This is a genomic window from Streptosporangium sp. NPDC048886 (genome assembly GCF_055586905.1).
In genome coordinates this window covers 57672-115160 of record NZ_JBVJHH010000001.1, presented here as the reverse complement: position 1 = coordinate 115160, position 57489 = coordinate 57672, and the positions used below count along the sequence as shown (strand labels likewise).

44 protein-coding genes are annotated in these 57489 nt (G+C 73.8%); 25 read left to right on the top strand and 19 right to left on the bottom strand.

Features of this window, described 5'->3' with window-relative positions; all coding sequences use genetic code 11:
- Positions 1–37 precede the first annotated feature (37 nt).
- The 9 genes from ACZ6R6_RS00445 (at position 38) to ACZ6R6_RS00405 (ending at position 12206) form a co-directional block, all read left to right on the top strand.
- Positions 38–847 (top strand): SAM-dependent methyltransferase, encoded by an 810-nt coding sequence (locus ACZ6R6_RS00445; protein ID WP_470088957.1) that lies wholly within the window; start codon positions 38–40, stop codon positions 845–847.
- Between the two features lie 49 nt (positions 848–896).
- Positions 897–1538, top strand: a complete 642-nt coding sequence (locus ACZ6R6_RS00440) for a MerR family transcriptional regulator (RefSeq protein WP_470088956.1) — start codon at positions 897–899, stop codon at positions 1536–1538.
- A 259-nt stretch (positions 1539–1797) separates the two neighbouring features.
- Entirely contained in the window at positions 1798–2811 is a 1014-nt protein-coding gene (glnII, locus tag ACZ6R6_RS00435) for a glutamine synthetase (RefSeq protein WP_470088954.1), read from the top strand.
- A gap of 114 nt (positions 2812–2925) precedes the next feature.
- On the top strand, positions 2926–3534 hold the full coding sequence (locus tag ACZ6R6_RS00430; RefSeq protein ID WP_470088953.1) for a TetR/AcrR family transcriptional regulator: 609 nt from the start codon (positions 2926–2928) through the stop codon (positions 3532–3534).
- Positions 3535–3585: 51 nt separating this feature from the next.
- Positions 3586–4452: a TrmB family transcriptional regulator gene (locus tag ACZ6R6_RS00425; protein ID WP_470088951.1), complete on the top strand. Its 867-nt coding sequence runs from the start codon at positions 3586–3588 to the stop codon at positions 4450–4452.
- 81 nt (positions 4453–4533) lie between these two features.
- The gene (locus tag ACZ6R6_RS00420; RefSeq protein ID WP_470088950.1) at positions 4534–6180 is read left to right on the top strand and encodes an NAD(P)/FAD-dependent oxidoreductase; all 1647 of its coding nucleotides are present in this window, start codon (positions 4534–4536) and stop codon (positions 6178–6180) included.
- Positions 6181–6242: 62 nt separating this feature from the next.
- The gene (locus ACZ6R6_RS00415; protein WP_470088948.1) at positions 6243–7661 is read left to right on the top strand and encodes an ATP-binding protein; all 1419 of its coding nucleotides are present in this window, start codon (positions 6243–6245) and stop codon (positions 7659–7661) included.
- 74 nt (positions 7662–7735) lie between these two features.
- Entirely contained in the window at positions 7736–10957 is a 3222-nt protein-coding gene (locus ACZ6R6_RS00410; RefSeq protein WP_470088946.1) for an AfsR/SARP family transcriptional regulator, read from the top strand.
- Positions 10958–11003: 46 nt separating this feature from the next.
- Entirely contained in the window at positions 11004–12206 is a 1203-nt protein-coding gene (locus ACZ6R6_RS00405; RefSeq protein WP_470088944.1) for an FAD-dependent monooxygenase, read from the top strand.
- Between the two features lie 107 nt (positions 12207–12313).
- On the opposite strand, the gene ACZ6R6_RS00400 is transcribed toward ACZ6R6_RS00405, so the two are convergent.
- Positions 12314–13570, bottom strand: coding sequence for an alpha/beta fold hydrolase (locus ACZ6R6_RS00400; protein WP_470088942.1), 1257 nt, complete (start codon positions 13568–13570; stop codon positions 12314–12316).
- A 10-nt stretch (positions 13571–13580) separates the two neighbouring features.
- On the bottom strand, positions 13581–14510 hold the full coding sequence (locus ACZ6R6_RS00395; RefSeq protein WP_470088941.1) for a LysR family transcriptional regulator: 930 nt from the start codon (positions 14508–14510) through the stop codon (positions 13581–13583).
- A gap of 192 nt (positions 14511–14702) precedes the next feature.
- On the opposite strand from ACZ6R6_RS00395, the gene ACZ6R6_RS00390 reads away from it, so the two are divergent.
- The 3 genes from ACZ6R6_RS00390 (at position 14703) to ACZ6R6_RS00380 (ending at position 18758) form a co-directional block, all read left to right on the top strand.
- Entirely contained in the window at positions 14703–16010 is a 1308-nt protein-coding gene (locus tag ACZ6R6_RS00390; protein ID WP_470088939.1) for a M64 family metallopeptidase, read from the top strand.
- 92 nt (positions 16011–16102) lie between these two features.
- Positions 16103–17161, top strand: coding sequence for an LLM class flavin-dependent oxidoreductase (locus tag ACZ6R6_RS00385; RefSeq protein ID WP_470088937.1), 1059 nt, complete (start codon positions 16103–16105; stop codon positions 17159–17161).
- 70 nt (positions 17162–17231) lie between these two features.
- Positions 17232–18758, top strand: coding sequence for an AMP-binding protein (locus ACZ6R6_RS00380; RefSeq protein WP_470088935.1), 1527 nt, complete (start codon positions 17232–17234; stop codon positions 18756–18758).
- 36 nt (positions 18759–18794) lie between these two features.
- Here the strand turns inward: ACZ6R6_RS00380 and ACZ6R6_RS00375 are convergent, their stop codons facing one another.
- Complete coding sequence (locus ACZ6R6_RS00375; RefSeq protein ID WP_470088933.1) at positions 18795–20333, bottom strand: alpha/beta hydrolase family protein; 1539 nt, start codon at positions 20331–20333, stop codon at positions 18795–18797.
- Positions 20334–20411: 78 nt separating this feature from the next.
- On the opposite strand from ACZ6R6_RS00375, the gene ACZ6R6_RS00370 reads away from it, so the two are divergent.
- Positions 20412–20975, top strand: coding sequence for an ArsR/SmtB family transcription factor (locus ACZ6R6_RS00370; RefSeq protein ID WP_470088931.1), 564 nt, complete (start codon positions 20412–20414; stop codon positions 20973–20975).
- A gap of 116 nt (positions 20976–21091) precedes the next feature.
- Here ACZ6R6_RS00370 and ACZ6R6_RS00365 read toward each other — a convergent pair whose 3' ends face one another.
- From ACZ6R6_RS00365 to ACZ6R6_RS00355, 3 genes are all read right to left on the bottom strand, one after another.
- Positions 21092–22255, bottom strand: a complete 1164-nt coding sequence (locus tag ACZ6R6_RS00365) for an FAD-dependent monooxygenase (protein WP_470088929.1) — start codon at positions 22253–22255, stop codon at positions 21092–21094.
- Between the two features lie 52 nt (positions 22256–22307).
- The gene (locus ACZ6R6_RS00360; protein ID WP_470088927.1) at positions 22308–25385 is read right to left on the bottom strand and encodes an AfsR/SARP family transcriptional regulator; all 3078 of its coding nucleotides are present in this window, start codon (positions 25383–25385) and stop codon (positions 22308–22310) included.
- A gap of 181 nt (positions 25386–25566) precedes the next feature.
- Entirely contained in the window at positions 25567–27087 is a 1521-nt protein-coding gene (locus ACZ6R6_RS00355) for an MFS transporter (protein ID WP_470088925.1), read from the bottom strand.
- A 246-nt stretch (positions 27088–27333) separates the two neighbouring features.
- Here ACZ6R6_RS00355 and ACZ6R6_RS00350 point away from each other — a divergent pair, with 246 nt between their 5' ends.
- The 3 genes from ACZ6R6_RS00350 (at position 27334) to ACZ6R6_RS00340 (ending at position 29991) form a co-directional block, all read left to right on the top strand.
- On the top strand, positions 27334–28140 hold the full coding sequence (locus ACZ6R6_RS00350; protein ID WP_470088923.1) for an SDR family NAD(P)-dependent oxidoreductase: 807 nt from the start codon (positions 27334–27336) through the stop codon (positions 28138–28140).
- Between the two features lie 238 nt (positions 28141–28378).
- Positions 28379–28741: a YciI family protein gene (locus tag ACZ6R6_RS00345; RefSeq protein WP_470088921.1), complete on the top strand. Its 363-nt coding sequence runs from the start codon at positions 28379–28381 to the stop codon at positions 28739–28741.
- Between the two features lie 2 nt (positions 28742–28743).
- A complete protein-coding gene (locus ACZ6R6_RS00340; protein ID WP_470089504.1) occupies positions 28744–29991 on the top strand; it encodes an RNA polymerase sigma factor in 1248 nt (415 codons plus the stop codon).
- A 31-nt stretch (positions 29992–30022) separates the two neighbouring features.
- Here ACZ6R6_RS00340 and ACZ6R6_RS00335 read toward each other — a convergent pair whose 3' ends face one another.
- Positions 30023–30760, bottom strand: coding sequence for a sulfite exporter TauE/SafE family protein (locus tag ACZ6R6_RS00335; RefSeq protein WP_470088919.1), 738 nt, complete (start codon positions 30758–30760; stop codon positions 30023–30025).
- A 313-nt stretch (positions 30761–31073) separates the two neighbouring features.
- Positions 31074–31862 carry an SDR family NAD(P)-dependent oxidoreductase gene (locus ACZ6R6_RS00330; protein ID WP_470088917.1) on the bottom strand — a complete coding sequence of 263 codons (789 nt, stop codon included), beginning with the start codon at positions 31860–31862 and terminating at the stop codon, positions 31074–31076.
- A gap of 113 nt (positions 31863–31975) precedes the next feature.
- On the opposite strand from ACZ6R6_RS00330, the gene ACZ6R6_RS00325 reads away from it, so the two are divergent.
- Complete coding sequence (locus ACZ6R6_RS00325; protein ID WP_470089502.1) at positions 31976–32572, top strand: TetR/AcrR family transcriptional regulator; 597 nt, start codon at positions 31976–31978, stop codon at positions 32570–32572.
- Between the two features lie 39 nt (positions 32573–32611).
- Here the strand turns inward: ACZ6R6_RS00325 and ACZ6R6_RS00320 are convergent, their stop codons facing one another.
- Positions 32612–33535, bottom strand: coding sequence for a cyclase family protein (locus ACZ6R6_RS00320; protein WP_470088915.1), 924 nt, complete (start codon positions 33533–33535; stop codon positions 32612–32614).
- 30 nt (positions 33536–33565) lie between these two features.
- On the opposite strand from ACZ6R6_RS00320, the gene ACZ6R6_RS00315 reads away from it, so the two are divergent.
- Positions 33566–34828, top strand: a complete 1263-nt coding sequence (locus ACZ6R6_RS00315) for a serine hydrolase domain-containing protein (RefSeq protein WP_470088913.1) — start codon at positions 33566–33568, stop codon at positions 34826–34828.
- 2 nt (positions 34829–34830) lie between these two features.
- Here the strand turns inward: ACZ6R6_RS00315 and ACZ6R6_RS00310 are convergent, their stop codons facing one another.
- Both ACZ6R6_RS00310 and ACZ6R6_RS00305 read right to left on the bottom strand, forming a co-directional pair.
- Complete coding sequence (locus ACZ6R6_RS00310) at positions 34831–35622, bottom strand: SDR family NAD(P)-dependent oxidoreductase (protein WP_470089500.1); 792 nt, start codon at positions 35620–35622, stop codon at positions 34831–34833.
- On the bottom strand, positions 35622–36242 hold the full coding sequence (locus ACZ6R6_RS00305; RefSeq protein ID WP_470088911.1) for a cysteine hydrolase family protein: 621 nt from the start codon (positions 36240–36242) through the stop codon (positions 35622–35624). The genes ACZ6R6_RS00310 and ACZ6R6_RS00305 overlap by 1 nt, the downstream gene beginning before the upstream one ends.
- Positions 36243–36415: 173 nt before the next feature.
- On the opposite strand from ACZ6R6_RS00305, the gene ACZ6R6_RS00300 reads away from it, so the two are divergent.
- The 6 genes from ACZ6R6_RS00300 (at position 36416) to ACZ6R6_RS00275 (ending at position 43821) form a co-directional block, all read left to right on the top strand.
- A complete protein-coding gene (locus ACZ6R6_RS00300; protein ID WP_470088910.1) occupies positions 36416–38446 on the top strand; it encodes a serine/threonine-protein kinase in 2031 nt (676 codons plus the stop codon).
- 31 nt (positions 38447–38477) lie between these two features.
- A complete protein-coding gene (locus ACZ6R6_RS00295; RefSeq protein ID WP_470088908.1) occupies positions 38478–38840 on the top strand; it encodes a Zn-ribbon domain-containing OB-fold protein in 363 nt (120 codons plus the stop codon).
- Positions 38837–39178 (top strand): VOC family protein, encoded by a 342-nt coding sequence (locus ACZ6R6_RS00290; protein ID WP_470088906.1) that lies wholly within the window; start codon positions 38837–38839, stop codon positions 39176–39178. The genes ACZ6R6_RS00295 and ACZ6R6_RS00290 overlap by 4 nt, the downstream gene beginning before the upstream one ends.
- Positions 39179–39381: 203 nt before the next feature.
- On the top strand, positions 39382–40956 hold the full coding sequence (locus ACZ6R6_RS00285; RefSeq protein WP_470088904.1) for a class I adenylate-forming enzyme family protein: 1575 nt from the start codon (positions 39382–39384) through the stop codon (positions 40954–40956).
- The gene (locus ACZ6R6_RS00280; protein ID WP_470088902.1) at positions 40953–43070 is read left to right on the top strand and encodes an acetate--CoA ligase family protein; all 2118 of its coding nucleotides are present in this window, start codon (positions 40953–40955) and stop codon (positions 43068–43070) included. Before ACZ6R6_RS00285 ends, ACZ6R6_RS00280 begins: the two co-directional genes overlap by 4 nt.
- 1 nt (position 43071) lies before the next feature.
- Positions 43072–43821 (top strand): glucose 1-dehydrogenase, encoded by a 750-nt coding sequence (locus tag ACZ6R6_RS00275; RefSeq protein WP_470088901.1) that lies wholly within the window; start codon positions 43072–43074, stop codon positions 43819–43821.
- Positions 43822–43837: 16 nt separating this feature from the next.
- Here the strand turns inward: ACZ6R6_RS00275 and ACZ6R6_RS00270 are convergent, their stop codons facing one another.
- On the bottom strand, positions 43838–44473 hold the full coding sequence (locus tag ACZ6R6_RS00270) for a PaaI family thioesterase (RefSeq protein ID WP_306856766.1): 636 nt from the start codon (positions 44471–44473) through the stop codon (positions 43838–43840).
- 393 nt (positions 44474–44866) lie between these two features.
- Here ACZ6R6_RS00270 and ACZ6R6_RS00265 point away from each other — a divergent pair, with 393 nt between their 5' ends.
- Positions 44867–46702 carry a CHAP domain-containing protein gene (locus ACZ6R6_RS00265; protein WP_470088899.1) on the top strand — a complete coding sequence of 612 codons (1836 nt, stop codon included), beginning with the start codon at positions 44867–44869 and terminating at the stop codon, positions 46700–46702.
- Positions 46703–46717: 15 nt separating this feature from the next.
- On the opposite strand, the gene ACZ6R6_RS00260 is transcribed toward ACZ6R6_RS00265, so the two are convergent.
- The 7 genes from ACZ6R6_RS00260 to ACZ6R6_RS00230 all read right to left on the bottom strand — a co-directional run bounded on the left by ACZ6R6_RS00260 (position 46718) and on the right by ACZ6R6_RS00230 (position 57473).
- Positions 46718–47539, bottom strand: coding sequence for a TIGR03619 family F420-dependent LLM class oxidoreductase (locus tag ACZ6R6_RS00260; RefSeq protein WP_470088898.1), 822 nt, complete (start codon positions 47537–47539; stop codon positions 46718–46720).
- Positions 47540–47696: 157 nt separating this feature from the next.
- Entirely contained in the window at positions 47697–48671 is a 975-nt protein-coding gene (locus ACZ6R6_RS00255; protein ID WP_470088896.1) for an acyl-CoA dehydrogenase family protein, read from the bottom strand.
- Positions 48668–49813, bottom strand: a complete 1146-nt coding sequence (locus ACZ6R6_RS00250) for an acyl-CoA dehydrogenase family protein (protein WP_470088894.1) — start codon at positions 49811–49813, stop codon at positions 48668–48670. The genes ACZ6R6_RS00255 and ACZ6R6_RS00250 overlap by 4 nt, the downstream gene beginning before the upstream one ends.
- Positions 49814–49948: 135 nt before the next feature.
- Entirely contained in the window at positions 49949–51670 is a 1722-nt protein-coding gene (locus ACZ6R6_RS00245; RefSeq protein WP_470088892.1) for a trypsin-like peptidase domain-containing protein, read from the bottom strand.
- A 662-nt stretch (positions 51671–52332) separates the two neighbouring features.
- Positions 52333–52848 (bottom strand): hypothetical protein, encoded by a 516-nt coding sequence (locus ACZ6R6_RS00240; RefSeq protein WP_470088890.1) that lies wholly within the window; start codon positions 52846–52848, stop codon positions 52333–52335.
- A gap of 880 nt (positions 52849–53728) precedes the next feature.
- A complete protein-coding gene (locus tag ACZ6R6_RS00235) occupies positions 53729–54478 on the bottom strand; it encodes an ABC transporter ATP-binding protein (RefSeq protein ID WP_306856756.1) in 750 nt (249 codons plus the stop codon).
- Between the two features lie 160 nt (positions 54479–54638).
- Positions 54639–57473 (bottom strand): ABC transporter permease subunit, encoded by a 2835-nt coding sequence (locus tag ACZ6R6_RS00230; protein WP_470088888.1) that lies wholly within the window; start codon positions 57471–57473, stop codon positions 54639–54641.
- Positions 57474–57489 lie beyond the last annotated feature (16 nt).

The following is a 57489-nucleotide window of genomic DNA, read 5'->3' as shown; positions in this document are numbered from 1 at the left end:
GTCCGATCGAGGCGCGGTCGGGGCTGAGGAGAGCGTGATGGCCGGGGAACAGGCGCCGCAGGGGATCGATCCCACGATCCCGAGCGTGGCCCGCATGTACGACTACTACCTCGGCGGCAAGGACAACTTCGCCTCCGACCGCGCGGCGGCCGAGAAGTTCATCGAGATCGTCCCGGGCATCCGGGAGATGGCCCAGGCCAACCGCGCCTTCCTCCGCCGGGCGGTGAGCGAGCTCGCCGCCCGGGGGGTCCGTCAGTTCCTCGACATCGGCTCCGGGCTGCCCACCCAGGAGAACGTCCACCAGGTGGTGCACCGGACCATCCCCGACGCCCGGGTGACCTACGTGGACAACGACCCGATCGTCCTGGTCCACGGCCGGGCCCTGCTGAGCGACAACCCCCACACCACCGTGATCCAGGCGGACATGCGCGAGCCGAAGGCCCTGCTCGACCACCCCGAGGTGCGCGCGAGCATCGACTTCGACGAGCCGGTGGCCGTGATCCTGCTGGCGATGCTGCACTTCGTCCCGGATGACGCCGTCGCCGACCAGATCATCGCCTCGGTGCGGGAGGTGCTGTCCCCCGGCAGCCACCTGGTGCTCTCCCACGCCTTCGCCGGCCAGACCGGCGCGGAGACGCGCGCCAGGGCGGACGACGTCTACGGCTCCACCACCGCCGGGTCGATCACCTCACGCGGCCCCGCCGAGCTCACCGCCTACCTGGACGGCCTGGACGTGCTGCCTCCCGGCATCGTCCCCGTCGAGGCCTGGCGCCCGGAGTTCGACGAGGACGTCACCGTCGACTTCAGCCGGCCCAGCATCCTCGGCGCGGTCGCCAGAGTGCCCTGACCGGCACCCTGTGGGCGAGACCCGCATTGGCTAGCTGTACTATCCAATAATGCGGATATCCCAGCTCAGCGCCGCGTCGGGCGTCCCCATCCCCACGATCAAGTACTACCTGCGCGAGGGCCTGCTCCCCTCGGGCGAGCAGACCGCGGCGACCAGGGCGGAGTACGGCGAGAGCCATCTCCGCCGGCTGCGGCTGATCCGTGCGCTGCTGGAGGTCGGGCGGCTGCCCATCGCGGCCATCCGCAAGGTGATCGCCGCCGTGGAGGACGAGAGCCTGGGCATGCACGAGGTGCTCGGCACCGCCCACTACGCCATCGCCCCCGCGGTCGAGTCCCACCAGGAGGACGAGGACTGGCGGCGCGCCCGCGCCGAGGCCGACCGCCTGATCACCGACCTCGGCTGGCAGGTCCACCCCGAGGCCCCCACCCGCGTCGAGCTCGCCCAGGCCATCCTCACCCTCGACCAGCTCGGCATGCCCGCCACCGGCGAGGCCCTGCGCCCCTACGCCGAGGCCGCCGTCAACCTCGTCGTCGAGCACGAGATCGGCACCATCCCCCTCGACGGCCCCCGCGAGGCCGCGGTCGAGGCCCTGGTCGTCGGGACCGTCGTGCACGGCAGGGTCCTCGACGTCATGCGCCGCCTCGCCCACGAGTCCATCTCGGCACGTTTCTTCGGCGTCTCGGAGAGCTGACGTCACGGCGGCGAAGAGCCTCTCGGAGAGCTGACGTCACGGTGACGGAGAGCCTCTCGGAGAGCTGACGTCACGGTGACGGAGAGCACAGACCGGCAGCTCACAGCCCCGGAACCGCCCTGTGCAAACTTTCCGCACGCCGCCTGCCTGGCCAAACGGGCTTGAGTAACATCCTGTTCACATTCGGGCAACAGATGCGAAATCGCGACTTGCAACTCTTTGGGAGCAGCAGCCCACTTTCTCCTCAAGGACTCCGCTGATGACCTTCAAGGCTGAATACATCTGGATCGACGGCACCGAGCCGACCGCCAAGCTCCGTTCGAAGACCAGGATCCTGGCCGACGGCGCCGAGCTCCCGATCTGGGGCTTCGACGGGTCCAGCACCAACCAGGCCGACGGCGGCTCCTCCGACCGGGTGCTCAAGCCGGTGTTCACCTGTCCGGACCCGATCCGCGGCGGCGGCAACGTGCTGGTGCTCTGCGAGGTCCTCGACACCGACATGACCCCGCACTCCAGCAACACCCGCGCCGCCGCCGTCGCGGTGGCCGAGAGGTTCGCCGACCAGGAGTCGTGGTTCGGCATCGAGCAGGAGTACACCTTCTTCAAGGAGGGCCGCCCGCTCGGCTTCCCGATCGGCGGCTTCCCCGCCCCGCAGGGTGGTTACTACTGCGGCGTCGGCGCCGACGAGGTCTTCGGCCGCGAGGTCGTCGAGAAGCACCTCGACCTCTGCCTTGAGGCCGGTCTGGCGATCTCCGGCATCAACGCCGAGGTCATGCCCGGCCAGTGGGAGTTCCAGGTCGGCCCGGCGGGCCCGGTGGAGGTCTCCGACCACCTGTGGATCGCCCGGTGGCTGCTCTACCGCGTCGCCGAGGACTTCAACATCGCCGCCACGCTCGACGCCAAGCCGGTGAAGGGCGACTGGAACGGCGCGGGCGCGCACACCAACTTCTCCACCAAGGCGATGCGCGAGGGCTACGACCCGATCATCACCGCCTGCGAGGCGCTCGCCGTCAACGCCGAGGAGCACGTCAAGCACTACGGCGCCGGTATCGAGGAGCGTCTCACCGGTCACCACGAGACCGCCCCGTGGAACAAGTTCAGCTACGGCGTCTCCGACCGCGGCGCCTCGGTCCGCATCCCGTGGCAGGTCGAGGTGGACAAGAAGGGCTACATCGAGGACCGTCGCCCCAACGCCAACGTCGACCCCTACCTGGTGACCCGCCTCATCGTGGACACCTGCTGCTCCGCGCTGGAGAAGGCCGGCCAGGTCTGACCCGGCACGCGCGGCGGGCCGCGACCACCCTGCCGGGGGTGGTCGCGGCCCGCCGTTCCACTGCCCCTATGGCAAGACGATACGTTTCGACTCGTCTTTGGTATAGTCGGCCGGGTGAAGACTCCCGACCCGTCCCGCCGCAGCGAGCAGTCGCGCCGGGCCATCCTGAACGCCGCACTCGACCTGGTCGCCGAGATCGGATACGCCAAGCTGACCATCGAGGCGATCGCGGCCCGCGCGGGCGTGGGCAAGCAGACGATCTACCGCTGGTGGCCCTCCAAGGGCGCGGTGCTCGTCGACGCGGTGCTCGCCCTCAGCGAGGACGAGGAGGGCGCCCTCGCCCTGCCCGACACCGGTGACATCCGGACCGATCTGCGGGGCGTGCTGCGGGCCATCATCGACGAGTACAACGACCCCAAGATCGACACGATCACCCGGGCACTGGCCGTCGAGTCGCTGACCGACCCCACGCTGAACACCCAGATCACCGGACGGGTCCTGGCACCGCTCCTGGAGGTCACCAAAGACCGGCTGCGCGCCGGGCAGCGGGCCGGCCAGGTGGCCGAGGGAGTGGACCTCGACGTCGCCGTGGAGCTGCTGTACGCGCCGATCTACCACCGCTGGGTGCTGCGCACCCACCCCCTGACGCACGCGTACGCCGACACCGTCCTCGAACTCGCTCTCAAGGCCCTGAGCCCCGCGGCGATAAATACCGTCGAATAAGGCGCTTTAGGGCCACGCGAAACTACCACCGCGCGCCGTACCATGACTGCGATGCGGGACGTAGTGGAGCAGTTGCAGCGCCTGGGCATGTCGGGTTACGAGGCCAAGGCCTACGTGACGCTGGTCGGCTCCGGGCAGCCGCTCAACGGTTACGAGGTGGCCAAGCGGTCCGGCGTGCCGCGCAGCACGGTCTACGAGACGCTGGGCAAGCTGGTGGCCAAGGGCGCGGCCTACGAGGTACGCGGGGCCGAGGACGCCACCGACTACCTGCCGCTGCCGCCCCGGTCGCTGCTGGAACGCATGCGCCGGGAGTTCGACGACTCGATCGAGTCGCTGCAGGCTGCGCTGCCCACGATCGTGGCGCCGCCCGAGGCCCATCTCATCCACAACCTCAAGGACGCCGAGGCGCTGCTCGCCCGGGCTGAGGACGTGCTGGCCGCCGCCCGCACCGACCTGTTCCTGTCGATCTGGCCGGAGGAGATGAAGCGGCTCTCCCCGCTGGTCAGGCGGGCGGTCGAGCGTGGCGTCGACGCCTCGGTGATGCATTTCGGCCCCGCCGCGGAGGTGGTCGGGCACCTGTACGAGCACCGGTTCTCCTCCCCCGAGGTGATCATGGAGAGCCTGGGCTGCCGCCTCCTGGTCGTGGCCGGCGACCGCCGCGAGGCCCTGGTCGGCGGGTTCGTCGACGGCTCGGCCTGGGGCGTCTACACCGAGGACCCCGCCGTGGTCCTGATGGCGGTGGAATACATCAGGCACGACATCGCCCTGCAGATCATCGCCGACCGGGTCGGGCACGAGTCGCTACGCGAGTTCTGGACCAGCGACCCGGAGTTCACGCGTCTGCGCGCCGGCCGAGGGCGGCCGGCCGCCCTGCTCCGCGCGGCCGGATGCCCCGCCCCCGAGCTCCCGCCGGGGTGAGCCTTAAAAGGGGATGTGACATCCTTCGAGGTAGGTTGTCGTAATTTTCCGGGAAGGCAGGTCATGGATAAGCCGGTCATCATGACGGTCGATGACGATCCGGGCGTCTCGCGTTCCGTGGCACGCGACCTGCGGCGCCGTTACGGCCATTCCTACCGCATCGTCCGGGCCGACACCGCGGTCGCGGGGATGGAGAGCGTCCGCGAGCTCCGGCTGCGCGGCGACGACGTCGCGGCGATCCTCGCCGACTATCGGATGCCCCAGATGAACGGCGTGGAGTTCCTGGAGCAGGCCATGGACCTGTATCCGTACGCCCGCCGGGTGCTGCTGACCGCCTACGCCGACACCGACGCGGCGATCCAGGCGATCAACGTGGTGGATCTCGACCACTACATGCTCAAGCCGTGGGACCCGCCGGAGGAGAAGTTCTACCCGGTCCTCGACGCCCTGCTCGACGCCTGGCACCGGGCCGAGCGGCGCGAGTCCGACGAGCTGCGGGTGGTGGGCGCCCGCTGGTCGGCCCGCTCCTACAAGATCCGCGACTTCCTGTCCCGCAACCAGGTGCCCTACCGCTGGGTGCTGGCCGACGACCCCGAGGGCGCGCAACTGCTGGCCGCCGCCGGCGAGGAGTGCGAGATCAGTCCGGCCAAGCTGCCGCTGGTCATCACCTCCGACGGCACCACGCTCACCGCCCCCACCACCGCCGAGCTGGCCGGGGCGGTGGGCCTGTCCACGGCCCCGGCCACCGACTTCTACGACCTGATCGTCATCGGCGGCGGCCCCGGCGGGCTGGGCGCGGCCGTCTACGGGGCCTCGGAGGGGCTGCGCACCGTGATGGTCGAGCAGCACGCCTCCGGCGGGCAGGCCGGTCAGAGCTCCCGCATCGAGAACTACCTGGGCTTCCCCGACGGCGTCTCCGGCTCCCAGCTCGCCGACCGCGCCCGCCGCCAGGCGCTGAAGTTCGGCGCGGAGCTGCTCACCGCCCGCACCGTCACCAGCCTGGAGGTCAAGGGCCAGGCCCGGGTGGTCGGCTTCGCCGACGGCAGCAGCATCGCCGCGCACACCGTGATCCTGGCCACCGGCGTCTCCTACCGGCGGCTGGCGGCCCCGGGCCTGGACGACTTCGTGGGCCGGGGCACCTACTACGGCGCGGCCGTGACCGAGGCGCCCGAGTGCAGGGAACGCGAGGTCTACATCGTCGGCGCGGCCAACTCGGCCGGGCAGGGCGCGGTCTACCTGTCCGGATACGCCAGCAAGGTCCACCTGATCGTCCGGGGCGACGGGCTGGAGAAGTCCATGTCGCACTACCTGATCGAGCAGATCTCGAACATCTCCAACATCGAGGTGCACACCGAGACCGAGGTGGTGGGCGCGGAGGGCGACGACCATCTGGAGCGGCTCACGTTGAAGGGCCCGGACGGCGAGCGGACGGTCGAGGCCGAGTGGCTGTTCGTCTTCATCGGCGCCGAGCCGTTCACCGACTGGCTCGGTGACACGATCGAGCGCGACGCCAAGGGCTTCGTCCTGACCGGGCCCGACCTGACCTCCGCCGAGAGCCGTCCCCGCAACTGGCCGCTCCGGCGCGAGCCGTACCACCTGGAGACCAACGTGCCCGGGGTCTTCGCCGCCGGAGACGTCCGCGCCGACTCGATCAAGCGGGTCGCCTCCGCGGTCGGCGAGGGGGCGATGGCCGTGGCGCTCGTCCACCGTTACCTGGAGAAGGCATGACCGGACGGGCCGGGGGCTCCATCGTGGGCTGCGACTGGACCATGGGCGACGAAGGAGGCCACATGACCAGCACGGACGTCCTCCGTGAGCTGTTCCTCTTCGAGAAGCTCGACGACGAGAAGCTGGAGTGGCTGGCCTCCCACGGCGAGGAGCGCGAGTTCGGCGCGGGCGAGCCGATCATCCGGCAGGGCGACCCGGCCGAGTGCTTCCTCGTGCTCATCGACGGCGAGATCGTCATGTCCACCGAGACCCCCGCCGGGGTGGTCACCATGACCCCCACCTCACAACCCGGGGTCTACGCCGGAGCGACCTCCGCCTACCTGGGCGACCGCGCCCCGGCCACCTACTCCCACTCGCTGCGCGCGACCAAGCCCTCACGGATCTTCGCGCTCCCGGCCAAGAAGTACGGCCTGATGATCGGCGAGTGGTTCCCGATGGCGGTCCACCTGCTCGACGGGGTACGCCTCGGCGGGCTCGCCCAGCGGGAGATCATCGACCGGCGGCAGCGGCTGACCGCGCTCGGCACCATCACCGCCGGGCTCACCCACGAGCTCAACAACCCGGCGGCGGCGGCCGTACGGGCCGTGGGCGAGCTGCGGGGCAAGATCCGGCTGTCGCGGCGGCAGCTCGCCGGGCTGACCGAGGCGGGCATCTCGGCCGACCGGCTGCGCGGGCTGATCGACATGCAGGAGAGCTGCACCGACAAGGCCGGGAGCCCGCCCGCCCGCTCCCCGCTGGAGATCTCCGACGCCGAGGACGAGCTGGGCGACGCGCTGGAGGAGGCCGGGGTGGACAACGGCTGGGAGCTCGCGCCGCCGCTGGTGGCCGCCGGCTTCGGCCCCGGCGGGGTGGAGAAGGTCCGCCGCGCGGTCGGCGACGAGCACCTGTCCGGGGCGATGCACTGGCTCGCCGAGGCCATCGAGATCAACCAGATGCTGAACGAGGTGACCGACGCGACCGAGCGGATCTCCTCGCTGCTCGCCTCCGCCAAGCAGTACTCCCAGATGGACCGCGCGCCCTACCAGACGGTGGACGTCCGGGAGCTGCTGGACAGCACGCTCACCATGTTCCGGGGCAAGATCCCGCCCGGGATCAGCGTGGCCACCGACTACGACCCCGGACTGCCGCCGCTGCCCGGCTACGCCGGAGAGCTCAACCAGGTGTGGACCAACCTGATCCACAACGCGCTGGACGCGATGGCGGGCAGCGGCACGCTGACCGTCCGCACCCGCCTGGAACACGACACCACCGCCCTGATCGAGATCTGCGACACCGGCCCCGGGGTCCCCGAGGAGCTCCGGGAGCGGATCTTCGAGCCGTTCTTCACCACCAAGGCCGTCGGCGAGGGCACCGGCCTGGGCCTGGACATCTCCTTCCGCATCGTCGCCGGCCGGCACGGCGGCGACCTGCGCGTGGAGTCGGTGCCCGGCGACACCCGTTTCCAGGTACGGCTGCCGCTGACCGAGCTCCCCGCCCCCTGAGCGGACCGCGTCACGTGCCCGGCTCCCCCGGCCCCCGCTCCCGCCTGCCGGGTGGGCGGTAGACAATCGTCCCCATGCGATTCGGGATCCTGGGCGGCACGCGGGCGTGGGGGGACGACGGGAGCGAGGTGCCCGTCGGCGGCCCGACCCGCCGCGCGCTGCTGGCCCTGCTGCTCGCCCGCCCCGGTGAGGTGGTGACGGCCGACAGCCTGGTCGACGACCTCTACGGGGCGCGGCCGCCGGGCGGGGCGGGCCACGCGCTGCAGTCGCAGGTGTCCCGGCTACGCCGGGACCTGGGGCGGGAGGCCGCGATCGAACCCGTCCGCGCGGGCTACCGGCTCGCGGTCGACCCGGACGACGTAGACGCCCACCGCTTCGAGCGGCTGGTGGAGGAAGGACGGCGGGCGCTGGAGGACGGGGACCCGGAGCGGGCGGCCACACGCCTGCGGGCGGCCCTCGACCTGTGGCGGGGCCCCGCGCTCGCCGACGCCGCGGACGCCGGCTCCGTCCAGGCCCGGATCATGCGGCTGGAGGAGCTGCGGGCCGAAGCCCTGGAGGACCGGATCGAGGCGGACCTCCGGCGGGGCGGGCACCGGGCCGTCGTGCCCGAGCTGCGGGAGCTGGTCGGCCGTCACCCCCTCCGGGAGCGGCTGCACGGCCTCCTCATGCGCGCGCTGCAGGCCGGCGGCAGGCAGGCCGAGGCCCTGGCCGCCTTCGAGGAGGCACGGCGGATCCTGGCCGAGGAGCTCGGCGCGGACCCCTCGGCCGGGCTCGCCGCGCTCCACCGGGCGCTGCTGCGGGGCGAGGGGCCACCCGTGGCTCCCCTGCCCGCCACCGGCACGCTCCCGGCGCAGCTGACGAGCTTCGTCGGCCGCGCCGAGGACGTGGCCGGGGTCACCGAGCTGCTCGGCACGGCACGCCTGGTCACCCTGCTCGGCCCGGGCGGCGCGGGCAAGACCCGGCTGTCGATCGAGGTCGCCGCCCGCCGGCCCGACGTGTGCCTCGTCGAGCTCGCGCCGCTGCGCGACGGGCCGGACCCGGCGCAGGCCGTGCTCGGCGCGCTCGGCCTGCGCGAGAGCGGGCACCTGACCGGACCAGCCGAGACGGCGCCCGTCTCCCGGCTGGTCGCGGCGCTGGCCGACCGGCCGCTGCTGCTCGTCCTCGACAACTGCGAGCACCTCGTGGAGGCGGTCGCGGCACTGGCCGGGCGGCTGCTGGCGGGCTGCCCGGAGCTGCGCATCCTGGCGACGAGCCGGGAGCCGCTCGCCATCACCGGCGAGCACCTGTGGCCGGTCCGCCCGCTCCGACCGGCCCCGGCCGCCCGGCTCTTCGCCGACCGGGCGAGCGCCGTACGGCCGGGCCTCGTCATGGACGAGGCCGCCACCGGGGCCGTGCGGCGGATCTGCCAGGCGCTCGACGGCCTGCCGCTGGCCATCGAGCTCGCGGCGGCGAGAATGCGCACGCACGACCTCGCGGAGCTCGCCTCCCGCCTGGACGACCGCTTCCGCCTGCTGTCGCGGGGCAGCCGTACGGCCGAGGCCAGGCACCAGACGTTGCGCGCGGTCGTGGCGTGGAGCTGGGACCTGCTGTCGGAGGCCGAGCAGACGGTGGCCAGGCGCCTGACGGTCTTCTCCGGCGGCGCGACCGCCGAGGCGGTGGCGCGGGTGTGCGGGGCGCCCGGCGCCGAGGACGTGCTGGACTCCCTCGCCGACAAGTCGCTGCTGGAGGTCGGCGGCGGCCGCTACCGCATGCTGGAGACGGTCCACGCCTTCTGCGCCGAGCAACTGGGCGCGGCCGGGGAGACCTCCGCGCTGCGGCGCGCGCACGCGGAGCACTTCCTGGAGCTGGCCCGGACCGCCGACCCCCACCTGCGCCGCGCCGGGCAGCTGGAGTGGCTGAGGATCCTGAGCGCCGAGCACGAGAACCTCCAGGCCGCGCTGCGCTGGGCCGTGGAGACCCGGGAGGTCGAGTTCGCGCTGCGGCTGCTGGCCTCCCTGTCGTCCTACCTGTGGATGCGCGGCATGCGCGCCTCGGCGACGGCGCAGGCGGTCGCGCTGCTGGAGGTGATCGGCGACAGCCCGCCCCCGGGACTCGAGGACGAATACATCCTCTGCGTCCTGGCCGCGGCGGCGGGCGAGAGCGGTCAGGAGGCGTGGGAGCGCCACCGGCGGACGGCGGAGTCGATCGTCGTCGCCCTGGACCGCCCGCACCGCCACCCGATCCTCGCCTTCCTCTGGCTGATGATCAACGCGGGTGCGGGGGATCCCCGGGTCGCGCTCTCGGTGATCGACCGCAGCCGGACCGGGCCCGACCCGTGGGAGCGGGCCATCGTCCACCTCCTGTGGGGATATCCGCAGCTCGCCGCCGGGGACCCGGGGCAGGCCGAGCACGAGTTCGCGCTGGCCGCCGACGGGTTCCGCGCGCTCGGCGACCGGTGGGGGACGGCGCTGGCCCTGGACGCGCTGGCCGGCCTGGCGGCCATGTGCGGCGACACCGCGAGGGCGATCGTCCTGATCGAGGAGGCCCTGGCCCTCACCGAACAGCTCGGCGCGGTCGAGGACCTCCCCGACCTGCTCTGCAACCGGGGCGACTACCTTGTCCGCGCCGCACGGACCGGGCAGGGCGGTCCGGATCCGGCGGATCCCGGCATCGCGGCGGCGCGCGCCGACTACGAGCGGGCGGCCGAGGTCGCGCGCCGGGTGGGCAGTCCCACCTATCTGGCCGGGGCGCTGCGCGGGCTCGGCGACATCGCGCGGATGGAGGGCGACCTGGACGGGGCGCGCCGGCTGTACGAGCAGGCGCTGGAGCGGTTCGAGATCCGCTGGGTGCGGAGCGCGGGAAACCGGACGGGCGCCCTGTTCGGGCTCGGGAGGGTCGCCGAGGCCACCGGCGACCTGGACGGGGCCCGGTCACTGCACCGGCAGGCCGCCGAGGTCGCGGTGCGGTCGGGGGCGATCATCGAGAGCGCCCGCGCGGTGGAGGCCCTGGCGGGGATCGCGCTGCTGGAGGGCGACGCGCCGGAGGCGGCCCTGCTGCTCGGCGCGGCCGCCGGCCTACGGGGGATCCTCACCGAGGACGGCCCCGAGGTCTCGCGTACGGCCGCCGCCGCGCGGGCCGCCCTGGGCGAGGAGGCCTACGGGGCCGCCCACCTCCGGGGCGTGCGGATGGCCCCGGAGGACGCGCTCCGCCGGGCCGGCGTGCCCGAGCCCGCCATCCAGGCGTCACCGATCAACACCGTGGCCGGCCTCGGCGTGGTCCCCGGCACTGAGCCGGTGAGCACCGGTGAGCACCGGTGAGCACGTGGTGAGCCGGCGGTGAGCGCCTCCGGACATGCTCTCGGACATGACCACAGCACCGCGGCTCAAGAACAAGAACATCCTGATCTCCGGGGCGGGCGTCGCCGGCCCGGCGCTGGCCTACTGGCTGAGCCACCACGGCTTCACCCCCACGGTGGTGGAGCGGGCACCCGCCCTGCGCGACGGCGGCTACGCGGTCGACTTCCGCGGCCAGGCGCACCTCACCGTGCTGAGGCGGATGGGGATCCTGGACGACGTCCAGCGGGCGCAGACGGGCATGGGCGCGATGTCCTACGTCAACGGCGCGGGCAGGAGGATCGCCAGCATGCCCGCCGACATCTTCAGCGGGGACGTCGAGATCCTCCGGGGCGACCTGGCCCGCATCCTCTACGAGGCCACCGTGGACCGCGTCGAATACGTCTTCGACGACTCGATCACCTCCATGACCGACGGACCCGACGGCGTCCAGGTCACCTTCGAGCGGGCCGCGCCCCGCGAGTTCGACCTGGTGGTGGGGGCCGACGGGCTGCACTCCAACGTCCGGGCGCTCGCCTTCGGGCCGGAGTCGCGGTATGTGAGGGAGCTGGGCCTGTACTGCGCGATCTTCACCACCGCCAACCACCTGGAGCTGGACCACACGGGGCTGATCTACAACACCCCCGGCAGGCTCGTGTCGATGTACAGCGCCCGGCACAACGCCGAGGCCAGGGCCCTGTTCTACTTCGCCTCGCCGCCGCTGAGCTACGACCGCCGCGACATCGGGCAGCAGAAGAAGATCCTCGCCGAGGCGTTCGCCGGGATCGGCTGGGAGGCTCCCCGGCTGCTGGAGGCCATGGCCGACGCGCCGGACTTCTACTTCGACTCCACCAGCCAGGTCCGCCTGGACCGCTGGTCGCGGGGCCGGACCGTCCTGCTCGGGGACGCCGGCTACTGCGCCTCGCCGCTGTCGGGCATGGGCACCGGCCAGGCCATGGTCGGCGCCTACGTCCTCGCCGGAGAGCTGGCGGCCGCCGGCGGCGACCACCGGGCGGGCTTCGCCGGCTACGAGGAGGCCATGCGCGGCTACGTCGCGGGGTGCCAGAAGTCGGGCGAGGGCGTGAGCAAGTGGATGGTCCCCGACAGCCGGTTCATGGCCTGGTTCGTCAACCAGAACTACAAGCTCATGCCCTACCTGCCGGGGAAGGGGCTGATCGCCAAGAGCGTCCGGAAGACGGCGAGCGCCATCGCCCTGAAGGACTACGGGCGCTGACCCGCCGAGGCCCGGGGAGGGCTCGGGCACCGGGCGGGGCGCCGTGGCCCCGCCGGCCCGCTCCCGGGCCGGCGTCCCGGAGGGCGCGGCCCGGGAGCGGGCCGCCCTCAGCCGTGGACGCCGTCGAGCATGTCCATCAGGCGGGCCAGCACCCGGCCGCCGGAGACGCGGACGCCGTCGTGCTCCCACTCGTTGGTCACCCAGGTCCGCACGTTGCCGACCGCGCGGGCGGTCCGCGTCGACAGGCTCTCGTCGACGTACATGTCGTCGTAGTAGACGGCGGCGGCCACCGGGACCCGGTTGGCGGCCAGCCGTACCGGGTCGTAGAGGGCGGGCCAGTCGGAGGCCGCGGCGAGGATCTCGGCGGCGCCCTTGAACGGGCGGAGGGCGGCGATCTCGTCGAACATCCAGGGGTAGATCATCTCCCCGGTGGGCAGCAGCGGCTCGGCCTCCTCCCCGAACTCCCCCGGCAGCAGCCGGTGCGCCGCCCAGGCGGTGGCCGCGCCCTGGGCGTAGATCGACTCGTGCAGGACCGCGTAGAGCGGGTTGCCGACGAAGCCGGTGGCCATCATGACCTCGTAGCGGAACAGGTCGGAGAGCCGCTCGCCGTTCCAGGCCTCCTCCAGCACCCAGTGCAGGTATTCGGCGCCGTCGCTCATCCCCAGGCACAGGCCCAGGGTCTGCAGGCGGCGCACGGTCAGCACGTCGCCGTCGGGGAGCAGGACCTCCTCGCCGCGCAGGTGGCCGGCGATCGCGTCCAGGCGGGCGGAGTCGCCGGGGTAGCGGGCGAAGTAGCGGTCCACCTTGTCGCGGACCCGGGGGTAGGTGCGGGAGTAGACGTCGTCGGCGGTGGCGTCGAGCCCGGCCAGACCGCCGGTCACGTAGCAGGACCGCAGGCCCTCGGGGGCCTGGGAGAGGTAGGTCAGCGTGATGAACCCGCCGTAGCTCTGGCCGAGGGTCTCCCACGGCCGGTCGCCGCAGAGCCGGCGCCGGATCAGCTCGGCGTCGGCCACGATGGCGTCGGCGCGGAAGTGCCGGAGCCGGGCGGCGAGCTCGGCGTCGGTCCCGGTGACCGTCCTGGCGGTGACCGGGGTGCTGCGGCCGGTCCCCCGCTGGTCGAGCAGGAGCACCCGGTGGGTCTTCAGCGCGTGTCCCAGCCAGCCGTCCGCCGCGGTCGGCCTCGGCGACCTGCCGCCGGGGCCGCCCTGCAGGAAGACCAGCCACGGCAGGTCCTGGTCCTGCTTGGCGGGGTCCACCGCCTCGCGGGCGAAGACCTCGATCGTGGGGCCGCCGGGGTCGGCGTGGTCGAGGGGGACGGTGAAGACGTGGTCGGTGAGCGCCACACCGGGCAGAAGGACAGTCACCCGGGGAACGTTACCGGCTGTGCCATTGCCGATATCTCGGGCGCCCCCGGGCGTGGTCGGCGAACACCCGCGCCGCCAGATCCCGTACGGCGGGCACGTGGGCGGCCAGGGCGCCCCGCGGATGCCACACCAGCAGGTGCCGCATCACCAGCGGGTCGCCGCGGAGCGGGCGGATGACCAGCCCGTCGCTCTCGGCGAAGGTGGCCCGGCAGGGCGCGATGGCCCGGCCGGAGACGACGATCTCCCTGATGGTCCAGGCGTCCGCCGCCTGGTGCGGCGCGCGGGGAGTGAAACCGGCCCGGTGGCAGGCCGTGCGGAAGCACTCGGGCCAGCCGCCCCCGTCGGAGGGCGACAGCACCCACGCCTCCGCCGCGAGGTCGGCCAGGTCGAGCTCGGGGCGGCCGGCCAGCGGGTGGGCGCCGGCCAGCGCCACGTACACGGGCTCGGCGGCGACCTGCTCCTGACGGAGCGGCGGGGCCGGGCGCAGCTCGTGGCCGACGTAGTCGACGACCACGGCGGCGTCCAGGCGCCGGGCCGCGACCAGGTCGCACAGCAGGCGCGGAGCCGCCTCGGCGTAGGAGGTGACCTCCCGGCCGCCGAGCAGGTCGCCGAGCCGGTCGACCAGGCCGACCAGGATCGGCCCGTCGACCCCGCCGAGCCGTACCGGGCCGTCGGCGGGGCGGGAGGCGGCGCCGAGCAGCAGCTCGTCCATGCCGCTCAGCACGGTGCGGGCCCGGGCGAGCACGTAGTCGCCAAGCGGGGTGGGGCGGGCGCCGTGGCGGTCGCGGTCGAAGAGCCTGCCGCCCAGAGCCCGCTCGATCCGCTGGAGCTGGGCCGAGAGCGCGGGCTGGGTGGTGCCCAGGAGCGCCGCGGCCCGGGTCAGGCTGCCGGTGTCCGAGATGGCGCACAGGACGCGCAGGTGCCGTAGTTCCAGGCTCACCGGACGAGCGTATGCCCCCCATCCCACTTTCCATCACTGCGAGGTGATGGATCCCCTCTGGCCTGCGCGCATGCGCCCTCCCCCGATTCCGGCGGGCCGTCTTGTCACCTCCACGTGATCGGGGCGTTACCGGTGGGCGTCGAAGATCAGCGCACCTCATGACATTTCCGAAAAGTCCGGAAAGGAAGTTCTGTGCGCCGAATCCCCCTGCTGGCCACGGCGGCCGTGACCACCGCCTGCGCGGCCGCCCTGGCCGCCGCGCCCGCGCTGGCCGCCGCGCCCGCCCCCTCCCCCACCGCGGCGACCGCGCTCCCGGCGGGTGCCGCGGGCCCGGCCAGGCCGGTCGAGGTCTTCGCCGAGGACGGCACCATCAGCCGCGCCGAGGTGCCCGCCGCCGCCGGCCCCAGGGCCCGTTCCCTGGCCGCGCCCGCCGCCGAGGTCACCCCTGTCGAGGTCAACGGGCCGAGCGAGGACCGGATCGACCTGGTCTTCCTCGGCGACGGCTACACCGAGGCCGAGCTCGGTCTCTACGGCGACCAGGTCGCCGCCAAATGGGCGCTGCTGTCCGGCCGCGAGCCCTTCAAGAGCTACCGCGGGCTGTTCAACGTCTGGCGGGTCGACATCCCCTCGCCCGTCTCCGGCGTGAGCGGCGACCCCGCCCGTGACGTGGTCAGGGACACCCCGCTCGGGATGACCTTCTGGTGCGACGGCCTGGAGCGGCTGCTCTGCGTGGACGAGGACCGCGCGAAGTCCTACGCGGCGCTGGCGCCGGGCGTGGACCAGATCGCGGCGATCGCCAACTCGGCCAAGTACGGCGGCGCGGGATACACCGACGAGGAGATGGCGACCTTCTCCGGCGGCAACGAGCGCGCCGGAGAGGTCCTGCCGCACGAGCTCGGCCACTCCCTGGGCGACCTGGCCGACGAGTACGACTACTACGCCCACCCGGGCGACGGCAGCCGCTACGACGGCCCCGAGTTCTCCGAGGTCAACGTCAGCGTCCGCGACGCCGGGCGGATGCGGGCCGAGCGGGCCAAGTGGTGGTACTGGCTCGGCGCCCCCAGCCCCGACGGCGACGTCGTCGGCGCCTACGAGGGCGGCCACTACACGCAGTACGGCGTCTACCGGCCCACCCCCAACTCGCTGATGAAGTCGCTCGGCCGGGAGTTCAACTCGGTCGGCCGGGAGAAGATGATCCAGTCGTTCTACACGATCGCCCGGCCGATCGACTCCCACACGCCCAACGGGCGGCCGGTGGAGCGCGGGGCGACGCTCTCGGTGACGCCCGCCCCGATCTCGACGCTGTCGGTCCGCTGGTACCGCGACGGCAGGGAGCACCGCCCCTGGCGGGGCCGCACCTCGGTGGAGGTCATCGGCATGGGCGGCGGCGGCACCGTCACCGCGGTCGTCTCCGACCGGACCGCCGACGTGCGCGACCCGGGCTACCGCGAGAAGTTCCTGACGCAGTCGGTCGCCTGGACCGTCCGCGGCAACCACTGATACGCTCACCAAGCGAGCGCTTGGTTACGTACGGCCAGCCGTACCCGGAGCGCGGAACGGGACACACGGAGACGACCCCCAAGGGACAGCCGATGAAGTTCTCGACCTTCCACCTCTTCCACCGGTTCGACGGCCAGAGCTTCAAGGACGTCTACGACTACCACCTTGAGCTGGTCGAGCTCGCCGAGGAGCTGGGATTCTCCGGGGTACGGCTGGCCGAGCACCACTTCCGCGACTACGGCGTGGTGCCCAACCTGTTCACGATGCTGGCCAACCTGGCCGCGCGCACCGAGCGGCTGCGGCTGGGCACCGGCATCGTGGTCCTCCCCCTGCACAACCCCATCCACGTCGCCGAGGAGGCGGCCATGGTGGACATGCTCTCCGGCGGGCGGCTGGACCTGGGCATCGGGCGCGGCTACCAGAGCTTCGAGTTCGAGGGCTTCGGCATCGACCTGGCCGAGGCCCGCGACCGGTTCAACGAGGCCCTGGAGGTCGTCCTCGGCCTCTGGGGCAGCCCGTCCTTCCGGCACGAGGGCAAGTTCTACCGGACCGGCGCCGAGGTGGAGCTCGTCCCCCGGCCGGTCCAGCACCCGTTCCCGCCCATCCACGTGGCGGCCGTCTCCCCCGAGACCGTGACCATGTACGCCGAGCGGGGCCTGCCGATCCTGGCCGACCCGGCGGCGCCCTTCCGCAAGGTGGTCCGGGCCGCCGAGACCTGGCGGGAGACCGCGGCGGAGGCCGGGCACGACGTGACCGCCGCGGAGCTGGTGGTCGCCCGCAGCGTCTACGTCGCCGCGACGGCCGAGCGGGCCCGCGAGGACCAGGCCAGGTTCGAGGCGATGTTCGACCGGAGCCGGATCTTCAACGAGCGGAGCGCGCCGATCGACCCCCGGACCGGCAAGGCCGCCCAGGGGTTCGAGTACTACCAGGACCGCTACCTCAAGGGCGGTTCGGTCTCCAACGACTTCCGCTGGGAGCAGCTGGAGGTCATCGGCGACCCCGAGCGGGTGGTCGGCCAGATCCGGCTGCTCGAGGCCGCCGGGTTCGCCGACCTGCTCTGCGACTTCGGCAGCACCAGGCCGATGCCGCTGGAGGAGATGAAGAAGGTCATGCGGTTCTTCGCCGCCGAGGTCATGCCGGCTTTCGAGTGATCCGTCCCGTACGGCGCGCACCGGCCGCAGGCGGAGGCGCGGGCCGTACGCCCCCCCAGCAGGAGGCGCGATGATCGACCAGTTGACCCTGTCCGACGTCCTCGCCGAGCACGCCCGCAGCCGTCCCATGGTGACGGCGGTCGTGGACGGCGAGGTCCGGCTCACCTACCCCGAACTCGACGAGCGGGTCACCCGCCTGGCGGACGCGCTGGCCGCCCGGGGGGTCACCGCCGGGGAGCGGGTGCTGTGGCTGGGCCGCAACAGCCACGTGGTGCTGGAGCTGCTGCTCGCCTCGTCCCGGCTCGGCGCGATCTTCTGCCCGGCCAACTGGCGGCAGTCCACCGACGAGCTGTCCTTCGTCGTGGCCGACCTCACCCCGAAAGTCGTCGTCTGGGAGCGGTCCGAGGCCGCCGCCCCGCTGAGCGGTGACGGCTGGATCCCGGCCGGCGCCGGCTACGAGGCGTTCCTGTCCGGCGGGTCGCCCGCCCCCCGCCCGGAGGGGCGCCCCGGCGGACCGGCGGACGGGTCAGCCCGGGCGCCGGGGCCCGGCGACGACTCGGCCCCGCTGCTCGCCCTCTACACCGCCGCCTTCGACGGCCGCCCGAACGCGGCCCTGCTCAGCAGCGCCGCGCTGGTCGCGCACAGCGCCGCGCTGCTGGTGGTCCGCCGGATGGAGGACGGCTTCACCTTCCTCAACAGCGGGCCGCTGTTCCACGTGGGCACGATGATGTTCTGCCTGGCCACCCTGCAGATCGGCGGGACGAACGTGTTCACCCCGGCGTTCGACGCCGAGGAGGTCTGCCGCCTGGTCGACGCCGAGCGGGTCACCCAGGCGTTCCTGTTCGGCCAGATGATCGACGCGGTGACGGAGGCGAACAGGGACGGCAAATACGACCTGACGTCGCTCCGCTTCATCTCCCACTCCGCCGAGTGGGACGGGATGACGACGGTGGACGACTCCCCCTGGTGCCGGTCGAAGATGGGCGGCTACGGCCAGACCGAGGTGGGCGGCATGCTGACCTTCCTCGGCCTGGCCCCGGGCGCCGCCGGACCCGCCGGACGGCCCTCGCCGCTGGTCCAGGTCCGCCTGCTCGCCCCCGACGGGGACGAGGTGCCGGCCGGGGAGGTGGGCGAGATCTGCGCCCGCGGCAAGTCGCTCTTCTCCGGATATTTCAACAGGCCCGAGCTCAACGCGGCCAAGACGCGCGGCGGCTGGCACCACACCGGCGACCTCGGCCGCCGCGAGCCCGACGGTACGATCACCTTCGTCGGCCCCATGCTCCGCATGATCAAGTCCGGCAACGAGAACATCTACCCCGCCGAGGTCGAGCGGGTGCTGAAGACCCACCCCGCCGTCGCCGACGCCGCCGTCATCGGCGTCCCCGACGAGCGGTGGCGACAGGCCGTGAAGGCCGTCGTGGCCCTGCGGGGCGAGGCCACGGCCGAGGAGATCGTCGAGCACGTCCGCGCCCGGCTCGCCCCGTACAAGAAGCCCAGGCACGTCGACTTCGTCGAGGCCATCCCCAAGAAGGGCTTCACCCCCGACTACGACGCCCTCGACGCCGCCCACGGCGGGGGCGGCTACCCCGGGTCCTGACCGCCCCGCCGGCCGCCCCGCGGGTCCCGGGGGCGGTCACGGGAGCAGCAGCCCCCAGTAGAGCGCCCACGGGAGGAACACCGTCCCCCCGGCGAGCAGGAGGCCGAGCCGTACCCGCTCCCCCCGCGGCGCGGAGCCCCGGGCGCGGCGCCAGGCCAGCGCGGTGCCGGCCGTGGCGGCCACCGAGACCACCGCGAGGGCCTGCAGCGCCAGCCAGATCAGCGGGCGCCCGGCCACGACGGGGCCGGGCGCGGCCAGCTTGCCGCCGGTCATCATCAGGTAGAACAGGTAGGAGAACGGGCCGAGCACCGCCACGAGCCCTCCGGCGCTGAGCAGCCTCGCGGCCCCGGCCGCCGGAGCCGGCCGGCGGCCGCGCAGGCGGCGCACCAGCGCGACCACCGGGTAGGCGGCGAAGGCGGCCACCAGCGCCACCAGGGCCGCGAGCTGGAGCGCCGCCGACTCCCACCAGGACGGGGGGTCGACCGGGACGGTCGTCGACTCCTGCACCGGGGCGGGCCCTGACACCTGCGCCACCGGCGCCCGGCCGGCCGTGACGTCCGCCACCCAGGAGCCGACCAGGTCGGCGTAGCCGGGGGCGAGCTCGGGCAGCCGGGTGACACCGCCGTCGGGGGTCCGGTGGGCGGCGTGGTCGGCGTCGGGGAAGAAGCGGAAGGTGTAGTGCCGGTTGCCCCCCTTCTCCAGCGCCGCGGCGAGCAGCGGCGGGGTCTCCCGGGGAGGGGTCAGCAGGTCGTGGGTGCCCCAGATGCCGAGCACCGGCTGACCCACCGCGGCCAGGGTCGGCTCGGGGTCGTGGTAGGGCTCGGGGAACATGCCGCCGTCGGCGACCGTCCGGTACAGGTTGAGCTCGGCCCGGTCGATGAGCGAGCCCGACACCCCCGCCTTGCGCAGCCCCGCCGCCACGGCCCAGGTCTGCTGCCGCAGCGGCTGCAGCGCGTTGGCGCCCACGAGCACGACGAAGGCGATGTCGGCCGAGCGGGAGGCGGCGATCGGGGCGACCCAGCCGCCCTCGCTGAGCCCCCATATACCGACCTTCGCCGGGTCGACGCCCGGCTGGGAGCGGAGCGCGGCCACGGCGCCGAGCGCGTCGTCGGCGAGCTGCGAGTAGGACCGCTGGAAGAGCGAGTAGCCCTCGGAGCGCTTGTCGTAGATCAGCACGGCCAGGCCCCGGCGGGCGAACTCGACGGCCTCGCCCATGAGCTTCGTGCGGGGCGTGCCCGTGCCCGCGCCGTGCACCAGGACGACGCCGGGCCGGGCGGGCCCCGCCGTGGCGGGCGAGAGGACCGTGCCGTGCAGGGTGAGGCCGCCGCTGCCGCGGAAGCTCACCTCCGCCGCCCTCAGGTCGGAGGGCACGGCCAGGCCGGAGGGTACGGCGGGCGCGGGCGCGGCGGGCTTGGGTGCGGCGGGCGTGGCGCCCCCGGGCACGGCGGCGGAAACGACGGCGGGCACGGCGGCGGGCGCGGCGGCGGCGGTCGCGGGCGCGGCCGTGACGACCGCGACGGCGGGGGCGGTGAGCAGGCAGAGGGCGAGGGCCGTCGCCGGGAGGATCGGTCTCATATGCCGAATATATTCTGCAGAGATTTATCGGCAAACAGTTGTCTGCAGATATCCTTCTGCAGGACTAGGCTGTTCATCATGAAGGATGAGGAGTCGTTCACACTCGACGATCCGGCGAAGCTCAAGGCACTGGCCCACCCCATGCGGCGGCTCATGCTGCGCCACCTCGGCCTGCACGGCCCCGCCACCTCGACGACGCTCGGCGAGCTGCTCGGCGCCAAGACGGGCACGACGAGCTACCACCTGCGGCAGCTCGAGAAATGCGGCTTCATCGAGGAGATCCCGGAGCGCTCCGGCGGCCGGGAACGCTGGTGGCGCAGGGCCGAGACGCCCAGGGACATGCGGCTGCCCACCCCCGACCGGCTGGCCCCCGAGGACCGCCCGGTGCTCGCCGAGTTCCACCGGATCGGCTGGGAGGAGGACCGCGAGCTGCTCGACCGGCTCCCCGAGCTCTACCGGCGCGATCCCGAGTGGGTCAAGGCGTCGCGCGGCCTCGGCCGGATGACCATGACGGAGTTCGAGGAGTTCTTCGACGCCTACGTCGCCCTGCTGATGAAGTACAGCCACCGGGCCGAGGACGCGCCGCCGGACGCGCGGCCCCTGTACGTCCGGCTCTTCGCCTTCCCGGCCGACGAGAGCTGACCCCGCCCCGGGAGCCGGCCGGCGGCCCCCGGGGAGCGGCGCCCCGAGAGGCCCGCCGGGCACGGCCCCGGCGGACCGGGAGCGCGGGGCCCGGACGGTCCGCCCGGCGTCCGGGGTCACCGCGGCACGAGGGCCGAGTAGTCCTTGAGCGTGATGTTGGTGGCGAACCTGTCGGTCATCTTCATCATGATCTTCAGCAGGAAGCCGTACTTGAACATCCAGTTCCGCATCCGGATCCGGCCCGGCGTGCCGGGGGCGAGGAAGGGACCGGCGTTGCCGTTCCGGGCGACCTTGGCGTAGTCGCGGAACTCCTCCTCGTAGCGCCGGAAGGCGACGCGGTGGTCTCCTCCGGCCGCCGCGAGCTCGCCGGCCAGGACGTAGGCGCCGACCATGGCCAGCCCGCTGCCGAAGCCGCCCAGCGTGTTGCCGTAGGCGGCGTCGCCGAGCAGCACCACGCGGCCCTTGGCGTAGTGGTCGATCCGGACCTGGCTGATCGAGTCGAGATAGAAGTCGTCGGCGTGCCGTACCGCCTCGATGACGGCGGAGGTGCGCCAGCCCATCCCGGCGTAGGCGTCGATCAGGATCCGCTTCATCTCCTCGGTGTCGTAGCGGTCGTAGTCCAGCCGCGGCGAGGCGAAGACGAAGAACGCGGGCGACTTGGGGCCGCCGAGGGCGACCATCCTGCCCGGCTCGTTGTATATCTTCGCGGCGTTCTCGAAACCCGCGGGGAGATCGACCAGGGCGTAGTAGTGGCCGAGGAAGCGGACGTAGTCGGACTCGGGGCCGAAGGCCAGGCGCCGGACGTTGGAGTGGATCCCGTCCGCGCCCACCACCAGGTCGAAGGTCCGGGGGGCGCCGCGCTCGAACGTGACGTGCACGCCGCCCGCGGTCTCGGTGAGGGAGGTGATGGAGTCGCCGAAGACGTACTCGCACCCGGCGGCGGCGGTCCTGTCGTACAGCAGCCGGGCCAGGTCGCCGCGCATGATCTCAAGCTCGCCGCCGGTGAACTCGCCGGGCATCACCGCCAGCGTGCGGCCGTCCGCGTCGACGAACTCCTGGTCGGTCCCCCCGGTCTGCAGCCGCCGCACGTCCTCCAGGACGCCCATCCGCTCCAGCACGGCGAGGTGCGTCTCGCCCTTGAAGTCGACGGCCTGCCCGCCGGGCCGCAGGGCGGGGGCCTTCTCGACCACGGTCACGTTGTAGCCGTAGCGGACGAGCCAGTGGGCGAGCGCGGGACCGCCGATGCTGGCGCCGGAGATCAGGACGTTGGTGTCTGTCATGTCCGTGAGCTTCGCCGGGGACGCTGACAGGCCGGAGACAGTCGGCTGACAGTCAGGGGAGGACTGTCAGCACCTCCTCCCGGCCCAGCGCGGCGCCCCTGGCGAACTCCGCGGCGAACGCCTGCGCGCCGATGAGCTCCGTGGCGCCCGCGGCGGTCCCGGCGACGTCTCGGTCGCCGGTGACGGCCATGCCGCGCAGCGCCACCCCCACACCGAGCAGGAACGCCGCCCGCCCGGCGGCGCCTTCGAGCAGGGCCAGCCCGGCGTGCCCCTCGACGACCTCGGCGAGATCCGTCGCCACCGCCGTCGATGCGCGGGCCAGGGAGAGCGCCTCGCGGTGGCGGTCCCTGGCCTCGGCGAGGTCGCCTTCGGCCTGGGCCAGCCGTCCCAGCCCGGTGAGCACCAGCGGCCTGATGCCCTCGGCGGCGTAGGTGCCGGGGTTGACGGCCTCCAGCGCCGCCGTGTAGTGCTCGCGCGCCTCGGCGTGGTCGCCGCACAACCGGGTGAGCTCGCCCCATCCCAGCTCGACCAGGGATGACCGGTGCGACGTGCCCGTCCTGCGCACCAGCTCGGCGGCGCGGTGCAGGTCGGCGCGGGCCGCGGGGAGGTCGCCCTCGCGCAGCAGCCCGCCGGCCCTGCGGCAGAGCACATCCGCCATCTCGTCCAGGGCGCCGAGCTGTCCGTGCAGGTCCAGCGCCTGTCCCCACAGCCGCCTGGCCCGCGCCCAGTCGCCCCGCCAGTTGGAGATCAGCCCCAGCCATTCGAGCCCCTGCGCCGTCCCCCAGCGCTCGCCCGCGGCGCGGAAGCCCGACAGCGTCGACTCCAGCCCCCGCTCGGCGTCGATCACCCTGCCGTCGAGCAGGTGCACCAGGGACTCCCCCAGCATGGACACGGCCCGGCTCCACGGGTCGGAGCCGAGCAGCCGCCCCCGCCTCAGGGTGGACTCCGGATCCGACGGTCCCGCGACCATGCCCCACAGCACGTTCGCGAACGGGTGCCGCAGCTCCCGGTCCAGTGACCGCATGATCTCCTCGGCCCGCGCCCACTGCTCCGGCGGGACATGCGGTACGGCCTGCAGCACGCACATGACGTACTCCTCGTCCAGCGCCTCGGGCGGCCCGGCGCCGAACCGTTCGAGCAGCCGCAGCGCCGACGAGGCCGCCTGACCGCGCCGCCCGCTCAGCCACCAGTACGCCGCCAGGGCCGCGATCAGCCGCAGCGCCGTCTCGGGGTCGCCCTGTGTGGCGTGGCGCAGCGCGGCCTGCAGGTTGCTGTGCTCGGCGGAGAGCCGGGCCAGCCATCGGAGCTGCTCGGCCCGGCGCAGCCACGGCTCGGCGCGCTGCGCCAGGTCGAGGAAGTAGGCGGCGTGAGCGTCGCGCAGCCGCTCCCCCTCCCCGGCCTCCGCCAGCCGCTCCGCGCAGAACAGGCGGATCGTGTCGAACATCCGGTAGCGACCGTCACTTGCCTCGATGAGGGACTTGTCCACCAGATCGGCCAGCACCTCGCCGGTCCCGCAGACCCGTTCGACCGCCTCCAGGGACGCGCCCCCGGAGAACACCGAGAAGCGCCTGGCCAGCGTCTGCTCCTCGGGGCCGAGCAGGCTCCAGCTCCACTCCACCACCGCGCGCAGCGTCTGGTGGCGGAGCGCCGCGGTGCGGTCGCCACGCGACAGCAGCGTGAACCGGCCGTGCTCGTTCAGGCGCGCGGCGATCTCCTCCACGGTGAACGACCTCACCCTCGCCGCCGCCAGCTCGATGGCCAGCGGCGACCCCTCCAGCGTCACGCAGATCTCGGCGACCTCGGGCCGCATCGTGAAGCCGGGACGTACGGCGGCGGCCCGCTCGGCGAACAACCGCACCGCGGGGTAGGCGAGCGCGTCCTCGGGGTCCGTGCCCGGGGGCGGCACGGCCAGCGGCGACAGCGGTAGGAGCATCTCGCCGGTGAGCCCGAGCGGCTCGCGGCTGGTGGACAGGATGGACAGCCCCGGGCAGGCGTCGAGCAGCCGGCGGGTGAGCGCCGCGGCCGGCGCGATCACGTGCTCGCAGTTGTCCAGGATGAGCAGGATCTCCTGGTCGGCCAGCGCGCTCACGAGCCGGTCGGCGGCGTCGGACCGGCCGAGGTCCGGTGGCCGCAGCCCCGCCTCGCGCAGGCCGAGCGCGCCCAGCACCGCCTGGGGGATCTGGCCGCCGTCGTCGAGCGGGGACAGGTCGACGAAACACGTGTCCTGCCCCCGGCGACGGGCCGCCTCGACCGCCAGCCTGGTCTTGCCGGTGCCGCCGGGACCGGTCAGGGTGACCAGCCGGCAGTCCCGGAGCGAGTCGATCCGCTCCAGCTCCGTCGCGCGGCCCACGAAGCTGGTGAGCTGCGCGGGGAGCCGGTGGCGGGCCGCCTGCCCGCGCGCCCGCTCACCGCGCAGGATCGCCAGGTGGAGTGCCGCGAGCTCGGGCGAGGGGTCGGCGCCGAGCTCGTCGGCCAGCAGCCGCCTGATCTCGTCGAAGACGGCCAGCGCCGCCGCCTGCTGCCCGGCGGCGTGCAGCGCCCGCATGAGCTGGCCGCGCAGCCGTTCGCGCAGCGGGTGCGCGGCCACCAACTGCCGCAGCTCGGCCGTCGAGGTGCCCTCGGGGAGCGCGAGCTCGGCCTCGACGAGGTCTTCCCGCGCCGCCAGCCGTATCTCTTCCAGGCGGGCCGCCTGCGACGGCGCGAAGGGCGATTCGGCCACGTCCGCCAGCGCGGGTCCTCGCCACAGCTCCAGCGCGTCCTTGAGCGATCTCGCGGCGCGCTCGTGGTGCCCCGCGGCCAGGAGCCGGCGCCCCTCGCGGGCGAGCCGCTCGAAGCGGTGGGCGTCCACGTCGTCGGGGTCGACCGCGACCCGGTATCCGGCCCCGTGGAACTCGATCAGGTCAGGGGGGAGGTTGCGGCGGAGCCGGGACACGTGGGCCTGGATCGCGTTGGCCGCCCCGGCCGGCGGATCGTCGCCGTACTGGCCGTCGATCAGCCGGTCCACGCTGACCAGCCGGCCGGCCTCGAGCAGGAGCAGCGCGAGGAGCGCACGCGGCCGCGGCCCCCCGACGGAGACCGCTCCACCCTCAACCGTCCGGACCTCCAGCGGCCCCAAGATGCCGAACTGCACGGAACCGATTGTGTCCCATGCGTCCCGCCCGCGAGGCCCGCCGTCCGGCCGCGCGGCCGGCCGCTGTTCATCGCGCCGGAGGCGGCCGGCACCGTGTCCGTGCCGATGCTCCGGGTCAGGCCCGGCGTGGACCACGGTGCCGTCACGGTGATGACCGGCCGCCTCGATCCCTCGTTCCCGGTCATTCCCGGCGGGAGCGCCTGGAGCGCGCTCCGGAGTGCAGTCTCACCAGGGCCGGGATGGCGAGGGCGAAGACGATCAGCAGGGCGAGACCGGCCCGCAGGGCGCCGGCCCAGTCGGCGAGGCCCGTCCGGGCCGCCCCGGCCACCCCGGCCGCGGCGGCCCCGCCGTCGAGGACCGCGAAGAAGACGGCGCCGACGGCGGTGACGCCGAGCACGCCCGCCATCTCCTGGACGGTGCCGAGCACTCCGGCCGCCACCGCGGCATGGCGATCACGCACCCCGGCCAGCACTGACGCGATCAGCGGCGACATCACCCATCCCATCCCCGTCCCGGCCACCGCCAGTCCGGCCGCCAGCCATCCGACCGGACCCGCGGCGGCGTGATACAGCAGGGCCAGCCCGGCGGCCAGCGCCAGGCCGCCGGCGCACGGCAGCCGCCGGCCCAACCGGCCGGCCAGCCGCCCGGCGACGGCCGAGCCGGCCAGGAATCCGGCGTTGAGCGCGGTGACCAGCCCGCCGGCGGCCGGCGGCGCCAGCCCCCGGCCGTCCTGCAGGTAGAGCGCCAGCACGAACGGCAGCCCGGCCGAGCCGGCGAACAGCGCCAGCACCGCGGCCAGCCCCGGCGCGAACCCCGGCTCCCGGAAGATCGCCAGATCCAGCAGCGGGGCCCGGCCGGCCGCGGCCCGCCGGCGCTGCCGGCGGGCGAACCCGGCCAGCAACGGTACGGCGGCGGCCAGAGCGGGCCACGTCCAGGCCGGCCAGCCCTGCTCACGGCCCACGCTCAGCGGCCCGGCCAGCGCCAGCAGCCCGGCGGCCAGCAGCAGCGCCCCGGCCCCGTCCAGCCCCCGCCACCGCCGGCCCGGGCGTCTGTCGTCGGGCCCGGGACGGCCCGCCCCGGGCAGCAGGAGCGGGGTCAGGGCCAGCGCGGCCAGCCCGATCGGCAGGTTGACCAGGAAGCAGGTGCGCCAGCCCAGCCCGGCCGGATCGGCGGCGACCAGCAGACCGCCGGCCGACTGGCCGCTCACCCCGGCCAGGCCGACCGTGGCGCCGTACCAGCCGAACGCGCGGGCCCGGCCGGCGCCGGGGTACAACACCGTCAGCAGCGCCGGCACCTGCGGCGCCAGCAGCGCCGCCGCCAGCCCCTGGCCGACCCGGGCGGCCACCAGCGCGCCCGCGGTGGGCGCCGCCGCGCAGGCCGCCGAGGCCAGGGTGAACAGCGCCAGTCCGGCGGTGAAGACACGCCGGGGTCCGTGCAGGTCGCCCAGCCGCCCGGCCAGGATCAGCCCGGCCGCGTAGGCCAGCCCGTATCCGGCGATCACGAACTGCATCGCCGCCGCACCGGCCTGCAGATCCCGCCGGGTGGAGGGGATCGCCACGGTGACGATGAAGAAGTCGAGCGTGGTCATGAAGACCGCGGTCAGCACCACCGGCAGGGCCCGCCAACGGTTCCGGTCCCTGTCCGGCACTCCGCGCGAGCCGGGAGGGCACGGCGGGCAGGCAGGCGGCGTGATGGTCGGCATGTGGGGGTCTCCAGCGTCTGATCGCCGGCCCGCGCCGGCGACGCCCCACCTTGGCCAGCGGCGACTCGCGGCGCTGGCGTATTTCGGCCGTCGATGTGCCGGGGCGGCCGCGCCGGATTGCAGGTCCGAATTCAGCTGAAATTACTGGTCTGAAGCTCGCCGGGGACGGGCCGCACGCCCGCCGTAGCTTTGCCCCATGAAGCTCCCCTTCCAGCCGGAAGGGGCTGACGAGGAGAAGAGCACACCATGGATCTGCAGCTTTCCGGCCGCGTCGCGGTCGTCACCGGCGCCTCCAAGGGCATCGGCCTGGCCGTCACGCGCACCCTGCTCGACGAGGGGGTCCGCGTCGTGGCCGCCTCGCGCAAGAGCACCCCGGAGCTGGAGGCGCTCGGCGGCGCCGGGCTGCTCCACGTGCCGGTCGACCTGATGGACCCCGAGGCGCCCGGCCAGGTCGTGGCACGTGCGGTGGAGGAGTTCGGCGGGCTCGACATCCTGGTGAACAACGCCGGCGGTCCGCCGCCCGGCGTCGCCCTGCCGCGCTTTTCGTTCCTGGCGCCCACCGACGACGACTGGCGGGTGATGTTCGAGTTCAACCTGTTCTCGGTCGTCCGTGCCATCCGTGCCGCCATCCCGCCGATGCTCCGGCGGGGCGGCGGTTCGATCGTCAACGTCTCCTCGGGCAGCGCCCGGCTGCCCGCCCCGATGAACGTCGACTACAACGCCGCCAAGGCGGGCCTGAACAACCTGACCAAGGCGCTGTCGGAGGAGTTCGCCCCGCAGGGCATCCGGGTGAACACCGTCTCGCCGGGGCCCGTGCGGACGGCGTGGTGGACCGAGGAGGGCGGTGCGGCCGACATCATCGCCGCCCAGGCGGGCACCGACCGTGACAGCGTGATGGACAGCGTCGCACCGGAGATGATGAAGCTGTCGACCGGGCGCCTCGTCGAGCCGCAGGAGGTGGCCGACGTGATCGCCCTGCTCGCCTCGCCGCGCTCGGCGAGCACGACCGGCGCGGACTTCGCCGTCGACGCCGGGTTCCTCAAGGAGGTCTGACCCGCCGGAGTCCACCGGCCCGGACCTTCCCGGCTGCTCCGTCCCGGTCCCATGGGTCCGGGCGGAGGGCGGGGACCGTGGACCGTCCCTCCGGGCCGCTCAGGGGACCGAGGTCCCGTCGGCGGCACGGGAGAGAATTTCGAGTATTTTGTCACCGGATGTCGAGGGCCTGTCTCCGGCTCCGACCGAGAGGTGACAGCGCGCCGGCAGGGCGCGCGCGATCGAGGGGACACCCGGGATGAAGTACGTAGCGATGATCTATGGCAACCAGGCCAAATGGGACTCCTTCCCGGCCGAGGCGTGGCCGGAGGCCATCGCCAGGCAGGAGGCGTTCAACGCCAAGTATCGGGAGACCGGGGAGCTGCTGGGCGCCTACGGTCTGGCGGACGCGGCCAACGCCAGGCTCGTGCGGCGTGAGGGTGGAGCCCCGGCGGTCACCGACGGGCCATACCTGGAGACCAAGGAGTACATCGCCAGCTTCTACCTGTTCGACTGCGAGAGCGAGGAGCGCGCGCAGCAGATCGCGGCGGACATGCCCTTCGCCGACGTGGATCCGGTCGAGCTCTGGCCGGTCCTGCACGGGTCCGCGGCGGACATGTGAGCGTGGACCGCGGTGTCGAGGACCTGCTGCGCGAGCTCGCGCCGCAGGTCCTCGGCGCGCTGGTCCGCCGGTACGGCGTCTTCGACGCGTGTGAGGACGCCGTCCAGGAGTCGTTGCTCGCCGCCGCGCTCCAGTGGCCGGCCGAGGGGATGCCGGACAGCCCGAGGGGCTGGCTGATCACCGTCGCCTCGCGCAAGCTGGTGGACCAGGTCCGCAGCGAGCAGGCGCGGCGGCGCCGTGAGGACCGCATCGCCCTGGCCACCCCGCAGGCGGAGCTGCTCAGCCGGGCCGCCGACGCCGATCCGGGCACCGACCGGGACGACTCCCTCGCGCTGCTGTTCCTGTGCTGCCACCCGGCGCTGTCGGAGCCCAGCCGGATCGCGCTGACGCTGCGCGCCGTCGGCGGCCTGACCACCGCGCAGATCGCCGCGGCCTTCCTGGTCCCGGAGGCGACCATGGCCCAGCGCATCAGCCGGGCCAAGCAGACCATCAAGACCTCCGGCACCCCGCTGCGCATGCCCGAGGCGGCCGACCGCGCCGAACGGCTGGGCGCGGTGCTGCACGTGCTGTACCTGATCTTCAACGAGGGATACACCGCGACGGACGGCGCCGACCTGACCGCGCCGGCGCTGTCGGCCGAGGCGATCCGGCTCACCCGGATGCTGCACCGCCTGCTGCCCGACGACGGCGAGGCGGCGGGGCTGCTGGCGCTGATGCTGCTCACCGACGCGCGCCGCCCCGCCCGCACCGGTCCCGACGGCGACCTGGTGCCGCTGGCCGAGCAGGACCGCGGCCGGTGGGACCGCCGGCTCATCGCCGAGGGGATCGAGCTGATCAGCCGGACCCTGCCCCGGGGGCAGGTCGGCCCCTATCAGCTCCAGGCGGCCATCGCCGCCGTCCACGACGAGGCCGAGCACGTCGACGCCACGGACTGGGCGCAGATCCTCGCGCTGTACGGGCTGCTGGAACAGCTCGCGCCGAACCCGATGGTCACCCTCAACCGCGCGGTCGCCGTCGCCATGGTGCACGGCCCCGCCGCCGGGCTGGACCTGCTGGCCGGCCTGGAGTCCGACAGGCGGATGGCACGCCACCACCGCCTGCTCTCGACCCGCGCCCACCTCCTGGAGCTGCTCGGCGAACACGACGGCGCGGCGGACGCCTACCGCGACGCCGCCCGGCGCACCACCAGCGCGCCGGAACGGCGCCACCTCGCCTCCCGCGCGGCACGGCTGGCCGCCGGACGGAGCTGAGCCGGACCGCCGGTGGCCTGTGGATGAGGCTTCACAGGAGCAGGCGCACCGCGGCGAGCAGCGTGAGCGCCACCGTGATCCGCTCGAACAGCCTGCGGTCGATGCGTCCGATGACCACGCGGCCGGCCGCCGCCCCGGCGAGGACGGCCGGGAAGGTCAGCGCGGCGAACCCGAGCGTGGCCGGGGTGACCAGGTCCAGCGCGACGCTGAAGGGCACCTTGAACGCGTTGATGATGAGGAAGAACCACGCGCTGGTCCCGAGGAACCCCAGCATCGGCAGGCCCGCCGCCAGCAGGTAGAGGGCCATGACGGGCCCCGCCGCGTTGGCCGTCATGGTCGCGGCGCCGGCGAAGAACCCGGTGAGGGCGGCCACCGGCCTGCGGTGGGCGAGGGAGTCCTCGGGGCCGCGGCGCCGGTTCCACAGGTGGACGGCGAGGATCGCCAGCAGGATCCCCCCGATCAGCCGTCTCATCTGCGTGTCGTCGACCCAGCGGACGACGACCGCGCCGGCCGCCACGCCGGCGGCCACCCACGGCAAGAGCCTGACCAGCTTCGGCCAGTCCGCGTGGCGGCGGTAGGCGACCACGGCGACCACGTCGCCGACCAGCAGCAGCGGCAGCAGGATTCCGGTGGACTGCTTGGCCGGCAGGACGAGCGCGAACAGCGCCACCGCCACCGTCCCCGCGCCGGAGACGCCCGTCTTGGAGAACCCGACCAGGAACAGGGAGAGCAGGATCACCGCCCATTGCAGGACGTCGAGAGTGGGCATCAGCCGCGCCGCCGCCGCGGCTCCGGCGCGGGGAGCGCCCGTTCCGCCGGGTGAGCGGGCCGTCCCCGCCGTCCGGCGGCCGCCTCCCGGACCCGTCCGATGCCGGCCATGGTCTCCCCCTGACGTGGCCCGCCCGGAGCCGCCGTGCGGCCGCCCCCGTGACCGGCCAGAGGACATCATGCCGTGCTGTGCGGTTTCGGGATGAATTGCCCCTATGATCCCGCTCCGGACCGGCCGGGCCCCGCGCCGGCGTGCCGGAGCGCTCCGCCGGCGGGGGCGCCGCCACCGTCCGCCGGGGCCCGCCGTACCCGGGTCAGACGGTCTTGACGGACCCGCCGTCGACGAGGTGGTCGGCGCCGCTGACGCTGGCGGCGTGCGGCGAGGCGAGATAGACGACCATTGCGGCCACCTCGGCCGGTTCGACGAGACGGCCCGTGGTCATGCCCGTCCAGGCCGGTAGCTGCGCCAGCACCTGCCCGTGCTCCAGCCCCATCGACCTGGCGAGCTCCGCGCCGTAACCGGCCGGGTCCTCCCACATGGAGGTGCGCACCACGCCGGGCGAGACGGTGTTGACGCGCACCCCCCGGGGGCCGAACTCCTCGGCGAGGGCCTTGCCGAACGCGGTCAGCGCCGCCTTGGCGGTGGTGTAGGTGACGGGGCCGGAGTGTGGCATCCGGGCCCCGTTGGAGGAGATGTTGACGATGCTCCCTTGGCTCCGCAGGAGGCTGGGGAGCGCGGCCCGGGTGGCGCGGACCGCGCTGAGGAAGTTGAGGTCGAACGCCTGCAGCCACTGCCCGTCGTCGAAGCCGAGGAATCCGCCCAGCTGTCCCTCGCCCCCGTCGCCGCCGCCGACGTTGTTGACGAGCAGGTCGATCTCGCCCAGCTCCGCCAGCGCCTCGCCGATCAGCAGCGCCGGACCCTCCTGTGTGGACAGGTCCACCGGCACGGCGGTCGCGCCGGTCTCCTTCAGCTCGGGCGAGACCGTGCGCGCGCCGGCCACCACCCGCACCCCCTCGGCGGTGAGCGCGGACACGATCGCCAACCCGATCCCCCGGCTGGCCCCGGTCACCACGGCGGTCTTCCCGCTCAGTCCCATGTCCATGAGAGCCCCTTTCCAGAATCTGCATCACTCAAGACGCAGTCAACATAGTAGTTGCAACATGAATGTTGCAACTAATGGCGGAGAGGCGTCTCTGGTGTAGTCTCCAGTCCGTGATGAGGGCGCAGAGCGCGGCGGAGGGCGACGTGGCGGGCCACGGCGGCCGGGCGCGGCGCGCCGACGCCGAGCGGACCGTGCTGGCGATCCTGGAGGCGGCCGAGCGGGTCCTGAGCAAGAACCCCGCCGCGACCATGGAGCAGATCGCCGAGGCCGCCGGTGTCGCCCGCACCACCGTCCACCGCCGCTTCGCCTCCCGCGAGGCGCTCGTGGACGCCATGACGGCCTGGGCCACCCGCCAGTTCGGCGCGGCCGTGGACGCCGCCCACTCCTCGACCGCCCCGCCGCTGGTCGTCCTCCACCAGGTGACCGCGAACGTCCTCCGCATCAAGATCGACTGGGGGTTCGCCATGGGCCGGGCCCCGCAGGGTGATCCCGAGGTCGCCCGCGTCCACGCCGCCGTGCTGGACAAGTGCGACGAGATGTTCCGCCGCGCGCGGGCGGCGGGCGTCCTGCGCCCCGACGCCGATCTCCGATGGACCCGCCGCGTCTACTACGCCCTCATCCACGAGGCCGCGCAGAGCGAGGGCGACGCCGACACCCTCGCCGTCCAGGTCGTGGACACTCTCCTGCGGGGCGCCGGCGCCGGCCACTGAGTGCCGCCCGCGTCCGGGGCCGCCGCGGACCTGGGACCGCTAGAGGATCGCCAGGGGGTTGATGGGGCTGCCGGTGCCTCCTTCGATCTTGAGGGGGGCCGCGACGAAGACGAAGTCCCCGCCCGTACGGCCGGCGCACGCCGCGGCCAGTTCCTCCAGCCAGAGCATCTCGGCCAGGTGGATGCCGTGCCGCCAGAGCAGGATCATGTGGAGGTCGTCCTCCAGGCCCTCGTCGGCGAGCTGGCGGGCGTTGAGGCCGCCGATGGCGGCATTGTCGGAGGCGACCATCGCGACGTCGCGGGAGGCGAGCCAGCGGCCCGCGTCGGCCGACAGGCCCGGCTGGCCGGACCAGTAGTCCTCGGGGGAGCTGTCCCAGACCAGGGGCCAGCCGGTGCGGACGACGGCCACGTCGCCGGGCCGCACGTCGTCGCAGATCTCCCGCAGCAGGTCGCCGGAGACGCGCAGGTCCACCGGGAGGTGGTCCAGACCCAGGTGGCGGGGGACGTCGAAGAGCACGGCCCGGGCCACGACGCCGCCGACGGTCTCGATGCCGCACCGGGCCGCGCCGTACGATCTGACCCTGGCGGCGGGATGGCCGTTGTAGATCTCCTCCCCCGACCACATGTGGCACAGGGCGTCCATATGGGTCGTGGTGCCGTGGCAGGTGACGATGACGGCGTCGTCGGCCATGCGGAGACCCGCGCCGACCGGGCGGGTCCCGGCCGCGTAGTCGCCGCCGTCGACCGACATGAAATGCTGCGGCAGCGGGCGGCCGCGCAGGTGGGGGACCGTCGTGGGGGCGGATGAGGAGGTGGCCCCCCTGAGGGGCATGGCCAGGCTGATCACCTGGCCGGTGGCGGCCGAGGCCAGCGCGGTGAGGACCGTCGCGGGGGTCAGCAGGTTCAGCGTGCCGCGCTGGTCGTCTGGGCCGAAACGGCCCCAGTTGTTAGGCTCGGTGACCAAGCAAGTGCTCACTTTCATGGAGGGACGGTCATGACGGCGGTTCACGGGCAGTGCGATCCCCGGTTCTCCCGGGTGCGCGAGGTGTTCGACGGACACTTCGCCGACGGCGATGAACTGGGCGCGGCGTTCGCGGTCTTCCTGGACGGCGAGCCGGTCGTGGACCTGTGGGCCGGGGTCGCCGACCGGCACAGCGGGCGGCCCTGGGAGCGCGGCACCCCGGCGCTGACCTACTCGTGCACCAAGGCGGTGACCGCGACGGCGGCGCTGCTGCTGGCCGAGCGCGGACTGCTCGACGTCGCCGCGCCGGTCGCCGACGTGTGGCCGGAGTTCGCCCGCGGCGGCAAGGAGCGGATCACCGTCGAGCACCTGCTGACCCACCAGGCGGGGCTGCCCGTGATCGAGGAGCCGGTCCCGGTGGAGGAGTTCGAGGACCAGGCCGCCATCGCCGACCGGCTGGCCGGGCAGACGCCGATCTGGGAGCCGGGCACCGCGCACGGCTATCACGCGCTGACGTACGGCTTCCTGCTCGGCGAGGTGGTCCGCCGGGTGTCGGGCAGGTCCGTGGGCGAGTTCGTGACCGCCGAGATCGCCGCGCCGCTGGGGCTCGAACTCTGGTTCGGCGCGCCGCAGGACGTGGCGGCGCGGGCGGCGCGGCTGTCGGCCGGGGAGCGGCGCGGGACCGCCGGAACCGCCGGGACCGCGGAGGGCACCGGGACCGCGGGGGGCGCGCAGGCGCCGCCGTCCGGGGCCGCCCCGGACACCGTCCTGCGGGTGTCGGGAGCCGCCGCGCCACCCGGCGACCCGCTGGCGGAGATGTCCAGGGCCGTCCTCGACAAGGACAGCCTGATGAACCGGGCGCTGGGCAACCCGCCGATCCACCTGCTGAAGGGGGGCGCCAACCACCCGGTCATGCTCCGCTCGGGCTGGCCGGCGATAGGGGCCGTCGCCACGGCGCGGGGCCTGGCCGGCTTCTACCGCGACCTGGTCGCCGGGCGGATCCTGCGCCCGGAGACCCTGGCCGGGGCCGTCCGGCGGCGGGTCGACGGCCCGGACAGGGTGTTGTACGTCGGCAGTTCCTTCGGCCTGGGCTACATGCGCCCGGCCCTGACCTTCCTCACCCCCACCGCGGGGGCGGAGTCCGCCTTCGGCCACACCGGCATGGGCGGGTTCCTGGGGCTCGGTGACGTCGAGCACGGCCTGGGCATGGGTTACACGATGAACAAGATGGCCGGCGCGGTCTCCAACAGCCTCCGCGCCTACCGCCTCGCCGAGGCCGTCTACGGCTCCCTCTAGCCTCAATGCATCGTGATGCCGCCGCTGACCGACATGATCTGGCCGGTGATGTAGGCGGCCCTGTCGGTGCAGAGGTAGGCGACCAGGCCCGCCACGTCCTCGGGGGTGCCGAGGCGGCGCAGCGGGACGCTCCGGGTCAGCTTGTCCACCAGCCCCGGCCGGTCGGCGTCCACGCGGCGGAGCATGGGGGTGTCGGTGGGCCCGGGGCAGACCACGTTCGAGGTGACGTTCGCCCGGGCGGCCTCCCGGGCGAGGGTCTTGGCCAGGCCGAACAGCCCGGCCTTGGTCGCGGCGTAGGCGCCCTCCCCGCCGGATCCGGCCCGCGCGCCGTCGGAGGAGATGAAGATCAGGCGTCCCCAGCCGCGCCCGGTCATCCCGGGCAGCAGCAGCCGGGTGAGGAGCATCGGACCGCGCAGGTTGACCCGCCACATCAGGTCCCAGTCCGCCGGGTCGCTGTCGGCGAACGGCTCGACGACCGACACCCCGGCGCCGTGCACCAGGATGTCGGGCGCCCCGGCGCCGCCGCAGAACTCCGCGATGGACCCCGGGTCGGTCAGATCCACCGGCAGCGCCGTGGCCGGCGCCCTGGGCCCGCTCGGCGCCCCGGCCCTCGCGCCCAGTCCCAGCGACTGGCTGTTCAGCTCGTCGGCGATCCCGGCGGCGCCCGCCCCGTCCACGTCGGCCACGACGAGCCGGGCGCCGAGCGAGGCGAGGTCGCGGCAGATGGCCGCGCCGATCGCGCCGGCCCCGCCGGTCACCACCGCGGTGCGGCCGTCCAGCCGCAGGCCCTCCATCATCTCCAGACCTCCACGAGATCGGCGGCGGTCACCCGCGCGGCCAGCAGGCCGACGGTGTTGGCCAGTACGGCCTGCGCGTAGTCGTCGGGGACCCCGGCCACGGCGTCGGTCACCACCGCCACCCGGTAGCCGAGGTTGACGGCCTCCAGGGCGAGCCCGGGGATGCCGAGGTTGAGGGAGAGCCCGACCGCGACGACGGCCGAGACGCCGAGCGAGCGCAGGGTCGTGTCCAGCGAGGTCCCGGTGAAGGGCGAGAAGCCGTGGTAGCGGCGCGACTCCAGGTCGCCCGGGTCGAGCAGCGCGGGCAGGACCTCGATCGCGCCGGTGCCCTCCAGCATGTGCGCGGGGTCCTTGAGCAGGGCGGTGATGAACGGGCAGTTGGCGGTGTGCGACCCCGCCCGGTCGGCGCGGAAGGCGGCGGTGCAGTGGACCACCGGGATCCCGGCGGCACGGGCCGCGCTCAGGACCGAGGAGGCGTTGGCCACCACGTTCCGCCGCGCGCACACCTCCACCAGATCTGGAAATCTCGCCAGATCGCCGACGACCCCGCGCTGCATCTCCATCACCAGCACCGCACTGTGCCCCGGTGCGGCCAGTGACCCCAGATCGACCGGCATACGGCCTCCAAACGCCCGAGCGCTTGCTTGGTTGTCGGCCAGAGCCTAACACGCGGCCCGGCCCGTCACCCGGGCCCACCGCCCCGTCACCGTCCGGCAAAGTTCGCCGGCCATGACAACCGACCACCGGGGTGAGACCGTCGAACAAGCGACGGCGCTCGGAGGGGGACTGAATGGTTCCGGGATACCACGAGGTGCGAGGGCTCGGCGCCGGAGGCAGCGGCCGGGTGGTGCTGGCCACCTACGCCCCCACCGGCGCCTACGTGGCCATCAAATATCTGGACGCGGCGCTGCGGGACGACCCCGGGACCATGGCGCGCCTGCGTGAGGACGCGCGCGTCATGGTGGAGCTGCGCGATCCGCACGTGGTCCGCCTCCACGAGTACTACGAGGACGTGCTCGACGCGGCGGTCGTGATGGAGCTGGTGGACGGGGTCGCGCTCCGGAAGATCCTGTCCGCGCACGGCACCACCAGCCCCGAGGCGGCGCTGGCGATGCTCAGGGGCTCGCTGGCGGGCCTGGCCGCCGCCCACGCCGCCGGGATCGCGCACCACGACTGCAAGCCGGAGAACGTGCTGGTCCAGGCGGACGGCACCGGCAAGCTGACGGACCTCGGCATCGCCTCCCCGGCCGGGGAGGCGGGCATGCCCGCGGGCGCCCCGGCCTACCTCGCGCCCGAGCGGTGGGCCGGGGCGCCGGCCGGCCCGGCGAGCGACCTCTACGCGGCCACGTGCGTGTTCTTCGAGTGCCTCACCGGGCGCGCGCCGTACGGGACGGACCGCCCCGCCGTGCTCATGCGCCGGCACCGGACGGCGCCGATCCCGCTGGAGGCGGTGCCGAGCTCGGTGCGGGAGCTGGTCGCCCGGGGCCTGGCCAAGGACCCGGCGGACCGGCCGCCGACCGCCACCGCGTTCGTCGCGGAGCTGGAGGCCGCCGCGCTGGCGGCCTACGGGCCGGGCTGGGAGCAGCGCGGGCGGCGGCACCTGGCCGAGCTGGCCACGCTGCTGGCGCTGGCCTTCCCGCTGGCCGGGTCCTCGCCCCGGGCCGGCGTCCCGGTCGCACGGCGCGTGGCCGGCCGCATGGGCGCGATACGCCGCCCCCGGCTGGCCCCGCGGGTCGTGGCCGGGGCAGCGGTGATCGCCGTCGCGGTCACCGTCGGCCTGGTCGCCGCCGGCCGGGCCCCCGACCGGCTCTCCGCCGACACGATCTTCACTCCGGAGCAGCGCCCGCCCGGCGCCGAGGATCCGCCGACGCCCACCGGGAGGACCTCCACCGGGAAGGCGCCCTCCGGGAAGCACCCGGGATCGCCTCCGCCGGAGCCGGTCACCACCCCCGGGCCGGCACGGAGCGCCTCCACCGGCCGGGCCACGCCCCCGTCGCGGAGCGCCCACCCCAGCCGCCCGGACCGCCCGGCCCCGGCCCCGTCGCGGACCCCTTCCCGGGCGCCCGGCCCGACCGCCACGGGGACGCCGCCGCCCGCGCACACGGTCAGCGGCCTGGCGGTCACCGGGATCGACGCCGGCGGCGCCACGATCGCCCTGCGGGCCTCCACCGCGGCGGAGGTCGTGCTGAGCGTCGGGTTCGCCGAGGGGCCGGATCCCGCCCGGCTCGCCGAGGCGCCCCCGCACAGCCTCACCCTCACCGGGGCCGGCTCCTACTCCCGGAGCGTCCCGCACGCCTTCACCGCTCCGGCCTGCGGGCAGACCCTCTACCGGCGGGTCACGGTCTCCACCTCGCCCCAGGCCGCCGGCGGCCCGCGCAGCCGTACCGCGCGGGTCAGCGGCGGCCCGTGCCCGTCGCCTCCGGTCGAGAGCGTGGACATCGTCTCCTTCGACGGCACCACGGTCCGCCTCCGCGTGCGGACCGGCGACACCTCGGCGGTGACCGTGCGGCTGGGGTCCGCCCAGCAGGTCGTCGGCGGCGAGGGCGGGTTCACCAGCGGCGTCCAGGTGCTGGAGCTGTCCGGCCGGACCGACTACACGCGCGAGGTCGCCGTGGAGTTCGCCGCGCCGCCCGGCTGCGGCGCCTACGTCCACCGGGTGGTGACGGTCACCACCGTCCCCGGGAGCGGCACGCGCTCCCGCGACGCGCGGCTCGACCTCCCGCCCTGCGGGCCGGGACCGGACCCCGACCCCTCCGGGACGGAGTGGCCCGCCGACGGCGGGCCGGTCCCGGACGGATCCGCGGAGGACGGCACCTTGTGAGTGAACCAAGCGTGCGCTAGCTTGGCGATCGATGACCAGTGACACGCTCACCTACTGGGATGCCTGCCGTCGCGGCGAGTTGGTCATTCAACGCTGTACGGCCTGCGCCCGGCGGGTGCACCTGCCCGCTCCCGAGTGCCCCCACTGCGGCGGCGCCGACCTTCCCTACGAGCCCGTCTCGGGCGAGGGACGCGTGCACACCTTCACCGTGGTGCACCGCTCGCCCGCCCCGGAGTTCCGGGGGCGGGAGCCGTACGTGCTGGCCTGGATCGACCTGCCCGAGGGGGTGAGGGCGTTCGGCCGGGTGGTGGACTGCGCACCGGAGCGGGTGTGGATCGGCATGCCGGTATGCGTGACTTTCGTCGACGACCTACCCCATTGGAGACCGACATGAGCAAGCTCGGCAACGTCCTGATCCCCGTCGACGACCTGGACAAGGCGATCGCCTTCTACTCCGGCACGCTCGGCCTGGCGGTGCGCTTCCGCGACGGCGACCGGTTCGCGGCCCTGGACGGAGGGGGCGCCACGGTCGCGCTGGTCGCCGCCGAGGAGCGGGTGACCGGAGAGGTCACCGCGCCGTCCTACAAGGTCGACGACCTCACGCGGGCCCTACAGGACCTGACCGGGGCGGGCGCGGAGGTGGTGCGCGGGCCCGAGACCGGGCCGCACGAGATCAGAGCCGTCCTCCGCGACCCGTCAGGGAACGTCTTCGTCCTCTACTCATCCCGCTGAGCACCCTTCACCCCATCCCGCCGAGCACTCTCCCCCTCCCCCTCTCCCCCTCTCCCCCTCTCCCCCTCTCCCCCTCCTCACCCCTCCGAGCCGTCTCCTGAGCCCCCGCCGGCCCGGGGCCTCACACCGGCGTCCGCTCCCTCCCCGCCGGGCTCCGCCCGTCCCGCTGCGTCCTCTCCTCGCCCTCTCGACCGGAGGCCACAATGGCGCGATCCCCCTACGGCAACTACGCCTACGCCATCCTCACCGCCAACGCCCTGCGCACCCCGGACCGGGTCGCGCTGACCTACTGCGGCGAACGGAGCTTCACCTACGCCGAGCTCGACCGGACCGTCGACAGGCGCGCCCACGCCCTGTCGGCGGCCGGGATCGGGCCGCGGCGGCGGGTGGCGGCGCTGCTCAACGAGACACTGCACGTGGCCGAGGTCTACCTGGCTGCGGCGAAGCTGGGCGCGGTCACCGCGGCGCTCAACCCGTACTGGCCGGTGGACACCCTGCAGGCGGTCGTCGCGCACTCCGGCGCCACCGCCTTCGTCTACGACTCCACGGTCGAGCGGGCGGTGGCCGAGATCCGCCCCCGGCTCCCCGCCGTGACCACCTGGATCAAGGTCGGCGGTCCGGGCGAGGAGGCCGTCGACCTGGACGCGCTGACCGCCGACGCCCCGCAGGAGGCGTTCACGCCGGAGGGCTCCGGGGACGACCCGCTCGCGCTCTACTACACCTCGGGGACCACCGGCCTGCCCAAGGCCGTGATCCACACGCACGCCTCGTCGCTGGCGACCGCGCGGATCTGGCTGGACGTGCCGCGCGCCGAGGACTCGGTGCTCGGCACCGGGGCGATCATCTGGGGCATCGGCTTCCCCGCGCTGGTCGGGCCGGCGCTGTACGCGGGCATGCGGCTGGTGCTGGAACAGGACTGGGGGCCGGCGAACTTCCTGAAGGTGGTCCCCCGCGAGAGGGTCACCCACGTCTCGCAGATCCCGTCGTTCTACGCGGCGCTGCTCGGCGCCGACGACCACGACGGGGTGGACCTGTCGTCCCTGCGGGTCATCATGCTGGGCGGCGAGGCGCTCCCGGCGGCGCTGCTGGCCAGGATGCGACAGCGGCTGCCCGGCGCGGGCGTCTACTGCTACTACGGCCAGACCGAGGCCCCCTACACCTGTTTCGGCCGGGTGGACGACGGCAGCACGCCGCTCGGCTCCTCCGGCAGGGCGAGGACCGGCAACGCCGTACGGATCACCGGGCCGTCCGGCGACCGGGTGGTCGGCGAGGTGGGCGAGATCAACCTCGCCGGGCCGCACCGGATGGCCGGCTACGACCGGCTCCCCGACAAGACGGCCGAGGTGCTGCGCGGCGAGTGGTACGTGGGCGGCGACCTGGGCGTCCTGGCCGAGGACGGCAACCTGACCGTGCTCGGCCGCCGCGAGGACGCGATCCTGAAGGGCGGCGCCTGGTCGCAGCCCTCGACGGTGGAGGAGGCCGCGGTGGCGCTGGACGGCGTGGCCGAGGCCGGCGCGGTCGGCGTGCCCGCGCACGTCGACGGCCAGGACGCGGCCGAGCAGCGGATCCTGCTCGCGGTGGTCGCCCGGTCCGGGCACTCCCTCGACCCGTCGAAGCTCGCGGTCGCCCTCGCCGAGTCGCTGCCCGAGCACCAGCGGCCCGACCGCATCGTGGTCGCCGACGGGCTCCCCCACTTCCAGGACGCCTCCGGCGGACCCGGCAAGCTGCTGCGCCGGGAGATCCGGGAGAGGTACCTGCACCTCCTGGAGGGGGCGTGAGCGGGCCCGACCCCCTGACGGCGGCCGCGCTCCCCGAGCACGAGGTCAAGGCGCTGCTGCGGGAGGCCGGCGTGCCGGTGCCGCGCGGCGCCACGGCCGCCTCCGCCGGGCAGGTCGCCGCGGCGGCCGAGGGGCTGACCCCGCCGCTGGTGCTCAAGGCGTTCGGGGCCGGGCTGGTCCACAAATCGGACTCGGGCGCGGTACGGCTGGCGCTCGGCGGGCCCAGCGAGGCCGCCGAGGCCGCGGCCGGGATGCTGGACGGGCTCCTCGCCCAGGGCATCACCCCGGACGGCTTCCTGGTCGAGGAGCAGGCCGCGCCGGGGGTCGAGCTGATCGTCGGCGCCGTCCGCGACCCGGGGTTCGGGCCCGTCCTGCTCGTCGGGCTGGGCGGCGTCTGGACCGAGGCCCTGCGTGACACGGCGGTGTGCCTGTGCCCGGTCTCCGAGACCGACGTCCGGCGGATGCTCGCCTCCCTGCGCGGCGCCCGGCTGCTGCACGGCTACCGTGGCCGCCCGGCCGTGGACCTGGACGCCCTGGTGAAGCTGCTGCTCACGCTCGGCGGGGCCGGTGGGCTGTGGGAGCGGCTGGAGCTCGGCGAGTTCGAGCTCAACCCGGTGATCGCCACCGGGCAGGGCGTCGTCGCGGTCGACGCCCGGCACATCCCGGGTGAGCCCCGCGCGGAGCCGCCGGCCGCCCCGGTGGCGGGGACCGACTTCACGGCGCTGTTCGAGCCCCGCGCCGTGGCCGTGGTGGGGGCGTCCACCAGCCGGCCGAACTTCGGGAACATGTTCCTGGAGTTCTACCGGGCCACCGGGGTGCCGCTGGTGGCGGTGCACCCGGAGGCGGACGAGATCGACGGCGTGCCGGCCGTGCCGTCGCTGGCCGACGCCGACGCCGACTACGCGCTGGTCGCCGTGCCCGCCGCGAGGTGCGTCGAGGTCGTACGGCAGGCGGGCGGCATCCCGTTCGTCCAGGTGATGAGCGGTGGGTTCGGGGAGGCGGGCGCGCCCGACCTGGAGGTCGAGCTGGTCCGGGCCGCGCGGGAGGCCGGGACGCGGCTGCTCGGACCCAACTGCATGGGTGTCTACAGCCCGCGCGGCGGCCAGACCTTCATCGGCGGCGAGCCTGGTCCGCCCGGGCACGTGGCGCTGATCTCGCAGAGCGGTGGGCTGGCCGGGGAGGTCGTCAGAGTCGGCGAACGGCGCGGGCTGGCGTTCAGCCGGGTGGCCACGGTCGGCAACTCCGCCGACGTGACCCCGGCCGAGCTGCTGCGCTGGCTGGCCACCGACGAGCACACCTCGGCCGTCGGCATGTACCTGGAGGATCCACGTGACGGCCGCGCCCTGTTCGAGGCCCTGATGTCCGTGCGCGGGCGGCTCCCGGTCGTCCTGCTGGTCGGCGGCCGGAGCGCCCAGGGACGGCGGGCGGCCGCCTCCCACACCGGCGGTATGGTCGGCGACGGCCGCGTCTGGCAGGCCCTGGCCGGGCAGACCGGCGCCACCCTGGTCACCAGCCAGGACGACCTGATCGGCGCCCTGTCCTTCTTCCAGTCCCACACCGGACGGCTGGGCGCCGTCCCGGCGGACGGCGGGGACGGGGACCCCGCGGTGCTGGTGATCGGGCCGAGCGGCGGGGCGAGCGTCCTGGCCGCCGACGTGTTCGACGCGGCCGGGCTCTCGCTCGACGCGCTGCCGGAGGAGGCGAGGACCGGGCTGAGGGCGCTCGGGATCGGGGTCGGCAGCTCCCTGGCCAACCCGCTGGAGATCCCGGTGGGGCCGCGTGGCCGCCCCGAGCTGGTCCGGGAGGCCATCGCGGCGATCGTGGCGCGGCGCCCTTATCCGGACGTCGTCGCCCACGTGAACGTGCAGAGCTTCTTCACCTACGGGAGCTCGGCCGAGCCGCTGTACGCCTGCGCCCGCAGCCTCGCCCAGGCCCAGCAGGACCTGCCGGCGGTCAGGATCACGCTGGTCACCAGGAACGGCGAGTGCGCGCCGCCCGGGGTCGAGGACGGGGTCCGCGCGATCGCGGCCGGCGCCGGGATCCCCGTCTACCGTTCGATGGAGGCGGCCGCCGTGGCCGTCGCCGCCGCCAAACGTTTCACGCGAGGAGCTTGAGATGGGTCTGCTGGACGGCAAGGTCGCACTGATCACCGGCGGGGCCAGGGGCATGGGAGAGTCCCACGTGCGGCTGTTCCTGGAGGAGGGCGCGCGGGTCGTCTTCGGCGACGTGCTCGACGACGAGGGCAAGGCGCTCGCGGAGGCCACGGGGGCGGTGTTCGTCCATCAGGACGTGACGGGGCCGCAGGACTGGCGGCGGGCGGTGGAGGTCACCGTCGAGACGTACGGCAGGCTCGACGTCCTGGTCAACAACGCCGGGATCCTGAAGTTCCGCCGGATCGCCGACATGACGCCGGAGGAGTTCGACCGGGTCCTCGACGTGAACCTCAAGGGCACCTGGCTCGGCGTCAAGTCGGTGATCGAGCCCATGAAGGCCGCCGGCCGGGGCTCGATCGTGAACATCTCCTCGGTCGAGGGCTTCATCGGCGCCGAGGGCATGTCGGCCTACGCGGCCTCCAAGTTCGGCGTGCGCGGGGTGACCAAGGCGGCGGCCCGGGAGCTGGCCCGTTTCAAGATCCGGGTGAACTCCGTCCATCCCGGCGCCATCAACACCTCCATGGTGCAGGACCCGGAGATCATGGCCGAGGTGGACGGCGAGGCGTTCCTGAAGTCCATGGTCATCAAGCGTTTCGCCAAGCCGGTCGAGGTCTCGCACGTGGTGGCCTTCCTCGCCTCCGACCGGGCGAGCTACTGCACCGGCAGCGAGTTCACGGTCGACGGCGGCATGCTCACCGGCGCGGGCTACTGAGGCCGGCAGGCCGGGGTCATCCCGGCAACCGGTTCTGCGCCCACTCACGGGGGGTGATGAACAGGCCGGTGGCCTCGACCAGCGGCGTGCCGTCGGGGAGCGCGATCCGCCCCTCCGACCAGGACTTGCGGCCCTCGGAGCGGGTGTATTCGGCGGTCGCCACCAGCGGCTCGCCGTAGGGGACCCGGCGCAGGTAGCGCACGGTCAGGGTGGCGGTCATGCCGGCGACGCCGGCCATCGCGACCGCGTGGCCCAGCATGTGGTCGAGGATCATGGCGCTGATCCCGCCGTGGACCGCGGCGGGCGGCCCCTCGTGCGTGGGGCGGAAGCTCAGCTCCGCGCGGACCGTCCCGTCCGGGGCGGTCCGGGCGACCAGCGGGAGGGCGTGCGGGTTGGCCGATCCGGTGACGGCGTTGCCCGCGTGCCGGGGCACACCGTCGGGACCGATCTCGAAGGGCTGGGGGGAGGTCCGCCGCCGGGCACTCAGGCGCTCGGTGAGGGCGGCCAGCTCGGCGGCGACCGCGGTGAGCTCGCTGTCCGGCACGTCCGTCAGCACGACGGCGTCGACCAGGTCGCGGGCCCGCTGGGTCAGTGCGGCCAGTGCCGCGAGGGCGGCGTCGGCGTCCTCGGTGGAGGCGAGATCGGTCGTCATGCGCCTACTTTAGAACACGTTCTACCGAATCACGTTCGACCCTCCGGGACGGCCGAACGCCCGGACGGTCCACAAAACTTTTTGTTTGACCGGTTTAAGTGGGAAAAATGCTAAAAATGCCTCTGACGTCGGTGTTTGCCACCCACTCCGAGGGAAGATCCCTTGGTGCGCGCTTTAACCTGTCTTGACCTTCCGCGCCGGACGGGTAACCTCCCTGGTCACGGAAGACAACTGACCAATGGTGCCGCCACACGGGTCCCGATCGTCCCCCCGGATCGATCCCGTGAACGTGCCATCGCTCAACCCGTCTCCCGGTAGCCGGGTTGCGAGGGCGGCGCGACCACGCCTTCACGGCTGCCGGGGGTCCCCTCGAAACTGTCTATGACCCCTGAGATGCAGAAGTTCATCGAACTGCTGGAGAGCGAGCTCGGATACTCCGAGAAGGGCGGCGGTTACACCAAGTTCGGTCACTGGTACGGCGACAACGTCGAGTCCGACGCCGACTACACCGCAGCACCCTGGTGTGACATGTATCTCTCCTGGGCGGCCAAGAAGCTCGGCTACGAGGACTGGGTCGGCCAGTTCGCCTACACCGTCTACCACGCCGAGTGGTTCAAGGAGCAGGACGCCTGGGGCACCACCCCCAAGCCCGGGGCCATCGTCTTCTTCGACTGGAGCGGTTCGAAGAAGATCGACAACATCGACCACGTGGGGATCGTCACCAAGGTGACGGGCAGGACGATCCACACGATCGAGGGGAACATCGACGGAGGCGTCGCCAAGCGCAAGGAGCGCGACACCGGCAAGGTCGTCGGCTACGGGTATCCGGAGAAGATCAAGGCCCGGCTGGACCGGGAGGCGTCCCAGAAGCAGACGATCGTCACCGCCGACGCGCAGGCGGACAACTCGGTGGCGCTCGCCCCCGCCCCCAACCTGCTGGCCATGGTCCCCCCGCCCGACCTCGTCCGGGAGGCCGGCGCGTCGGCGGACCCCGCCCCGGCCAAGGCCGGCCCCAAACACGCCAAGGCCGGTCCCAAGCACGGCAGGTCCGCCACCACGTCCTCCGCCGGCGAGAAGGCCGGCGAGAAGAAGGCCGCCGAAGTCGCCCCGCGGCCCACCCCGGAGATCAGCGAGACGCCCGTCCAGCCCCAGATCTCCGCCGGCCGCACCACCACGAGCGGCAAGCACGCCAAGGCCGCCACCGCGGACACCAACGCGATCGCGACCACCCCCACCGCCCTCAGCGGCGGTCTCTCCCCGCAGGTCCCCCAGCTCGGCAGCCCCACGGTGCTCGCCCCGGTCCTGCTCGCCGCGGTCGCGATCATCGCCCACGCCAAGGTCAAGCAGTCGAAGGTACGGCTGTCCTTCGCCGGGGGCGGCACCCCGCCCGCCCGCCCGGCCCGCCGGACCCCGGGCCGCCGCCGCGCCCCCGGCCGCCGCCGGATCACCAAGGTCGCACCCGTCCTCACCGAGGAGCGCCGGACCGTCCGGGAGGCCGTCGCCGAGACCACGCTCGCGCCGGCCGCGACGGCCGAGTTCCCCTCGGTCACGACGCCGCTCGCCCACGTCGGCGAGACCGCCTCGCCCACCCGCGTCGAGGAGACCTCCTCGACCACCCGCGTCGGGGAGACCTCCTCACTCGGCCACGCCTCGGAGACCGCCCCGGCCGTCCGCGTCGAGGAGACCGCTCCGGCCGCCCTCGCCGGGTGGACGGGCCCCTTCGACCACGCCACGGGCACGGGCCCGCTCGACCGCGCCGAGGAGACGGGCCTGGCGGGCCTCGTCGGAGAGACCGGCCTGTTCGGTCTCACGCGCGCCGAGCAGGCCAGCCTCGCCCGCGCCGAGGAGGCCATCCGGGCCAGCCTCGCCCGGACCGGGGAGAGCGGTCAGGGCGGCTTCTTCCGCCCCGAGGAGGGCACCCGGCCCCGCCTCGCCCACGCCGGCCGGACCGGCGCGGCGGGTCCGGCCCGCACCCAGGAGGCCGGTCCGGCCGGCCGGCGCCACGACGGCCCCCGGGTCCCCTACCAGGGCAGGCGCCGCCTCCGCGAGCGCCCGGTCGTCGAGTCCTCGACCTTCGTCCAGGACGGCCCCCTGCGCGGCCGGCGCCACCGCCGGGCCGAGCCCGTGGTCAGCACGACCATCCCGACCGGCCCGCTCACCGCCGAGCCCAGCGACGTCCTGGTCCACAGCGGCTACCAGGGCCGCCGCCGGGCGAGGGTGCCGGTCTGACCGAGGCGGACGGCTCTAGAGGCAGTCGGCGGCGAAGGCCGTGAGGCCGGCGACGGCGTCACGGCCGCGGCGCCAGGGGCGGACGATCATGCGGTCCACGCCGAGTCTCTCCCAGCGGGGGATCTCGGCCGGACCGGTGAGCGCGTAGGCGTGCGCGGTGACCGAGAAGGGACGGCCGTCGCGCAGCGCGGTGAGCCTGTCGAGCTGGGGGCCGATCGTCTCCAGGGAGTGCGGCATGCTGATCCAGCCGTCGCAGAGCCGGGCGGCCCGCCGCAGGGCCGCGCCCGACTCCCCTCCGGCCAGGATGGGCAGCCGGTCCTGGACGGGCTTGGGTTCGAAGGCGACCTCGGGGAAACTGTAGAAACGCCCTCCGTGCGCGACGGCCGGCTCGGACCAGAGCCGCCGGGTCACCTCGATCGCCTCGTCCAGCCGGGCTCCCCGGGTGCCGAAGTCCATCCCGGCCGCCAGCCACTCCCCCTCGTACCACCCGGCGCCCACCCCGCAGATCGCCCGTCCCCCGGACACCCGGTCGAGGGTGGCGAAGGCCCGCGCGGAGACGAAGGGGTGCCGCAGGGCGTAGAGGTGCACCGCGGTGCCCAGCCGCACCCGGGAGGTCAGCCCGGCCAGCCAGCAGAGGTAGGCGGGGGCGTCGAACAGCGGGGTGCGCGGCGAGATGCCCGGCCGGTCGGTGCCCGGGTAGCGCGCCAGCGACAGGTCGGTGGCGAAGACCAGGTGCTCGGGCAGCCAGACCGACTCGAAGCCGAGCTCGTCCGCCGCGACCGCGACGTCCTGCCAGGCGTCCGGGTGGAGCAGTCCGAGGGGGACGCCGAACCTCATCGCCGGCCTCCCGCGCCCCGCCCCGGCCCCGGACGGACCACGGCCGCCTCGCAACCCCAGGGACATCCATGACCGTAGGCCCCCCGCCCCGGACGGACCATGACCGCCTCCCAGCCCCAGGGACACCCATGACCGTAGGCCCCCCGCCCCGGACGGATCACGGCCACCTCCGCAACACGGGGACGCCGAGGATCGCCTCTCTCAGCCGTGAGCGGTGCAGGGCGGTCCCGCCGTAGGCGGCCGAGAGCGACCACACCCGGGCGAGCCAGAGGCCCAGGTCGAGTTCGCCGGTGTAGCCGATCGCGCCGTGCACCTGGAGGGCGGTCCTGGCGGCCAGCTCGGCGGCCTCGCCCGCGGCGGCCTTGGCCGCGCTGACGTCCCGGTCCACGGTGGGCAGGTCCCGGTCCACGGCGAAGGCGGCGGCGTAGACCAGGGGCGCGGCGAAGTCGACCGCGATGGCGACCTCGGCGAGCTGGTGCTTGACCGCCTGGAACGACCCGATCGGGCTGCCGAACTGCCTGCGCGTGCGCGCGTAGCCGACGCTGGTGTCCAGCAGGTGCCTGGCCGCCCCGATGAGCTGGGCGGCCACCGTAACCGTCATCGCGCGCGCCGCCGGGGCGGCCCCGGCCCGGAGCCGGGTCCCGTCGCGGAACTCCACGCCGAACAGCCGCCTGGCCCGGTCCACCCCGGGCTGGGGCGTCAGCCGTGCCGCGTCGGGCCGGACGGCGTACGGCACGCCCCCGCGCTCCACGATCAACAGGTCGGCCAGGTCGGCGTCGGGCGAGTAGCCCTGGTCTCCGATCCGCACGCTGACCCGCAGCGAGCCCGCGGCGAGCTTGTCCAGCACCGGGTCCCCCGCCAGCAGCAGGGGGGCGGCCACGGCGGTCTCGGCCACCGGGCCGGGCAGCGCGGCCCGGCCGGCCTCCTCGAAGGGGAGGACCGCGTCGACGAGCCCCAGGCCGAGGCCGCCGTGCTCCGCCGGGACCAACAGCCCGAACAGCCCGATCCCGGCGAGCTGGGGCCAGGCGGCGGTCCGCCCGTCCCGTACGGCCGCGGCCGGGCAGTGGGCCCTGAGCACCTGCCGGACCGCCGCCGCGAGGGCGAGCTGGTCGTCGGTGAAGGCGGAGTTCATCGTGGCAGCCCCAGAACGCGTTCGGCGATGATGTTCCGCTGGATCTCGTTGGTGCCCGCGTAGATCGGACCGGCGAGGGAGAACAGGAAGCCGTCCAGCCATCGGCCGCCCTCCTCCGCGTCGGGGGCCCCGCCGTCCAGCAGGCCGCGTTCGCCGAGCAGCCGGAGGGCGAGGGTGTGCATGCGCACGTCGAGCTCGGACCAGAACACCTTGCCCATGCTGGACGCGGAGCCGATCTCCTCCCCCGCCGCCAGCCTGCGGGCGGTGCCGAAGGTGTGCAGCCGGTAGGACTCGGCGTCCAGCCAGGCCCGCGCCACCTGGTCGGCGAGGACCGGGTCGGCGCCGGTCGAGCGGGCCAGCCGGACCAGCCGGTCGGCCGTGGCGAGGAACCGGCCGGGGCTGCGCAGGGTGAGGCCGCGCTCGGAGGAGGTGGTGGCCATCGCGATCCGCCAGCCCTCGCCGGGGGCGCCGAGGACCTGGTCGTCGGGGACGTACAGGCCGTCGAAGAAGAGTTCGGCGAACCCGTGCTCCCCGTCGAGCTGGGCTATCGGCCGGACGGTGACGCCGGCCAGGGGGAACATGAAGTAGGTCAGCCCCCGGTGCCGGACCGAGGCGGGGTCGGTGCGGAACAGTCCGAAACCCCAGTCGGCGTAGGAGGCACGGGAGCTCCAGGTCTTCTGCCCGTGGAGCAGCCAGCCGCCCTCGGCCCGCTCGGCGCGGGAGGTGAGGGCGGCGAGGTCGCTGCCGGCCTCCGGCTCCGACCACGCCTGGGCCCAGATCTCGTCGGCCCGCGCCATGCCGGGCAGGAACCGTTCCCGCTGCCCGGCCGTGCCGTGGGAGAAGAGGGTGGGGGCCAGGAGGAAGATGCCGTTCTGGCTGACCCGGCCGGGGGCGCCCGCCGCCCAGTACTCCTCTTCGAAGATCAGCCATTCGATGAGGCCGGCGCCCCGCCCGCCGTACTCGACGGGCCAGGACACCACCGACAGCCGCTCCTCGGCGAGCCGGTGCTCCCACTCGCGATGCGCCTCGAATCCCTCCCGGGTGTCCATGGAGGGCAGCGGGGCTCTGGGAACATGCCCGGCCAGCCAGTCTCGCACCTCGGCCCGGAATGCCTGCTCCGCCCGCGTGAAGTCCAGATCCACTCAACCAAACTAGCGCACGCTTGGGAAGCCGTACAGGGACAGGCTGCACACGCCGAGGTCCGCCGGTGGATTCACCGGCGGACCTCGGCGGGGCCTGGACGGGACCGGGCGGGTCCCCGCGGCCGCCGGCGGCGCTCAGCGCTGGTCGGGCGGGCGCTGCCCCATGTTGCGGCGCAGCTCCTCCAGCTCCGCCTCCAGTCCGGCGATCCGGGTGTTCGCCCCGGGGCCGGGCCTGTGCTGCGGCGTCCCGTACGGCGACTGCGGGCGGACCGCCCGGGTGTCCTCGGGGGCGGGCGGGAGCGGATAGGGCGGCCGTTGCTGGTAGGGCTGCTGCTGCGGCGGCACGCCGTACGGCTGGCCGGGATGGGCGGGCTGGCCGTACTGGCCCTGCCCCGGCGGCAGGTAGCCGGGCTGCGCCCCGTACGGCGCGGGCGGGAAGGAGGACGGCGGGGTCTTCGATCGGCGCTTGCCCCTGACCACCGCGCCCAGCGTGCCGAGCACGAACAGGACGGCCAGGCCGCCGCCGCCCCACAGCACCCACGGCAGGATCGACGAGGAGCTCTCGTCCTTGCCCGCGGTGATGGCCTGCTGGGAGTCGGTGATGTACTTGGCGACGTACGGGTGGTTCGGCTGCAGCGCCTGGACCTCACGGAACTTGGGCAACGCGTCGGAGTACCGGTTGGCGAAGAAGAGGTCGAGCGCCTCGTTGTAGGACTTCGTCGTCACCGACTCGGCCGACTTGATGTTCTTCTCGTTCAGCTTCTCCCTGACGATGCTGACCGGCAGCACGAAGCTCTCCCCCTCGGTGGAGCCGCCGTCCTGCTGGATCAGCCCTCCGACCAGGATGCCGATGACGTTGCCGTCCTTGCTGAACACCGGGCCGCCGGAGTTGCCCGGGTAGGAGGGGGCCTGGGTCTGGATGTACGGCACGCCCTCGGGGGTCTGGCGGCTGGCGTTGTAGGGGCCCTCGGTGAAGGCGGGGTCGAGCTTGGACTCGATGTTGAAGATCGAGGTCTGGGTCACCGTGCCGGGGAACCCGCTGATGTAGAGGGTGTCGCCCACCCGCACGTCCGAGTCCTGGCCCAGCGGGACGGTCGGCAGGTTGTTCTGCCCGTTGGCCTTGAGGATCGCCACGTCCTTGCCCGGGTAGACCGTGCCCTTGGCGACCAGCTCGATCGGCACCGCCTTGGCGGTCTTGTCCACCCCACCGCCCGGCAGGCTCTGCAGCAGTGACAGGGAGCTCTGGACATTGCGGATCTTGATGTTGTCCGCGTTCCAGATCTGGAAGATCTTGGCGGCCGTCCGGACGATCTCGTCGTCGGAGGCGATGTCACCGAGGTCGGCCACCAGGTCGGCGGCGTCCTTCTCGTTGATCTTCGTGAGCGCCTGGGTCGCGAAGGTCTCCGCCAGCTCGCTCTCCTCCTGGCCGACGCAGTGGGCCGCGGTCACCATGTAGCCGTCCGGCGTGACCCACCATCCCGTGCACAGGCCGCCGGCCGTCGCCTCCACGACCCGCTCCGGCGCGCCCGGCGAGAAGTAGCGGCCCGGCTCCTTGGCCATCTGCTGGACGACCCACCGGTAGATGCTGTTCTCGTCGGATGAGATCTTTCCTGACTGGACGGCGGCGACCCCTTGCTGGGTCAGACCTCTGATCGCCTCCAGGTTCGCCACCGGGGTCGGCACGGCCACCTCGGCCGTGTAGGAGACCGAGGTCAGCTGCACGGCCGGATGCGTCCGGGCCGCCAGCCATGTCCCCACCGGAACATCCAGGTCTTTCGGCTTTGCCATGGCGGCGCCAGGCAGGGCCAGCACACCGGCCAGCACCAGGCCGGTCAAGGCGGTGAATCGTGCCCACATTTGCGTTCTCTCCCCAAAACTTGCTTCCCGGGCGAGAGCATGACCGAGACGACTTGGGGGGCACTTGGAAGCGACTGGGAAATCGGCGGGGGACGCTCGGTGACGCACCACGAAGATCAAGCGGGCCGGGCTTCCGGCGTGCGGCCCGGGGCGCGCGCGAATGCACGGCCACAACAGCGAAGGTCGTGTCCGGTTATACCGGGCACGACCTTCGCGACATTATCCACTCCCCTAAGCGCACCGGCGCGGCCGGACGGGGAAAGCCCGGCGGGAATCCCGCCGGATCCCGGGACGGCTCTCAGCCCCGACGGGGCCGGCCCGGCCGACGGGCCGGCAGGGTCCCTAGCAGTGGCAGCACAGATCGTACCGGTCGGCCAGCGCGCTCCACCTGCTCAGCAGAGACACGGAGCTCGCGTAGCCACCCCAGCCGACCCTGTCGACGGAACCGGCGAGCCCGACGACGCCGACGGAACCGATGGCACATTCACGCCCGCTGAGACCGACCAGGCCGACGGAACCGATGGAGCATTCACGCCCGCTGAGAGCGACCAGCCCGACGGAACCGATGGAGCATTCACCTCCACTGAGGTCGACGATTCCGACGGCACCGGCACCGGCAGCGCATTCACGCACGCTGAGACTGGTCGAACTGGTCGAACTGGTCAGCCCGCTCGGACCGGCAGGACCGCTCGGACCGGCAGGGCCCGGTTGCCCTTCGGGTCCGGCGGGACCCTCGGGGCCTGCCGGACCCTCAGGACCCCCAGGACCCACAGGGCCCGCAGGACCCCCAGGACCGGCCGGGCCCGCAGGACCCCCCGGACCGGCAGGACCCCCAGGGCCAGCAGGACCCTCAGGACCGGCAGGACCCCCAGGACCGGCCGGGCCCGCAGGACCCCCCGGACCGGCAGGACCCACAGGACCCCCCGGACCGGCAGGACCCACAGGGCCAGCAGGACCCCCAGGACCCACAGGACCCGCAGGACCGGCAGGACCCACAGGACCGGCAGGACCGGCAGGACCAGCCGGGCCTTCAGGACCAGCCGGGCCCCCAGGGCCGGCGGCACCCGCAGGACCAGCCGGACCTGCAGGACCGGCAGGACCGGCAGGACCCGCAGGACCGGCAGGACCCGCAGGACCCGCAGGACCGGCCGGGCCCTTGGGACCCGCAGGGCCCACAAGAACCGTGGGACCGGCAGGGCGCGGAGGACCAGCGGAATCGTCGGCCCGCTTGATGCTGGGGGGACACGGCTTCGAGGAGTCGCGGCGGCCGGCATTGTTGTTGTTGTTCTGGATGTTCAGGTTGCACTTGCTGCTGGAGTGGCAGGAGGAACACCGCTGCCTGCAGCATGAGGTGCAGTGCCTTCTCCGGCATCCGCAGTGATGACCCGAGCCGGGAGACTTCTTCACGACGCGAGGCGCGGCGGGCTGAAGGGGGATCCCGTCAGCCCTGCCGGCCCCGAACGGAGGGGCGATCGCTTCCGCGCGCTCAGCGGCGGCGGCATCGGCCGGAGCCTGATTCGACGAGACCATGAGGACACCGGCGACGGCCGCCACGGCCAGGGCCCCCATACGCTTTCCGGAAATAGGAATTGATGACAATCTATTTCGGCGATGAAGCACTTAATTTCCCCTGAAGTTCCTAGTGGCAGGAAATACCGATCGGTCATACCGCCACGATGGCGATTAGCCAGAATGTACCGTCAAAGCACCGGAGGGCGTCCGCTGACATAGTTGAGAGAAAGCAAATAAATGCCATGCAAACAAAACCTTCACCGACTCTTCGCACGCTTCGCACTTGTTGTCGTGATTCAATGCGAAATCGGGCCGCATATGCGCCCGATGATAAAATCAGACCCCATTGGGGCCGCCCGGCAAGATGCCGTTCCTCGAAATCGGCAGGACATGCGTCACCGGCCCGCGGACCTCATCCACGTGCCGCCGCCCGTCGCCGGAGGCGGACACGCCCGCGGGCCGTGCCACGTGCCCGCCGGGCTCCCCGTGACCCGGGGCCCGAGCGACGAAGCCCCGGCTGACCGGCCGGAGCATGGCCCCGGCCGGTCAGCCGAGGTAGGCGGCGCGGACCACGGGGTCGTCACCGATCTCGGCGGGGGTGCCCGAGGCGATGACCTTGCCGAGATCGAGGACGACGAGGCGGTCGCAGGTGTTCATGACGAACCCCATGTCGTGTTCGACCAGCAGGACCGTGGTGTCCAGCGCTCCGATGATCTCCTTGAGGCGGCCGGTCTGGTCGGCGTCCAGGCCGGAGGTGGGCTCGTCGAGCAGGAGCAGCGAGGGGCTGTCGGCGAGGGCGCGGGCCAGCTCGACGAGACGCCGCCGGCCTACGGGGAGGGCCGCCGCATAGGCGTCGCGCAGCTCGGTCAGCCCGCACAGGGCGAGCACCTCGTCCACACGCCGCCCGCGTTCCCGTTCCAGGCTCCGGCGGGTCCGCAGGCCGGTCAGGTCGGCCAGGAGACCCCCGCCTCCGCCCCGCCACTCCATCGCGGCCAGCACGTTGTCGGCGACGGTCAACCGGCCGAACACCTGGGTGCGCTGGAAGGTACGGCGCAGCCCTCCGCGTGCCCGCCGTACCGCCGGAACGCCCGTGGTGTCGCGGCCCGCCACCGACACCGAGCCCGAGGTCGGCCGGCGGAGGCCGGAGATCACGTCGAACAGCGTGGTCTTGCCCGCGCCGTTGGGCCCGATCACCCCGCAGACCTGCCCCCGCGGCACCTCGAAGGAGACGTCGGTGAGCGCCCGGACGCCTCCGAAGGACACCGACACGGCCTCGACGGTCAACGCTGTGCTCATCGCTCCCCCACCGCCCTCACCCGCCACGCGGACCGCCCGCCCGTCACGCCCGTCACGCCCGGCCGCGGCCACCGGGCCCCGGTGGCCCTCCGCGCCCGCTCGTCCGGCCCCGGGTAACCCGTGGCCGGCCCGCTCACCCCACCGCGCCGGCCTCTCCCCCTCACGCGACCCCCAGGTAGGCGGCGGTGAGGCGGGCGCCGTCCACCTCGGCGCGGGGGCCGGTCCAGGTGGCCCTGCCCAGGCGCATGAAGACGACCGTGTCGGCGAGTTCCAGGGCCGAGGTGGCCTTCTCCTCCACCAGGAGCAGCGCGACGCCGCGCTCCCGGAGCTCGGCGAAGACCTCGAACACCTGCTCCACGACGAGCGGCGCCAGGCCGAGCGACGGCTCGTCGGCGATCAGCACCCGGGGCGGCCTGACCAGCGCCGGGGCGAGGGTGAGCAGCTGCTGCTCACCGCCCGACAGCGCACCGGCCGCGACGCCCCTGCGGCGGGCGAGCTGGGGCAGCCGCCCGTAGACGGGAGCGGGGTCGGCGAGCCAGGTGCGCAGGTTCTCGTCCACGGTCAGTCCCGGGAACACCCCGCGCCCCTCCGGGGCGAGCAGCACGCCCGCCCTCGCCCGGCGGTGCGCGGGCCAGGAAGTGACGTCCACCCCGTCCAGGATCACCCGTCCGGCCGTCACCGGCAGGTCGCCGGCGGCCACCGCGCAGGTCGTGGACTTGCCCGCGCCGTTCGCCCCGAGCAGCGCCACCACCTCGCCCGGCCGGACGGCGAGGTCCACGCCCCGCAGCACCATGACGTCGCCGTATCCCGCCACCACGTTCTCCAGCCGGAACAGCGCCTCCGGCCCGGCCCGGCCCTCCGCCGGACGGGGCCCCACCGTCCGGGCCTCCTCCGGACGCGGACCCGCCACCAGGGCCTCCGCCGGGTGGCGCCCCACCGCCCGGACCTCCCCCGGGTGCGGGGCCGCCGCCCGCGCCTCGCTCTCGGACGTTCCCTCCCCCGCGAGCCGTGCCCCGCCCACCGGCGTCTCCTCCCCCGTGACCGCCGGCGCCTCGCGCTGGACGGCGGCCGCGCCGTCCAGCCGCCGCCTGGCCACCCGCCGCCGGTGGCGGCTCTCGGCCAGTTGGGCGAGCACCCCGTCGGGGTGCTTGGCCAGGACCATCCCACCGACGCCGAAGAGGATGGCGCCGACGTGGGCGGAGACGTCCCATCCAGCCAGCAGTTCGGGGAAGACCGCGGCGATCAGCCCGCCGAGTACGGCACCGCCGATCCGCCGGACGCCTTGCAGGACCACCACGGCCAGCCAGACGAAGCCGGCGGAGGCGGGCAGGTCGGTGGCGGTGATCGAGCCCTTGGAGATCGCGAACAGCACGCCGCCCAGCCCGGCGACCCCCGACGCCAGCGCGAACAGCATGATCTTGGTGCGGGGGGCCGAGATGCCCGAGGTGGTCGCGGCGGCGGGGGCCGAGCGGACGGCCAGGACGGCCCGGCCGGAGGCCGAGCGCTCCAGATTGCGCACCAGCAGGCCGACCAGGCCGATCAGGGCCAGCAGCAGTACGACCCGGACCCGGGGGTCGGTGGTGTCGGTGAACCCCAGGCCGATCGCCGGCAGCGGCCAGCCGATCGTGCCGTTGCTGAACGCGTCGATCTGGAACAGCACCTGGTCGGCGAGGAGGGCCAGGGCGAGCGTCGCCAGAGTGAGGATCCGCCCGCCCAGCCGCAGCGCGGGCAGCGCGACGAGGACGCCCACCGCGGTCGCCCCCAGCACGCCCAGCAGGATCGCCACCGGGAACGGCAGGCCGGAGGAGAACGCCCAGCCGCAGGTGAGGGCGGCCATCGAGGCGAAGGACGCCTGCGCCAGGTTGACCATGCCGCCGATGCCGGTGACGACCACGAACGAGCAGAAGATCAGCGCGAGGACCAGTCCCTGGGCCACCACACTCACGTGGAAGTCGTCGGCGGAGCGTGTGAGCGTCCACCCGAGCAGGACCGCCAGGCCGAGCGCCCACGGCAGGCGCCGCCGCCACGGCGGCAGGTCGGCCAGGTAGTCGGGCGGCGGCGCGTCCTCGGCGGCCGATCCGGCGACCCGGTCCCTGGACCGGTTGAGCAGGATCAGCCCCGCGAACAGCAGGATCACCGGGACCGCCGTGCGCAGCCCGGTGACGTCCTCGGCGAAGTCGGCGTATCCGGCGACCAGGTTCTGCACCACGCCGAGGCCCAGACCGGCCGCGAACGTCCACGGGATCGACCGCAGCCGGCCGAACACCGCGGCCGTCGCCGAGACCGACAGCATCACGGTGAACGCCGTGGAGTCCAGGCCGAGGGTGGAGACGGCCAGCACCCCGGCGAGCCCGGCGAGCGCCGAGCCGAGCATCCAGGCCACGGCGGAGGAGGCGTCGGCGTCGATCCCGCGCAGGGTGGCCAGCCTGCGGCGGTCCACCGAGGCGCGCATCCGCAGGCCGTACGGCGTGTGCCGCATGAAGGCCCACAGCCCCGCGGCGGCCAGCGCCGCGAAGCCGAAGGTGATGAGCTGGTCGGAGTCGAGGTGGACGCCGCCGAAGGTGAAGGGGACCGCGGGGTAGGGGCCGAGGCCGCGCGGCAGGGAGGTGGCGTCGGCCCGCGGCAGCCCGAACGGCTCGGCGACCAGGTCCACGGTCCACAGCCCGAGGGCGGGCAGCGCGATGGTCAGGCCGATGGTCCCGACGATCTGCGCGGTCTCCCCCGCCTGCGCCAGGCCCCGGAACATGGCCCGGTGCAGCACGTATCCGAGCAGCGGCGAGAAGATTCCCACCGCGACCAGCCCGGCCTGCCAGGCCGCCAGCCCCAGCCCGGCGTTGAGCTCGAAGAACAACAGGGCGGCCAGGAAGCCGACGGCACCGTGCGCGAAGTTGAACACGCCCGTGGCCGAGTAGGACAGGGTCAGCCCGGAGGCCATGACCGCGAACACGGCACCGGTGACGAGGCCGCTGACGATGTAACCGAAAAGCTCCGACATAAGGGCCTTCACCCCG

What these genes read in the sequence shown, in the direction of transcription:
- ACZ6R6_RS00445 (WP_470088957.1), top strand. Translation starts at nt 38, where the DNA reads ATGGCCGGGGAACAGGCGCCGCAGGGGATCGATCCCACGATCCCGAGC.
- ACZ6R6_RS00440 (WP_470088956.1), top strand. Translation starts at nt 897, where the DNA reads ATGCGGATATCCCAGCTCAGCGCCGCGTCGGGCGTCCCCATCCCCACG.
- glnII (WP_470088954.1), top strand. Translation starts at nt 1,798, where the DNA reads ATGACCTTCAAGGCTGAATACATCTGGATCGACGGCACCGAGCCGACC.
- ACZ6R6_RS00425 (WP_470088951.1), top strand. Translation starts at nt 3,586, where the DNA reads ATGCGGGACGTAGTGGAGCAGTTGCAGCGCCTGGGCATGTCGGGTTAC.
- ACZ6R6_RS00420 (WP_470088950.1), top strand. Translation starts at nt 4,534, where the DNA reads ATGACGGTCGATGACGATCCGGGCGTCTCGCGTTCCGTGGCACGCGAC.
- ACZ6R6_RS00415 (WP_470088948.1), top strand. Translation starts at nt 6,243, where the DNA reads ATGACCAGCACGGACGTCCTCCGTGAGCTGTTCCTCTTCGAGAAGCTC.
- ACZ6R6_RS00410 (WP_470088946.1), top strand. Translation starts at nt 7,736, where the DNA reads ATGCGATTCGGGATCCTGGGCGGCACGCGGGCGTGGGGGGACGACGGG.
- ACZ6R6_RS00405 (WP_470088944.1), top strand. Translation starts at nt 11,004, where the DNA reads ATGACCACAGCACCGCGGCTCAAGAACAAGAACATCCTGATCTCCGGG.
- ACZ6R6_RS00385 (WP_470088937.1), top strand. Translation starts at nt 16,103, where the DNA reads ATGAAGTTCTCGACCTTCCACCTCTTCCACCGGTTCGACGGCCAGAGC.
- ACZ6R6_RS00380 (WP_470088935.1), top strand. Translation starts at nt 17,232, where the DNA reads ATGATCGACCAGTTGACCCTGTCCGACGTCCTCGCCGAGCACGCCCGC.
- ACZ6R6_RS00375 (WP_470088933.1), bottom strand. Translation starts at nt 20,333, where the DNA reads ATGAGACCGATCCTCCCGGCGACGGCCCTCGCCCTCTGCCTGCTCACC.
- ACZ6R6_RS00370 (WP_470088931.1), top strand. Translation starts at nt 20,412, where the DNA reads ATGAAGGATGAGGAGTCGTTCACACTCGACGATCCGGCGAAGCTCAAG.
- ACZ6R6_RS00365 (WP_470088929.1), bottom strand. Translation starts at nt 22,255, where the DNA reads ATGACAGACACCAACGTCCTGATCTCCGGCGCCAGCATCGGCGGTCCC.
- ACZ6R6_RS00355 (WP_470088925.1), bottom strand. Translation starts at nt 27,087, where the DNA reads ATGCCGACCATCACGCCGCCTGCCTGCCCGCCGTGCCCTCCCGGCTCG.
- ACZ6R6_RS00350 (WP_470088923.1), top strand. Translation starts at nt 27,334, where the DNA reads ATGGATCTGCAGCTTTCCGGCCGCGTCGCGGTCGTCACCGGCGCCTCC.
- ACZ6R6_RS00345 (WP_470088921.1), top strand. Translation starts at nt 28,379, where the DNA reads ATGAAGTACGTAGCGATGATCTATGGCAACCAGGCCAAATGGGACTCC.
- ACZ6R6_RS00335 (WP_470088919.1), bottom strand. Translation starts at nt 30,760, where the DNA reads ATGCCCACTCTCGACGTCCTGCAATGGGCGGTGATCCTGCTCTCCCTG.
- ACZ6R6_RS00330 (WP_470088917.1), bottom strand. Translation starts at nt 31,862, where the DNA reads ATGGACATGGGACTGAGCGGGAAGACCGCCGTGGTGACCGGGGCCAGC.
- ACZ6R6_RS00325 (WP_470089502.1), top strand. Translation starts at nt 31,976, where the DNA reads ATGAGGGCGCAGAGCGCGGCGGAGGGCGACGTGGCGGGCCACGGCGGC.
- ACZ6R6_RS00315 (WP_470088913.1), top strand. Translation starts at nt 33,566, where the DNA reads ATGACGGCGGTTCACGGGCAGTGCGATCCCCGGTTCTCCCGGGTGCGC.
- ACZ6R6_RS00310 (WP_470089500.1), bottom strand. Translation starts at nt 35,622, where the DNA reads ATGGAGGGCCTGCGGCTGGACGGCCGCACCGCGGTGGTGACCGGCGGG.
- ACZ6R6_RS00305 (WP_470088911.1), bottom strand. Translation starts at nt 36,242, where the DNA reads ATGCCGGTCGATCTGGGGTCACTGGCCGCACCGGGGCACAGTGCGGTG.
- ACZ6R6_RS00300 (WP_470088910.1), top strand. Translation starts at nt 36,416, where the DNA reads ATGGTTCCGGGATACCACGAGGTGCGAGGGCTCGGCGCCGGAGGCAGC.
- ACZ6R6_RS00295 (WP_470088908.1), top strand. Translation starts at nt 38,478, where the DNA reads ATGACCAGTGACACGCTCACCTACTGGGATGCCTGCCGTCGCGGCGAG.
- ACZ6R6_RS00290 (WP_470088906.1), top strand. Translation starts at nt 38,837, where the DNA reads ATGAGCAAGCTCGGCAACGTCCTGATCCCCGTCGACGACCTGGACAAG.
- ACZ6R6_RS00285 (WP_470088904.1), top strand. Translation starts at nt 39,382, where the DNA reads ATGGCGCGATCCCCCTACGGCAACTACGCCTACGCCATCCTCACCGCC.
- ACZ6R6_RS00275 (WP_470088901.1), top strand. Translation starts at nt 43,072, where the DNA reads ATGGGTCTGCTGGACGGCAAGGTCGCACTGATCACCGGCGGGGCCAGG.
- ACZ6R6_RS00270 (WP_306856766.1), bottom strand. Translation starts at nt 44,473, where the DNA reads ATGACGACCGATCTCGCCTCCACCGAGGACGCCGACGCCGCCCTCGCG.
- ACZ6R6_RS00265 (WP_470088899.1), top strand. Translation starts at nt 44,867, where the DNA reads ATGCAGAAGTTCATCGAACTGCTGGAGAGCGAGCTCGGATACTCCGAG.
- ACZ6R6_RS00260 (WP_470088898.1), bottom strand. Translation starts at nt 47,539, where the DNA reads ATGAGGTTCGGCGTCCCCCTCGGACTGCTCCACCCGGACGCCTGGCAG.
- ACZ6R6_RS00255 (WP_470088896.1), bottom strand. Translation starts at nt 48,671, where the DNA reads ATGAACTCCGCCTTCACCGACGACCAGCTCGCCCTCGCGGCGGCGGTC.
- ACZ6R6_RS00245 (WP_470088892.1), bottom strand. Translation starts at nt 51,670, where the DNA reads ATGTGGGCACGATTCACCGCCTTGACCGGCCTGGTGCTGGCCGGTGTG.
- ACZ6R6_RS00235 (WP_306856756.1), bottom strand. Translation starts at nt 54,478, where the DNA reads ATGAGCACAGCGTTGACCGTCGAGGCCGTGTCGGTGTCCTTCGGAGGC.
- ACZ6R6_RS00230 (WP_470088888.1), bottom strand. Translation starts at nt 57,473, where the DNA reads ATGTCGGAGCTTTTCGGTTACATCGTCAGCGGCCTCGTCACCGGTGCC.